Annotated in this window: 50 protein-coding genes (2 of these 50 running past the window's edge); 26 read left to right on the forward strand and 24 right to left on the reverse strand. The window is 73.1% G+C overall.

Annotated elements, in window-relative coordinates; all coding sequences use genetic code 11:
- Nucleotides 1–1,628: the 3' portion of an AMP-dependent synthetase/ligase gene (locus MICAU_RS10675; protein WP_013285313.1), read on the forward strand. It extends 235 nt beyond the left edge of the window; the window shows 1,628 of its 1,863 coding nt (coding positions 236–1,863); the start codon falls outside the window, past its left edge; it ends in the stop codon at nt 1,626–1,628.
- Here the strand turns inward: MICAU_RS10675 and MICAU_RS10680 are convergent.
- Complete coding sequence (locus MICAU_RS10680) at nt 1,536–2,507, reverse strand: oxygenase MpaB family protein (protein WP_013285314.1); 972 nt, start codon at nt 2,505–2,507, stop codon at nt 1,536–1,538. The genes MICAU_RS10675 and MICAU_RS10680 overlap by 93 nt on opposite strands.
- 152 nt (nt 2,508–2,659) lie before the next feature.
- Between MICAU_RS10680 and MICAU_RS10685 the strand changes: the two genes are divergently transcribed.
- The gene (locus MICAU_RS10685) at nt 2,660–3,877 is read left to right on the forward strand and encodes an oxygenase MpaB family protein (RefSeq protein WP_013285315.1); all 1,218 of its coding nucleotides are present in this window, start codon (nt 2,660–2,662) and stop codon (nt 3,875–3,877) included.
- 12 nt (nt 3,878–3,889) lie between these two features.
- On the opposite strand, the gene MICAU_RS10690 is transcribed toward MICAU_RS10685, so the two are convergent.
- Both MICAU_RS10690 and MICAU_RS10695 read right to left on the reverse strand, forming a co-directional pair.
- Complete coding sequence (locus tag MICAU_RS10690; protein ID WP_232236646.1) at nt 3,890–5,083, reverse strand: TetR/AcrR family transcriptional regulator; 1,194 nt, start codon at nt 5,081–5,083, stop codon at nt 3,890–3,892.
- A gap of 63 nt (nt 5,084–5,146) precedes the next feature.
- On the reverse strand, nt 5,147–6,355 hold the full coding sequence (locus tag MICAU_RS10695; protein ID WP_013285317.1) for a TetR/AcrR family transcriptional regulator: 1,209 nt from the start codon (nt 6,353–6,355) through the stop codon (nt 5,147–5,149).
- A gap of 162 nt (nt 6,356–6,517) precedes the next feature.
- On the opposite strand from MICAU_RS10695, the gene MICAU_RS10700 reads away from it, so the two are divergent.
- The gene (locus MICAU_RS10700; protein WP_013285318.1) at nt 6,518–7,732 is read left to right on the forward strand and encodes an acetyl-CoA C-acetyltransferase; all 1,215 of its coding nucleotides are present in this window, start codon (nt 6,518–6,520) and stop codon (nt 7,730–7,732) included.
- 9 nt (nt 7,733–7,741) lie between these two features.
- On the forward strand, nt 7,742–9,889 hold the full coding sequence (locus MICAU_RS10705; protein WP_013285319.1) for a 3-hydroxyacyl-CoA dehydrogenase NAD-binding domain-containing protein: 2,148 nt from the start codon (nt 7,742–7,744) through the stop codon (nt 9,887–9,889).
- Nucleotides 9,890–9,895: 6 nt separating this feature from the next.
- On the opposite strand, the gene MICAU_RS10710 is transcribed toward MICAU_RS10705, so the two are convergent.
- Entirely contained in the window at nt 9,896–11,842 is a 1,947-nt protein-coding gene (locus MICAU_RS10710; RefSeq protein WP_013285320.1) for a GMC family oxidoreductase N-terminal domain-containing protein, read from the reverse strand.
- A gap of 32 nt (nt 11,843–11,874) precedes the next feature.
- Nucleotides 11,875–13,026, reverse strand: a complete 1,152-nt coding sequence (locus MICAU_RS10715) for an acyl-CoA dehydrogenase family protein (protein WP_013285321.1) — start codon at nt 13,024–13,026, stop codon at nt 11,875–11,877.
- A gap of 76 nt (nt 13,027–13,102) precedes the next feature.
- Between MICAU_RS10715 and MICAU_RS10720 the strand changes: the two genes are divergently transcribed.
- Nucleotides 13,103–14,593 carry an aldehyde dehydrogenase family protein gene (locus tag MICAU_RS10720; protein WP_013285322.1) on the forward strand — a complete coding sequence of 497 codons (1,491 nt, stop codon included), beginning with the start codon at nt 13,103–13,105 and terminating at the stop codon, nt 14,591–14,593.
- A gap of 1 nt (nt 14,594) precedes the next feature.
- Here MICAU_RS10720 and MICAU_RS10725 read toward each other — a convergent pair whose 3' ends face one another.
- Nucleotides 14,595–15,275, reverse strand: a complete 681-nt coding sequence (locus tag MICAU_RS10725; RefSeq protein ID WP_013285323.1) for a GntR family transcriptional regulator — start codon at nt 15,273–15,275, stop codon at nt 14,595–14,597.
- A 43-nt stretch (nt 15,276–15,318) separates the two neighbouring features.
- Here MICAU_RS10725 and MICAU_RS10730 point away from each other — a divergent pair, with 43 nt between their 5' ends.
- The 4 genes from MICAU_RS10730 to MICAU_RS10745 are packed head-to-tail and all read left to right on the forward strand — an operon-like array spanning nt 15,319 to nt 19,481.
- A complete protein-coding gene (locus MICAU_RS10730) occupies nt 15,319–16,140 on the forward strand; it encodes an enoyl-CoA hydratase-related protein (protein ID WP_013285324.1) in 822 nt (273 codons plus the stop codon).
- On the forward strand, nt 16,137–17,297 hold the full coding sequence (locus tag MICAU_RS10735) for a CaiB/BaiF CoA transferase family protein (protein WP_013285325.1): 1,161 nt from the start codon (nt 16,137–16,139) through the stop codon (nt 17,295–17,297). Before MICAU_RS10730 ends, MICAU_RS10735 begins: the two co-directional genes overlap by 4 nt.
- Entirely contained in the window at nt 17,297–18,325 is a 1,029-nt protein-coding gene (locus MICAU_RS10740) for an LLM class F420-dependent oxidoreductase (protein ID WP_013285326.1), read from the forward strand. Before MICAU_RS10735 ends, MICAU_RS10740 begins: the two co-directional genes overlap by 1 nt.
- 22 nt (nt 18,326–18,347) lie before the next feature.
- A complete protein-coding gene (locus MICAU_RS10745) occupies nt 18,348–19,481 on the forward strand; it encodes an acyl-CoA dehydrogenase family protein (RefSeq protein WP_013285327.1) in 1,134 nt (377 codons plus the stop codon).
- Here MICAU_RS10745 and MICAU_RS10750 read toward each other — a convergent pair.
- The 4 genes from MICAU_RS10750 to MICAU_RS10765 all read right to left on the reverse strand — a co-directional run bounded on the left by MICAU_RS10750 (nt 19,467) and on the right by MICAU_RS10765 (nt 23,680).
- The gene (locus tag MICAU_RS10750; protein ID WP_013285328.1) at nt 19,467–20,174 is read right to left on the reverse strand and encodes a TetR/AcrR family transcriptional regulator; all 708 of its coding nucleotides are present in this window, start codon (nt 20,172–20,174) and stop codon (nt 19,467–19,469) included. The genes MICAU_RS10745 and MICAU_RS10750 overlap by 15 nt on opposite strands.
- 137 nt (nt 20,175–20,311) lie before the next feature.
- Complete coding sequence (locus MICAU_RS10755; protein ID WP_013285329.1) at nt 20,312–21,064, reverse strand: succinate dehydrogenase/fumarate reductase iron-sulfur subunit; 753 nt, start codon at nt 21,062–21,064, stop codon at nt 20,312–20,314.
- Nucleotides 21,061–22,995, reverse strand: coding sequence for a fumarate reductase/succinate dehydrogenase flavoprotein subunit (locus MICAU_RS10760; RefSeq protein ID WP_013285330.1), 1,935 nt, complete (start codon nt 22,993–22,995; stop codon nt 21,061–21,063). The genes MICAU_RS10755 and MICAU_RS10760 overlap by 4 nt, the downstream gene beginning before the upstream one ends.
- A gap of 1 nt (nt 22,996) precedes the next feature.
- Complete coding sequence (locus tag MICAU_RS10765) at nt 22,997–23,680, reverse strand: succinate dehydrogenase cytochrome b subunit (protein ID WP_082171209.1); 684 nt, start codon at nt 23,678–23,680, stop codon at nt 22,997–22,999.
- An 83-nt stretch (nt 23,681–23,763) separates the two neighbouring features.
- Here MICAU_RS10765 and MICAU_RS10770 point away from each other — a divergent pair, with 83 nt between their 5' ends.
- On the forward strand, nt 23,764–24,693 hold the full coding sequence (locus tag MICAU_RS10770; RefSeq protein ID WP_013285332.1) for a LysR family transcriptional regulator: 930 nt from the start codon (nt 23,764–23,766) through the stop codon (nt 24,691–24,693).
- Between the two features lie 126 nt (nt 24,694–24,819).
- On the opposite strand, the gene hrpA is transcribed toward MICAU_RS10770, so the two are convergent.
- Nucleotides 24,820–28,815 (reverse strand): ATP-dependent RNA helicase HrpA, encoded by a 3,996-nt coding sequence (hrpA, locus tag MICAU_RS10775; protein ID WP_013285333.1) that lies wholly within the window; start codon nt 28,813–28,815, stop codon nt 24,820–24,822.
- A 140-nt stretch (nt 28,816–28,955) separates the two neighbouring features.
- On the opposite strand from hrpA, the gene MICAU_RS10780 reads away from it, so the two are divergent.
- Complete coding sequence (locus MICAU_RS10780; RefSeq protein WP_013285334.1) at nt 28,956–29,429, forward strand: cytidine deaminase family protein; 474 nt, start codon at nt 28,956–28,958, stop codon at nt 29,427–29,429.
- A 35-nt stretch (nt 29,430–29,464) separates the two neighbouring features.
- Here the strand turns inward: MICAU_RS10780 and MICAU_RS10785 are convergent, their stop codons facing one another.
- Both MICAU_RS10785 and MICAU_RS10790 read right to left on the reverse strand, forming a co-directional pair.
- Nucleotides 29,465–29,824, reverse strand: coding sequence for a YciI family protein (locus tag MICAU_RS10785; protein ID WP_013285335.1), 360 nt, complete (start codon nt 29,822–29,824; stop codon nt 29,465–29,467).
- Nucleotides 29,825–29,828: 4 nt separating this feature from the next.
- On the reverse strand, nt 29,829–30,761 hold the full coding sequence (locus MICAU_RS10790) for a helix-turn-helix domain-containing protein (RefSeq protein WP_013285336.1): 933 nt from the start codon (nt 30,759–30,761) through the stop codon (nt 29,829–29,831).
- A gap of 120 nt (nt 30,762–30,881) precedes the next feature.
- On the opposite strand from MICAU_RS10790, the gene MICAU_RS10795 reads away from it, so the two are divergent.
- The 4 genes from MICAU_RS10795 (at nt 30,882) to MICAU_RS10810 (ending at nt 34,922) form a co-directional block, all read left to right on the forward strand.
- Complete coding sequence (locus tag MICAU_RS10795) at nt 30,882–31,928, forward strand: FecCD family ABC transporter permease (protein WP_013285337.1); 1,047 nt, start codon at nt 30,882–30,884, stop codon at nt 31,926–31,928.
- A 113-nt stretch (nt 31,929–32,041) separates the two neighbouring features.
- Nucleotides 32,042–33,076 (forward strand): FecCD family ABC transporter permease, encoded by a 1,035-nt coding sequence (locus MICAU_RS10800; RefSeq protein ID WP_240638090.1) that lies wholly within the window; start codon nt 32,042–32,044, stop codon nt 33,074–33,076.
- The gene (locus tag MICAU_RS10805; RefSeq protein WP_013285339.1) at nt 33,073–33,945 is read left to right on the forward strand and encodes an ABC transporter ATP-binding protein; all 873 of its coding nucleotides are present in this window, start codon (nt 33,073–33,075) and stop codon (nt 33,943–33,945) included. The genes MICAU_RS10800 and MICAU_RS10805 overlap by 4 nt, the downstream gene beginning before the upstream one ends.
- Before the next feature lie 32 nt (nt 33,946–33,977).
- Entirely contained in the window at nt 33,978–34,922 is a 945-nt protein-coding gene (locus MICAU_RS10810) for an ABC transporter substrate-binding protein (RefSeq protein WP_013285340.1), read from the forward strand.
- A gap of 55 nt (nt 34,923–34,977) precedes the next feature.
- Here the strand turns inward: MICAU_RS10810 and MICAU_RS10815 are convergent, their stop codons facing one another.
- Together MICAU_RS10815 and MICAU_RS10820 are read right to left on the reverse strand one after the other, a co-directional pair.
- On the reverse strand, nt 34,978–36,237 hold the full coding sequence (locus MICAU_RS10815) for an Nramp family divalent metal transporter (protein ID WP_013285341.1): 1,260 nt from the start codon (nt 36,235–36,237) through the stop codon (nt 34,978–34,980).
- Nucleotides 36,238–36,568: 331 nt separating this feature from the next.
- Entirely contained in the window at nt 36,569–37,216 is a 648-nt protein-coding gene (locus MICAU_RS10820; RefSeq protein WP_013285342.1) for a hypothetical protein, read from the reverse strand.
- A 186-nt stretch (nt 37,217–37,402) separates the two neighbouring features.
- Between MICAU_RS10820 and MICAU_RS10825 the strand changes: the two genes are divergently transcribed.
- On the forward strand, nt 37,403–39,046 hold the full coding sequence (locus MICAU_RS10825; protein WP_013285343.1) for a hypothetical protein: 1,644 nt from the start codon (nt 37,403–37,405) through the stop codon (nt 39,044–39,046).
- Nucleotides 39,047–39,112: 66 nt separating this feature from the next.
- Here the strand turns inward: MICAU_RS10825 and MICAU_RS10830 are convergent, their stop codons facing one another.
- Nucleotides 39,113–41,617, reverse strand: coding sequence for a DEAD/DEAH box helicase (locus MICAU_RS10830; RefSeq protein ID WP_013285344.1), 2,505 nt, complete (start codon nt 41,615–41,617; stop codon nt 39,113–39,115).
- Between the two features lie 47 nt (nt 41,618–41,664).
- Complete coding sequence (trmB, locus tag MICAU_RS10835) at nt 41,665–42,291, reverse strand: tRNA (guanosine(46)-N7)-methyltransferase TrmB (RefSeq protein ID WP_221489093.1); 627 nt, start codon at nt 42,289–42,291, stop codon at nt 41,665–41,667.
- A gap of 143 nt (nt 42,292–42,434) precedes the next feature.
- Here trmB and MICAU_RS10840 point away from each other — a divergent pair, with 143 nt between their 5' ends.
- Both MICAU_RS10840 and MICAU_RS10845 read left to right on the forward strand, forming a co-directional pair.
- Nucleotides 42,435–43,016, forward strand: coding sequence for a hypothetical protein (locus MICAU_RS10840; protein ID WP_013285346.1), 582 nt, complete (start codon nt 42,435–42,437; stop codon nt 43,014–43,016).
- A gap of 257 nt (nt 43,017–43,273) precedes the next feature.
- Nucleotides 43,274–44,035, forward strand: coding sequence for a class F sortase (locus tag MICAU_RS10845; RefSeq protein ID WP_387033483.1), 762 nt, complete (start codon nt 43,274–43,276; stop codon nt 44,033–44,035).
- A gap of 151 nt (nt 44,036–44,186) precedes the next feature.
- Here the strand turns inward: MICAU_RS10845 and MICAU_RS10850 are convergent, their stop codons facing one another.
- Genes MICAU_RS10850 through MICAU_RS10860 form a run of 3 tightly spaced genes read right to left on the reverse strand, consistent with a single transcriptional unit; the run spans nt 44,187 to nt 46,282 of the window.
- On the reverse strand, nt 44,187–44,501 hold the full coding sequence (locus MICAU_RS10850) for an antibiotic biosynthesis monooxygenase family protein (protein WP_013285348.1): 315 nt from the start codon (nt 44,499–44,501) through the stop codon (nt 44,187–44,189).
- Nucleotides 44,502–44,526: 25 nt separating this feature from the next.
- The gene (locus MICAU_RS10855) at nt 44,527–45,324 is read right to left on the reverse strand and encodes an exodeoxyribonuclease III (RefSeq protein WP_013285349.1); all 798 of its coding nucleotides are present in this window, start codon (nt 45,322–45,324) and stop codon (nt 44,527–44,529) included.
- Nucleotides 45,325–45,361: 37 nt separating this feature from the next.
- Nucleotides 45,362–46,282, reverse strand: a complete 921-nt coding sequence (locus MICAU_RS10860) for a proteasome assembly chaperone family protein (protein WP_013285350.1) — start codon at nt 46,280–46,282, stop codon at nt 45,362–45,364.
- 392 nt (nt 46,283–46,674) lie between these two features.
- Between MICAU_RS10860 and MICAU_RS10865 the strand changes: the two genes are divergently transcribed.
- The 3 genes from MICAU_RS10865 to MICAU_RS10870 all read left to right on the forward strand — a co-directional run bounded on the left by MICAU_RS10865 (nt 46,675) and on the right by MICAU_RS10870 (nt 48,550).
- On the forward strand, nt 46,675–47,526 hold the full coding sequence (locus MICAU_RS10865; protein ID WP_013285351.1) for a hypothetical protein: 852 nt from the start codon (nt 46,675–46,677) through the stop codon (nt 47,524–47,526).
- 94 nt (nt 47,527–47,620) lie between these two features.
- Entirely contained in the window at nt 47,621–47,767 is a 147-nt protein-coding gene (locus MICAU_RS32670; protein WP_013285352.1) for a hypothetical protein, read from the forward strand.
- 39 nt (nt 47,768–47,806) lie between these two features.
- Entirely contained in the window at nt 47,807–48,550 is a 744-nt protein-coding gene (locus MICAU_RS10870; protein WP_013285353.1) for an EcsC family protein, read from the forward strand.
- On the opposite strand, the gene MICAU_RS10875 is transcribed toward MICAU_RS10870, so the two are convergent.
- Nucleotides 48,527–49,381 (reverse strand): GDSL-type esterase/lipase family protein, encoded by an 855-nt coding sequence (locus tag MICAU_RS10875; protein WP_013285354.1) that lies wholly within the window; start codon nt 49,379–49,381, stop codon nt 48,527–48,529. The two genes, MICAU_RS10870 and MICAU_RS10875, sit on opposite strands and share 24 nt — an antisense overlap.
- 99 nt (nt 49,382–49,480) lie before the next feature.
- Nucleotides 49,481–50,074 (reverse strand): antibiotic biosynthesis monooxygenase, encoded by a 594-nt coding sequence (locus MICAU_RS10880; RefSeq protein WP_013285355.1) that lies wholly within the window; start codon nt 50,072–50,074, stop codon nt 49,481–49,483.
- Nucleotides 50,075–50,237: 163 nt separating this feature from the next.
- Here MICAU_RS10880 and MICAU_RS10885 point away from each other — a divergent pair, with 163 nt between their 5' ends.
- The 5 genes from MICAU_RS10885 to MICAU_RS10905 are packed head-to-tail and all read left to right on the forward strand — an operon-like array spanning nt 50,238 to nt 54,805.
- Nucleotides 50,238–50,501: a DUF6343 family protein gene (locus MICAU_RS10885; protein ID WP_013285356.1), complete on the forward strand. Its 264-nt coding sequence runs from the start codon at nt 50,238–50,240 to the stop codon at nt 50,499–50,501.
- A gap of 12 nt (nt 50,502–50,513) precedes the next feature.
- A complete protein-coding gene (locus MICAU_RS10890) occupies nt 50,514–51,926 on the forward strand; it encodes an NADP-dependent succinic semialdehyde dehydrogenase (protein ID WP_013285357.1) in 1,413 nt (470 codons plus the stop codon).
- A 32-nt stretch (nt 51,927–51,958) separates the two neighbouring features.
- Nucleotides 51,959–52,933, forward strand: coding sequence for a TIGR03885 family FMN-dependent LLM class oxidoreductase (locus MICAU_RS10895; RefSeq protein ID WP_280512925.1), 975 nt, complete (start codon nt 51,959–51,961; stop codon nt 52,931–52,933).
- Nucleotides 52,934–52,970: 37 nt separating this feature from the next.
- Complete coding sequence (locus MICAU_RS10900) at nt 52,971–54,551, forward strand: Na+/H+ antiporter (RefSeq protein WP_013285359.1); 1,581 nt, start codon at nt 52,971–52,973, stop codon at nt 54,549–54,551.
- A complete protein-coding gene (locus MICAU_RS10905) occupies nt 54,548–54,805 on the forward strand; it encodes a UBP-type zinc finger domain-containing protein (protein WP_013285360.1) in 258 nt (85 codons plus the stop codon). The genes MICAU_RS10900 and MICAU_RS10905 overlap by 4 nt, the downstream gene beginning before the upstream one ends.
- A gap of 1 nt (nt 54,806) precedes the next feature.
- Here MICAU_RS10905 and MICAU_RS10910 read toward each other — a convergent pair whose 3' ends face one another.
- Together MICAU_RS10910 and MICAU_RS10915 are read right to left on the reverse strand one after the other, a co-directional pair.
- Nucleotides 54,807–55,340 (reverse strand): GNAT family N-acetyltransferase, encoded by a 534-nt coding sequence (locus MICAU_RS10910; protein WP_013285361.1) that lies wholly within the window; start codon nt 55,338–55,340, stop codon nt 54,807–54,809.
- Between the two features lie 23 nt (nt 55,341–55,363).
- On the reverse strand, nt 55,364–56,266 hold the 3' portion of the coding sequence (locus tag MICAU_RS10915) for an MFS transporter (protein WP_013285362.1). The gene runs 372 nt beyond the window's last position; the window shows 903 of its 1,275 coding nt (coding positions 373–1,275); its start codon lies beyond the right edge, outside the window; the stop codon is at nt 55,364–55,366.

Below are 56,266 nucleotides of genomic sequence, written 5' to 3' on the forward strand. Positions count from 1 at the left end.
GCCGCACCGAGCACTGGCTCGTCGACCTCGCCGCGGTCCACCTGGGCGCGGTGCCGTCCACGATCTACCCGACGCTCAGCGCCGAGCAGATGCGCTACCTGGCCCGGCACAGCGCCGCCCAGGTGCTCGTGCTGGAAGGGCCGGCCGAACTGGAGCGCTGGCGGCCGATCCCGGCCGACCTGCCCGACCTGCTGCGGGTGGTGCTGGTGGACGAGCCCGCCGAACCGGCCGGCGACGCGGTGCCGCTGTCGCGCGTGCGTACCCTCGGCCGGGCCGCACGCGAGGCGGACCCGGACGCCTTCGAGCGGCGCTGGCGCACGATCCGGCCCGAGCAGCCGGTGACGCTGCTCTACACGTCCGGCACGACTGGTAACCCGAAGGGCGTCGTGCTCAGCCACCACAACGTGATCTACCAGGCGGTGGCGCTGGATGCGATGGTGTCCGTCCCCGACCACGCGCCGACGGTGGCCTACCTGCCGCTCGCGCACATCGCCGAACGGTTCCTCGGCATCTACAACCCGATCTACCGCGCCGGGCACGTGACGATCTGCCCCGACGCCACGCAGCTCGTCGCGGCGCTGCGCACCGTCGGCCCCGCCTCGTTCTTCGGGGTTCCGCGGGTCTGGGAGAAGATGGCCGCCGGCGTCCAGGCCCACCTGGCCGCCGCCGAGCCCGCGGTCCGCGCCGCCGTCGCCGCCGCGACCGCGGTGACACTGGAGGCGTACGAGCTGCGCGCGGCCGGAGAGCCGGTGCCGGACGAGCTGGCCGCCCGGGTGGCGCAGGCCCGGGACACCGTGCTGCGGCCGTTGCAGGCCACCCTCGGCCTGCAGAACATGACCTGGCCCGGCAGCGGCGCCGCCCCGATCCCGGTGGACGTGCTGCGGTTCCTCGCCGGGCTCGGCGTCGACGTGCTGGAGGTGTGGGGTCTGACCGAGACCACCGGCACCGCCACCCTCAACACCCCCGACCGCTTCCGCACCGGGACGGTCGGCCGCCCGAACGTGGGCATGGAGGTACGCCTCGCCGACGACGGCGAGGTCCTCGTCCGGGGTCCGCTGGTGTGCTCCGGCTACCTGCGCGAGGACGGCGGCGTCGAGCCGGTCGTCGACGCGGACGGCTGGCTGGCCACCGGCGACGTCGGGACGCTCGACGACGACGGCTTCCTCACCATCACCGACCGCAAGAAGGAACTCATCATCACGTCCAGCGGGAAGAACATCTCGCCGGCGCAGATCGAGAACCTGCTGCGGGCGCACCCGCTCATCGGTCAGGCCGTCGCGATCGGCGACCGGCGGCCGTACGTCACGGCGCTGATCGTGCTGGACGAGGAGGTCGCGCCGCAGTGGGCGCGCACGCACGGCGTCAGCGACCCGCAGCTGCCCACGCTGGCCTCGGACCCGGTGCTGCTGGCCGAGATCCAGGCCGCGGTGGACGCGGCGAACGCGCGCCTCGCCCGGCCGGAGCAGGTCAAGACGTTCCAGGTGCTGCCGTCGGCGTGGACGCCGGAGTCGGGCGAGCTGACCCCGACGCTGAAGCTACGGCGCCGGGTCATCGTCGACAGGTACGGCGACCGGATCGACGCCCTCTACCGGCCGGGCGACGCGGTGGCGGAGCCCGTCACGGAGTAGCGCCGGGTCGATGCCGGGCGGGGGTGGCGGCGCGCCGAGGTCGGCGGGCCGGTACCCCCGCGGGTAGCCGGGATAGGTGCGGTTGCGCGGCGCGCGGGTCAGCCGGCTCACGGTCCGCGCGGGCAGCAGCCGCACCACGGCGGCCCGGGCGCGCAGCGCGCCGCCGGCCAGCGCGGTCAGCGGTCGCGGCGCGGCCGGCAGCCCGAAGGCGGCCCGCATCTCGGGCGGCAGCAGCGCGCGCACCGCTAGCCGCGCGGCCGGGCGCAGCGGCGCCGGGTACCAGGACGCGAACAGATCGAGCGTGTACGCCGCGACCCGCTCGTTGCTCGGCGTGCGGCGGAACGTGTCCCGCTCGTACGCGTCCTTGAACGCCCGGAACGCGTCGAAGTCCGCCGGGACGTCGCGGATGCCCATGCGCGCGCCGACCGCGCGGTAGTAGTGGAACGCGGCCAGCCGCTCGTGCTCGTGCAGCGGGCGCCAGCCGTACCGGTCCAGCCAGTCGATCGGCTCGTAGACGAACGTCGACAGCACGTACCGCATGTCGTCGTTCGAGATCGCGTACCGGCCGTGCGCCCGGTTGACCACCCGCAGCGCCTCCCGGCCGCGCGGCGAGTCGTACCCGTGCTCCAGCAGCTCGGCCATCAGCAGCGCGGTGTCGTCGTAGCGCTGCTGCGCCCGCAGCCGGAACTCGCCGGTCGCGTCGAGCAGCGCGGAGATGCTCGGTACGCAGAACGTGCGCAGCAGCGCCAGCTCCAGTGCCCGCTGGTAGTCGAAGGGGAACTCGTAGCCGGCGGAGAGCCGGTAGATCTCGTGGTGGTCGCGGACCGGATCGAGCGTCTCGATCCGGCGCAACCAGCGGTACCGCCCCTCACGAGCCATCGCCACCACCCCCACCGTCCACCCTTGCCGATGCAGTCAAGCTCCTCTATGTTAATAGAAAATCACATCCCCGGATAACTCGAAACCTGCTTGTGCGCACCTCGCGGGCCGGTGTTCAGGGCGATGTCCGGTCGAACCGGGAAGTGGTGCTAATGGAGAATCTCAGTAGACGAAGCGTCCTGACGCTCGGCGCCGCGCTGGGACTGGTAGCGGTGGCGGACGCCCCGAAGGCGTGGGCGTGGTCGTCGTCCGGCTCGATCGCCGGGACCGACACGGTCACCGACCCGTGGGACGTCTGGGACGACGACACCGACCCGCTCGTCGCCTCGATGCTGGACGCCGGTCAGATCCCGGCGGTGAACACCGCGTTCGCGTCCTGGATCCGCAACGGCGACGCGCTGCCCGCCGGCCTGCCCCCGGCGCTCACCACCTACCTGCGGCGGGTCAACACGCTGCCGTCCTGGGCCGACCAGGCCAAGCTGGACCGCGCCGCCCAGTTCAACAAGCGCATGAGCATGTACCTGTTCCTGCTCTACGGCCTGGGCAGCGGGATCATGAGCACGGTGATCCCGCGCGAGGCCCGCAACGTCTACTGGTCCGAGGGCGGCGCGGACATGAAGTCGCGCGCCGCGAAGACCTTCACCTACGGGTACGACCTGAGCGCCCCCGACGCGTTCAAGGCCACCGGCAGCTTCGTGGTCACCTCGCACAAGACGCGGCTCACCCACGCGGCCGTGCGGCACCTGCTGCCGCAGTCCGCGCCGTGGCGCGGCGTCACCGACCACCCGATCCCGATCAGCAACGGCGACATCCTCATCACCTTCCACAGCCTCGGCACGTACGTGCACCGCAAGCTGCTCGACTGGCGTCGCTGGGGACTGCGGATGTCGGCCGCGGAGGAGGAGGCCTACCTGCACATGTGGCAGGTCGCGCTGCACCTGCTCGGCGTGCGCGACGAGTTCATCCCGAACAGCTGGGCCGCCGCCGAGGAGCAGTCCCGGTACGCGCTGTCCCCGCTGCTCGCGCCGACGCCCGAGGGCATCGACCTGGCCGACATCCTGCTGAACCTGACGTCCTCGGTGGACCTGGGCGTCACCCGGGGATTCCAGCGGGAGTTCGCGCGCTACGTGCTCACCGACCGGATCGGCGACTGGCTGCGGCTGCCCCGCGACTACATCTCCCGGGGCGTGATCGAGGCCGGCTGGCCGACGTACGTGATGTTCCGCGAAGGGCTCTCGCCGCTCATGCCGGAGACGTTCGGCCTGTTCGACAGGTTCATCCGCGGGCTGGCGATGCTGTTCCTCAACAACGGCTCGTCCGCGTCGCACACCCCGATCACGATTCCGGTCATGAACCGGCCGGGCACCTGAGTCCGTGCCGGTTCAGAGCGTCAGGGCGCCGGTGACCAGCGCGGTGACCGCGTCCCGGTGGCCGGGCGAGTCCTGCCAGCGCAGGGCGCGCCCGGCCTCCACCGCCACGCCGAACCCGGCGTGCACGAGCAGCCGGGCCTGCCGCCGGTCCAGGTCCGGCCGGACCGCGCGCAACTGCTGCTCCCAGACCGCGATGTGCTCCCGCTGGGCGAGGATGAGGGGACGCCGTACGTCGTCCGGCAGGCCGGCCACCTCCGCCTCGGCGACGCTGTTGAGGGTGTTGTGCTCGAAGCAGTAGGCCACGTACGCCGCCGCCAGCGCGACCACCGCCTGCCGTGGGTCGGCCGCCCGCTGGAGGCTGCGGTCCACCGCCTGGGCGAGCAGTTCCGCCGCCTGGAGGCAGGCGGCCACGAGGATGTCCACCTTGCCGGGATAGTGGCGGTAGATCGCGGACGGTGCGAGCCCCACCGCCTGGGCGATCTGCGCGTTGGTGACTGTGGCGAACCCGTCCCGGGCGAACAGCGGTACGGCCGCGGCCAGGATCTCCGCACGCCGCGTCCGGGGCACCGGCTGGGCGGGCAGCTCGACCAGCCGCGCCGTCCCGGCAGCGGTGGCCGGATCGGTGGCCACCACCCGCATCGCGGACCGCAGCACCAGATCCTCGATCCGGCGCTGGGCGATCGAGGTGTGGTGCATGGTGACCGAACCGATCACACCGAGCGCGGCCACCGCCCGCAGGCGCTCGTCGGGCAGCGGGTACTCCCGCCGTACCATCTCGGTCACCCGGCCCACGACGTGGCCGAACTTCGCGCGGAGCAGGTGGCGGTCCGCGCGGCCGAGGTAGCGGGCCTCCCACCGGTAGAGGCCGCCGGAGGCGCGGTGCGCGACGGTGACCCGGGTGAGGGCCAGCAGCACGTCGGCCAGCGCCGCGTCCGGCGGCCACTCGTCGATGGCCCCGACCAGGTTGTCCACCATGACGTTGGCGCACTCGGCGAACAACGCGTACTTGTTCGGGAAGTGGCGGTACAGCGCGGGCGCGCTGATCCCGACCGCCGCGGCGATCTCCTCCATCGACGCGCCGTGGTAGCCGCGCTCGCTGAACACCTGCCCGGCCGACTCGACGATGACCTGTCTGCGGTTGCGGGGCCGGGTGGCCGCGGCCGGCCCGGTGGTCACCGGATCGTCCGGGCGGACGCGGACGGGCACGGGACCATGGGTGTCAGTCAACCACAGCGCCTCACGCCGCCCGCGCGCTCGCGGTGACGCCGGTCAGGCGTGCAGGACGGCGAGCGCGAGCCGGGCGGTCTGGTCGTCGTAGCCGGCGGTGCGGTCGAAGCGGCCGAGCCGCCCGACGTCGGTGACGACGTTCAGCGCGGCGTGGACGAGCACACGGGCGTCGGCGGCCGGCAGGTCCGGTCGTACCGCCCGGACCAGGCCCACCCACTCCTCGACGTGCAGCCGCTGCGCGCCGCGCAACTGGTGGCGGTCCCGGTCCGGCAGGTTGTTGTTCTCCGCCAGGTACACCGCGACCAGGTCGCTCTGGCCGAACGCGAAGTCGACGTAGGCGCGTACCACCCGGTGCAGCGCGTCGGCCGGGTCGCTCGCCTCGGCGATCGCCGCGGTGGTGGCCCCGGTGAGCCGGTCGGTGGCCCGGTAGTAGGCGGCCGCGAGCAGGTCGGCCTTGCCGGGGAAGTAGCGGTACACGCTGGACGCCTGCATGCCCGCGGCGCGGCCGATGTCCTCGACCGCGACTGCGTGGTAGCCGTGCCTGTGGAACAGGCGCATCGCCTCGATGAGCAGCAGTTCGCGCCGCGACGCCGGACGCACCGGCCCGGTGGCGGGCATGTCCTCCGGCGCGGTACGCCGCCGGAGCGGCACCGTCGGCGCGTCGGTCCGCAGCAGCGTCCAGGCGACCCGGGTGAGCAGGTGCTCGGTGTCGGTGCCGGTGGCCGCGGCCCGGTACGTGGTCACGCTGCCGAACGCGCTCAGCGCCGCGTTCACCAGCAGGTCGGCCTGCGCGGTGGTCAGCTCGGGACGCAACTCGCGCAGCGGCGCGGCGACGCGGCCGACGAGCGTGGCCATCGAGGCGGCGAACTCCTGCCGGTGCTCGGGCGTCAGGTAGCGGCCCTCCCACTGGTACAGCCCGGCCACCCGCCGCCTGCTCACCGCGACCTCGGCGAGCGCGCGCAGCAGCTCGTCGAGCAGCCCGTCGGCGTTACTCGCCGCCGGCTGTCCGGTCGCGGCGAGCAGGGCACCGACGACCTCCCGGGTGGCGTGCACCAGGATCGCGTACTTGTTCGGGAAGTGCCGGTAGACGGCCGGCCCGCTGATGCCGACGGCGGCGGCGATCTCGTCCACCGAGACGCCGTGGTAGCCCCGCTCGCAGAACAACTCGGCCCCGGCGAGCGCGATCCGGGCCTTGCGGTCCTTGGGCCGTCTGACCGGTGCCGGGGCGGTGTCGCTGGCTGCTTGTCGCACAGCTACACGTTAGCGCCCCCTCGCGTGCATCCGGTGACGCCCCTCGGCCGTTTCCCCGGCGGGGTCGGAGCCGGACAGCGCGGAACGCGTCTTGACAAGCGGCGGCAGGCTCAAGAAAAGTTAGGCGAAATTCGCATGCGGGTGAGCAATGAGGAGCTTGGCATGACGACCGATGCGTTCATCTACGACGCGTTGCGCACGCCGCGCGGGCGGGGCAAGCCGACCGGATCGCTGTACGGGGTGAAGCCGGTTTCGCTGATCACCGGCCTGATCGAGGAGACCCTGCGGCGGATGCCCGGCCTCGATCCGGCGCTGATCGACGACATCGTGCTCGGGGTGGTGTCCCCGCTCGGCGACCAGGGCGCCGACATCGCCCGGACCGCCGCCGTCGCCGCCGGCCTGCCCGACACGGTGGCCGGGGTCCAGCTCAACCGCTTCTGCGCCTCCGGGCTGGAGGCGGTGAACATCGCCGCGCAGAAGGTGCGCTCCGGCTGGGAGGACCTCGTCCTCGCCGGTGGCGTCGAGTCGATGTCCCGGGTGCCGATGGGCTCCGACGGCGGGGCCTGGGCGCTCGACCCGGAGGTCAACTTCACCACCGGGTTCGTGCCGCAGGGCATCAGCGCCGACCTCATCGCCACCATCGCCGGCTTCGACCGGGAGACGGTCGACGCGTACGCGCTCCAGTCGCAGGCGCGGGCCGCGAAGGCGTGGGCCAACGGCTACTTCGCCCGGTCCGTGGTGCCGGTACGCGACCGCAACGGGCTGACCGTGCTGGACCGGGACGAGCACATCCGGGCCGACTCGACGGCGGAGAGCCTCGGCGCGCTGCGCCCCTCGTTCGCCGAGATCGGTGAGAAGGCGGGCTTCGACGCGGTCGCGTTGCAGAAGTACCACTGGGTCGAGCGCATCGAGCACGTCCACACGGCGGGCAACTCCTCCGGCATCGTCGACGGCGCCGCGCTCGTCGCGATCGGCAGCGAGGCGGCAGGCGCCGCCGCCGGTCTCACCCCGCGCGCCCGCGTCGTGGCCACAGCGCTCAGCGGCGCCGACCCCACCATCATGCTCACCGGCCCGGCCCCGGCCGCCCGCAAGGCGCTCGCGAAGGCCGGTCTCGGCGTCGACGACCTCGACCTGGTGGAGATCAACGAGGCGTTCGCCGCGGTGGTCCTGCGGTTCGTCGCCGACCTCGGCCTGAACCCGGACATCGTCAACGCCAACGGCGGGGCGATCGCGATGGGCCACCCGCTCGGCGCGACCGGCGCCATGATCCTCGGCACGCTCGTCGACGAACTGGAACGACGCGGCGGCCGCTACGGCCTGGCCACGCTCTGCGCGGGCGGCGGCATGGGCATCGCGACCGTGATCGAACGAATCTGAGGAGCACGAATGGCAAACACCATCCGGTGGGAGCACGGCGACGACGGCATCGTGCTGCTCACCCTCGACCACCCCGGCCGCTCGGCGAACGTGATGAACGCGGAGTTCGGCGCGAGCCTGGCGGCCACCGTGGACCGGCTCGAAGCCGAGCGTGACCGGATCACCGGCGTGATCGTCACCTCGGCCAAGAAGACGTTCTTCGCCGGCGGCGACCTGGAGACCCTGGTGCGGCTCACGCCCGCCGACGCCGAGGCGTCGGCGGCCGACGCGGCCGCGCTCAAGCAGACCGTACGCCGGCTGGAGACGCTCGGCCGCCCGGTCGTCGCCGCCGTCAACGGATCGGCCCTCGGCGGCGGACTGGAACTGGCCCTGGGCTGCCACCACCGCGTCGTGCTCGACGACCCGGCCATCGAGATCGGCTTTCCCGAGGTCACGCTCGGCCTGCTGCCCGGCTGCGGCGGCGTGGTGCGTACCGTCCGGCTGCTCGGCGTCACCGCCGCGCTGACCGACTGGCTGCTGCGCGGCCAGCGCCGCCGGCCGCAGGACGCGCTCGCGCACGGGCTGGTCGACGAGTTGGCCGCCGACCGGGACGCCCTGATGGCCGCCGCCCGTGAGTGGATCGCCGCCCACCCGGACGCGACCCAGCCGTACGACCGCAAGGGCTACCGGATGCCCGGCGGCACCCCGTCCAGCCCTGGCCTCGCGGTGCAGTTGCCGGCCATGCCCGCGCTGCTGCGCAAGCAGCTCAAGGGCGCGCCCTACCCGGCGCCCCGCAACATCCTCGCCGCCGCCGTCGAGGGCGCCCAGGTGGACCTGGACACCGCGTTCGTCATCGAGGGGCGGTACTTCACCGAGCTGGCCACCGGCCAGGTCGCCAAGAACATGATCAAGGCGCTCTTCTTCGACCTCCAGACCGCCCGGTCCCGCACCGCCGGTGGCGACCACGAGCCGGTACGCAGCGTCGCCGTCGTCGGCGCGGGCATGATGGGCGCCGCCATCGCGTACGTCTGCGCCCGCGCCGGGATGCGGGTGGTGCTCAAGGACGTCACCGCCGAGGGTGCGGCGCGAGGCAAGGCGTACTCGGCGGGCCTGCTCGACAAGGCGGTCGCGCGGGGCCGGTCCACGCCGGAGAAGCGCGACGAGATCCTGGGCCGCATCCACGCCACCGGCGACCTCGCCGACCTGGCCGGCGTCGACCTCGCCATCGAGGCGGTCTTCGAGGACCCGGCGCTCAAGCACAAGGTGTACGCCGAGATCGAGCAGGTCGCGCCGGACGCGCTCATCGCCTCCAACACCTCCACGCTGCCCATCACGCTGCTGGCCGAGGGCGTCAGCCGGCCGGAGGAGTTCGTCGGGCTGCACTTCTTCTCCCCGGTGGACAAGATGCCGCTGGTCGAGGTGATCCGCGGGGAGCGGACCGACGAGGCCACGCTGGGCCGCGCGCTGGGCGTCGTCCGCCAGTTGCGCAAGACGCCGATCGTGGTCAACGACAGCCGGGGCTTCTTCACCAGCCGGGTCATCGGCACGTTCACCAACGAGGGCGTGGCGATGCTGGCCGAGGGCATCCCGGCGGCGACCATCGAGCAGGCCAGCAGCCAGGCCGGCTATCCCGCGCCGGTCCTCGCGCTGATGGACGAGCTGACCCTCACCCTGCCCCGGAAGATCCGCCAGGAGACGGCCGCCGCGACAGTGGCCGCCGGGGGCACCTGGCAGCCGCACGCCGCCGACGCGGTGATCGACCGGATGATCGACGAGTGCGGCCGGACCGGACGCTCCGGCGGTGCCGGCTTCTACGACTACCGCGACGGGAAGCGGGCCGGGCTCTGGCCGGGGCTGCGGGAGCAGTTCGGCGGCACGAACCTGGACACGCCCTTCGAGGACCTCAAGGAGCGGATGCTCTTCATCGAGGCGATCGAGTCGGTGCGGTGCCTGGACGAGGGCGTGCTGACCTCGGTGGCCGACGCCAACGTCGGCTCGATCCTGGGCATCGGCTACCCGAGCTGGACCGGTGGCGTCCTGCAGTACGTCAACCAGTACGACGGCGGGCTGCCGGGCTTCGTGGCCCGTGCCCGGGTGCTCGCAGAGCGCTACGGCGAGCGGTTCGACCCGCCGCCGCTGCTGACGGCCATGGCCGAGCGGGGCGAACGGTTCGAGTAGCGGCGGTCAGAGCGCGGCGGCGAGTCGCTGGGCGTTCATGTACGCGATGGCCTCCACGGAGATCATCGGGTTGACGCCCAGCGACCCCGGGAAGGTCGACGCGTCGGCGAGGACCAGGTTGGGGACCTCCCACGTCGCGCCGTCCGGCCGGGCCACCGACGTCGCCGCGCTGCCGCCCATCCGGGCCGCGCCCATGATGTGCAGGGCGGCCATGGCGACCTGCCCGGGCGCGGTCCCCAGCGTCTCGACGTGCCGGACGAACTCGTCGATGGAACCCGTGCCGCGTTCCCAGACCGGGCCGCGCTGGTGTCCGGACCAGAGCCGCAGCGCTCCGGCCGCCTCGACGATCCGGGCCGCGCCGGCGATCCCTGCTCGCAGATGGGCCGCGTCGTACGGGGAAAGGCGGTAGTGAACCACCGGCTCGCCGTCGCGGCCGACCCGGACCTCACCGCTGTCGCGGTCGCGGGTGATCACGCCGACCCCGGCGAGGTGCGGCAGCGCGCGCATCCGGTCCAGATGTGCCCGTCCGCCCGTCCAGCTCATGAACGACACAGCGGTGGCCGGGTTGGTGGCGGCGGTCTCGTAGATGACGCCGTAGCCGCGGCCGTCGAGGTCGGCGTGTTCGGTGGAGTACCGGGTCTGCATCCCGCCCTCCCACGGCCGGACCTCCTCGGCGAACACGCCCCACACGCCGGTCGCCGGGTGCAGGTGCAGGTGCCGGCCGATGTTCGGGTTGGTGAGCCCGGAGCGGCGGAGCAGGGCGGGTGTCTGCACGCTGCCGGCCGCGACCACCACGGCGCGGGCGCGTACGGCGACCGGGTGGCCGTCCGCGGTGCGGCCGGTCACGCCCGTCGCCCGGCCCGCTTCGACGGTGACGGTCCGCACGTCGACGCCGACGACGAGCCGCGTACCGGCGCGCTCCGCGTCGGCCAGCCAGGTCTTCGTCGCGGACCGTTTGGCGCCGATCCGGCAGCCCAGGCCGCAGCGCCCGCACTCGACACCGGTGTCGCAGCCGTCGACGTTGCGGGGCATCTCGTCGACGTGCCAGCCCAGGCGGTTCAGTCCGCGCTCCATCAGCGCGTCCCGGGAGGAGATCCGGCCGTGCTCGCGGTTGACGCCGAGCCTCGACCACACCGCGTCGAGGCAGCTGTCGTACTCGTCGGTGGCGAACTGCGGCACGCCGAGCGCGGCCCACTCCTCGCGTACCCGGACCGGGGTGGGGAACGACGTGGTGTAGTTCACCACTGTGCCCCCGCCGAGGCACTGCCCCTGGAGGAGGCTGAGCTGGCCCTCGGCGGTGGCGGCGGGGCCCGGGGCGTAGAGCCGGGACAGTCCGGACAGCTCCCCGCCGTCGAAGTCCCGGTCGTCGTAGTAGCCGCCCTTCTCGACGACGACCACGTCCAGGCCGTGCCCGGCGAGGACCGCGGCGGCAGTGCCGCCGCCGGCGCCGGATCCGACGACGACGACGTCGCAGTCCAGCGTGGTCGGCGCGGACGGGTGGACCGGGGTCAGCGGCGGCGCGGGCGCGTCGGGCCGGACCCCGAGCGGTCCGGGGTAGCCGATGGCGTCCCACACGGGCGAGTGCCCGGCCGGCCCCGGCGTCAGGTAGTAGGAGAGGGTGGCGGCGCCCTTGAGCGCCTGGAACAGCGCCCGTTTGGCGGTGATCCGCGAGTGGGCCAGCGCGAGCAGCGTCTTCTCCCGGCGCTCCTGCGACTGCCGGGAGAACGGCCGCGCGGAACCGCCGAGGACGAACTGGGTGGCGGGGGAGTCCCACCGGTCCAGCAGCCGCAGGAACTGCCGGACCTCGGCGGCGCGCGGATTGTGCAGGACGAGTGCGGCCATCACCTCGGTCGCGCCGAGCCGGCTGGCCGACGGGATCCCGGCGCCGTCACCCGGCGCGAACGTGTCGCAGATGCTCGCCAGGGCGGCGCGCTGGCGGTCGGACAGGTGCACGGTGCCTCCGATCGACCGAAGGGCCGGGTGGGTCAGGACATCTGCTCGGACAGGCCGTACGTCTTGGCGATGATCTCGCGCTGGATCTCGCTGGCGCCGCCGTACACGGTGGACACGATCGCCGAGCGGACCAGGCGCTCCATGTCGAACTCGGTGGTGTAGCCGTAGCCGCCCATCATCTGCATCGCGTCCAGCGCGACGCGCCGGGCCGTCTCGGTGGCCTTGAGCTTCGCCATCGAGCTCTCCCGGGGCAGCACCGTGTCCGGTGCCTTGTCGACCTTCGCGGCGGTGTCGTAGACGAGCAGCCGGGCGCACTCGATCTCGGTGGCCAGGTCGGCCAGGCGGTGCCGGATCACCTGGAACGATCCGATCGGCCGGCGGAACTGGCGGCGGTCCTTCACGTACGCCACCACGTCGTCGAACGCGCGCCGGGCGATGCCGAGCACCACGCTGGCGAGGATCAGCCGTTCCATGTTGAGCCCGGCCATCAGCTGCCGCCAGCCGTGGTCGACCCGGCCGACCACCGCGTCGGCGGGGAGCAGGCAGTCGGTGAAGTAGAGGTCGTTGACCTCGCGGCCGCCCATGGTGTCGATGCCGGACACGGTCAGGCCGGGCGCGCCGGCCGGGACCAGGAACATGGTCAGGCCCTGGTGGTCGCCGGCCCGGCCCGAGGTGCGCGCGACGAGCAGGATGTGCTCGGCCAGGTGGGCGTTCGAGCACCACGTCTTCTGCCCGTTGACCACCCACCCGTCGCCGCGCCGCTCGGCCCGGCAGCTCAGGTTCGCCACGTCGGAGCCGGCCTCGGGCTCGGACATCGCGACCGCCTCGACCACGCCGCGGGCCACGCCGCTGAGGATCAGCTTCTTCTGCTCCGGCGTGCCGAACCGCTGGTAGGTGGCGGCGACGATGATCGAGGTGGTGAACCCGCCGATGGGCGCCATCGCCCGGCTGGTCTCCTCCAGGAACAGGCACAGCTCCGTCATGCCGGCGCCGCCGCCGTCGAACTCCTCCGGCAGCGACAGGCCGAGCCAGCCGAGTTCGGCCATCTTCCGGTACAGCTCCGGGCTGTGCGGTTCCCGCCCGCCGTCGGTGAGACGGTGCCGTTGCTCGCGGGTGCCGACCTCGCGGCGGCAGAAGTCCCGCACCGCCTCGACAAGTGACAGTTGCTCGTCGCTCCACTCCACCGCGGTACCTCCAGCGCATCGTGAGGGATTGACAGCAAGGCTAAACTATCGAATATCAAATGTCAGGAGGCCGCCGATGACGTCCCTCGTTGAGCACCCCCGCCGGCTGCGCGTCGTCGACCCGGTGACAGGTGAGCACCGCGCCGACTACGACATCGCCGACGACGCCGCCGTGCGCGCCGCCGTGACGCGGGCCCGCGAGGCGGCCGGCTGGTGGGCCGGGCTGGACGCCAGGCAGCGCCGCCGGCACCTGCTGGCGTACAAGGCGGCGGTCGCCGGTGGCATCGAGGAGCTGGCCGGCATCGTCCGGAGCGAGACCGGCAAGAGCCTCGCCGGGGCCCAGCTCGAGGTGATGCTCGCCGTCGAGCACCTGGACTGGGCGGCCCGGCACGCCGGGCGGGTGCTCAGGCGACGGTCGGTCTCCTCCGGCCTGCTCGCGTTCAACCAGGCCGCCTCGGTCGAGTACGTGCCGTACGGCGTGGTCGGCGTGATCGGGCCGTGGAACTACCCCGTCTACACGCCGATGGGTGCGGTGTCGCACGCGCTCGCCGCCGGCAACGCGGTGGTGTTCAAGCCCAGCGAGTTCACCCCGGGCGTCGGGGTGTGGCTGGCCGAGCGCTGGCACGAGCTGCTTCCCGACCACCCGGTCCTCCAGGTGGTCACCGGCGACGGCACGACCGGCGCCGCGCTGTGCCGCGCCTCGGTCGACAAGATCGCGTTCACCGGGTCGGCAGCGACCGGGCGCGCCGTCATGGCCGCCTGCGCCGAGAGCCTGACACCGGTGGTGATCGAGGGCGGCGGCAAGGACGCGCTGATCGTCACCGCCGACGCCGACCTCGACGCGGCAGCGCACGCGGCGGTCTTCGGCGGCCTGGGCAACGCCGGGCAGACGTGTGCCGGCGTCGAGCGCGTCTACGTCGAACGGTCCGTCTACGAGCCGTTCCTGGCCACGCTCACCGAGCTGGCGCGGCAGGTCCGGCCGGGTGCCGAGCCGGACGCGCCGTACGGGCCGATGACCACGCCCACGCAGCCCGAGGTCGTGCGGCGCCACGTCACCGACGCGCTCGACCGGGGTGGCCGGGCGGTGGTCGGTGACGCGGCTTCGGTGCGGCCCCCGTTCGTGGAGCCGGTCGTGCTGACCGACGTGCCCGAGGACAGCACCGCCGTCACCGAGGAGACGTTCGGCCCGGTGCTCGTGGTCAACCCGGTGGCCGACGCGGACGAGGCGGTACGCCGCACGAACGCGACCAGCTACGGGCTCTCCGGCTCGATCTTCACCCGCGACCGCCGTCGTGGCCTCGCGCTCGCCGGGCGGCTGCGGGCCGGCGCGGTGTCGGTCAACTCGGTGCTGGGGTACGCGGGCGTGCCGTCACTGCCCTTCGGGGGCGTGGGCGACTCGGGGTTCGGGCGGGTCCACGGCGCGGACGGCCTGCGCGAGTTCGCCCGGGCGCGATCGGTGACGTGGCAGCGGTTCCGGCCGCTGATCGAGGTGATGACGCTTCAGCCGTCCGCCGCCGCGATGAAGCGCTCGCTGGCGATGTTCGCGTGGCGTCATGGCCGCCGGTGACTCACTCGTTCCACACGCCCAGGCCGTCCAGGTGCTTGACCAGCCGCTCCGCGCCGTCGGTGAAGTGCCGGGCCATGACCGGCCGGACCGCCTCCGGGTCGCCCGCCGCGAGCGCGTCGAGCAGCGCCTCGTGATCGGCGACCATGCCGGCCCGCCACTCCGCGTCCGCGGCGTAGAACCGCGACGGCGTGTAGCGGGTCACGGTGCGCAGCAGCCAGGACAGCTTGCGTGCGTCGGCGAGCCGGTTGATCCGGCGGTGGAACTCGTATTCGAGCTGCTCGACCCGGCTGACCTGCCGGGCCTGGGCGGCGCGGCGCAGCCGCTCGTGCTGCTGCCGCAGGTCGTCGAGCTGCTCCGGGGTGATGCTGACGGCGACCCGGGCGGCCAGCTCACCGGCGATGTGGCCCTGGAGGCTGAACACGTCGATGATGTCCTGCCGCGACAGCGGCGCCACCACGTGCCCGCGACGCGGTTGCAGCTCGACCATGTCCTCCGCGCGCAGCATCAGCAGCGCCTCGCGTACCGGCGTGATGCTCAGCCCGGTCTCCTGGGCGACCTCTTCGAGCCGGATGCGTTCGCCGGGGCGCAGCTGGCCGGACATGATCCGATCGCGCAGCAGGCTCGCCACGGTCTCGGAGAGCTGGGGCTGAGAGACGTTCTGGATCCTGCCGCGGTCCGCCACCAGCCCAGGGTATCAAATGTCAAATGTCAGAACAGGAGCGCCGATGAGCTCGACCGTGCCGGAGTCCGAACCGGCCGGCGCCGGACTGCGGGCCGCCACCAGAGACGGCGTCCGCACCATCTGGTTCGACCGGCCCGACCGGCGCAACGCGATGTCGCTGGAGATGTTCCGCGACTACTACGCGGCCCTGGTGGCGGCGGACGCCGACCCGGAGGTCCGGGCGGTCGTGGTCACCGGCTCCGGTGACTGGTTCTGCTCCGGCGCCGACCCGGAGGCGCTCGCCGCGCTGCTCGACGAACGCAACCGCGACCTGCTCGCCGGCGAGTTCGGCTTCCCGCCGCACCTGCCGCTGACGCTCGGCACGCCGATCGTCGCCGCGATGAACGGCGGCGCGGCCGGCCTCGGCCTGGTCCACGCGCTCTACGCCGACGTGCGGTTCATGGCGGCGCAGGCGCGCCTGTCCACCTCGTTCAGCCGGCTCGGCCTCGTCGCCGAGTACGGCAGCGCCTGGCTGCTGCCCCGGCTGATCGGCGTCGGCGCCGCGCTGGACCTGCTGCTGTCCGGCCGCAAGGTCGACGCCGTGGAGGCGTTCCGGATCGGACTTGTGCAACGCGTGCTCCCGCGCGACGAGGTGCTGGCCGAGGCACAAGCCTATGCCGTGGCCCTGGCCGAGCACTGCTCACCGGCGTCCATGGCGGTGATCCGGCGGCAGGTGTGGTCGGGCTCGGAGACCGGCGCCGCCGAGGCCGCCACCGACGCGATCCGGCTCATGGTCGAGTCCCTGGCCGGCGCCGACTTCGGCGAGGCCCTGCTCAGCCGGGCCCAGGGCCGCGCACCCCGCTTCGCCCCACGGGGCGGCGCGTGAGCGGCCCGCTCGACGGCGTCCGGGTCGTGGAACTGGCCGGGATCGGACCCGGCCCGTTCGCCGCCATGCTGCTGGCCGACCTCGGCGCCGACGTGGTCCGGGTCGACCGGCCGGAACCCGGCGCGCTCCCGGCCGGTGACCCCGGGCGGAACCTGCTCAACCGGGGCAAACGCTCGATCGTGGTGGACCTGAAGCACCCCGACGGCGCCGAGGTGGTCCTCGCGCTGGCCGGCCGGGCCGCGATCCTGATCGAGGGCTGGCGCCCCGGCGTGGCCGAACGACTCGGCGTCGGCCCGGAGGCCGCGCTGGCCCGCAACCCGGGCCTGGTGTACGGGCGGATGACCGGCTGGGGACAGGACGGGCCGCTGGCCCGCGCCGCCGGCCACGACATCGGCTACATCGCCGTAGCCGGGGCGCTGCACCCGATCGGCCGCGCCGGCGGGCCGCCGCAGATCCCGCTCAACCTGGTCGGCGACTTCGGCGGCGGCTCGCTCTACCTGGTCGTCGGCATCCTGGCCGCGTTGCACGTCGCCGCCGCCACCGGCCGGGGCCAGGTCGTCGACGCCGCCATCGTGGACGGCGCGGCCCACCTCACCACCCCGTTCGCCGGGATGCTCGCGCAGGGCACCTGGCGACCCGAGCGGGGCCGCAACCTGCTCGACGGCGGCGCACCGTTCTACGACGTGTACGCCACCGCCGACGGCGGGCACATGGCTGTGGGCGCGCTGGAACCCCAGTTCTACGCCGAACTGCTGCGGCTGCTCGGGCTCGCAGGCGCGGACCTGCCGGCACAGCACGACGTGGCCGGATGGCCGGTGCTGCGCGCCCGCTTCGCCGAGGTGTTCGCCGGCCGTACCCGCGACGAGTGGACAGCGGTGTTCGACGGCACCGACGCGTGCGTCGCGCCGGTGCTGTCGCTCACCGAGGCGCCGGGCCACCCGCACCTGGCGGCGCGCGGCACGTACGAGGAGCACTTCGGCGTCCGGCAGCCGGCCGTGGCGCCCCGCCTGTCCGGGACACCCGGCCGGGTCGGCGGCCCGCCGCCCGCGCCCGGCGCCGACACCGAGCCCGTCCTCACCGACTGGGGACTGGGCGCACACCTACCGCGATGGCTGGACGACGGCGTCGTCGGCCGGAAGCAGGGAGCAGCGTACTGATGCGTATCGGGACGACACTGGCGTACGCCGCCGACCCCAGAAGCGGCGCCGACGACGTGGCCGCCTGGGAACAGGACGGCCTGGACGTGGTCTGGGTGTCCGAGGCGTACGGCTTCGACGCGCCCACCGTGATGGGTTACCTCGCCGCCCGGACGAGCCGGGTCCACATCGGCTCCGCGATCCTGCCGATCTTCTCGCGTACCCCGGCTCTGCTCGCGCAGACCGCCGCGGGCCTGGACGCGATGTCCGGTGGCCGGGCCATCCTCGGCCTCGGCGCGTCCGGACCGCAGGTGATCGAGGGATGGCACGGCGTCGCGTACGACCGGCCGCTGGCCCGCACCCGCGAGGTGATCGACATCTGCCGGCGGGTGTGGCGGCGCGAGACGCTGACGAACGACGGCCTCTACCGGCTGCCGTTGCCGCCCGGCGAGGGCACAGGGCTGGGCAAGCCGCTGAAGATCCTCACCCACCCGGTCCGCGACCGGATCCCGATCCACGTGGCGAGCCTCGGGGACCGGAACGTCCGGATGACCGCCGAGATCGCCGACGGGTGGCTGCCGTTCCTCTACGATCCGCAGCGCGCGGGCGACGTCTGGGGTGCCGCGCTGGCGGCCGGCCGGGCGAAACGGCCGGCTGACCTCGGGCCGCTGGAGGTGGTGGCCGGTGGGCCGCTGGCGATCGGCCCGGACGTGACGGGGCTGCGCGACCTCGCCCGGCCGCTGATCGCCCTGTACGTGGGCGGGATGGGCGCCAAGGGCCGCAACTTCTACCACGACCTGCTGTGCCGCTACGGCTACGCCGCCGAGGCGGACCGTATCCAGGAGCTCTACCTGGACGGCCGCAAGGCCGAGGCCGCCGCCGCGGTGCCGGCGGAACTGCTGGAACGCACCAGCCTGATCGGACCGGAGAGCTACGTGCGTGACCGGGTCCAGGAGTACCGCGACGCGGGCGTGACGATCCTCAACGTCGCGCCGCTGGGCGAGGACCCGCGGCGCCTCGTCGCCGCCGTCGCGGACATGGCCCGGTAGCGCAGGGGAGGAGCCCACACACATGGACCGCGCGATCTTCACCGCCGACCACCTCGCGTTCGCCGAACTGGTGCGCGCCTTCATCGACAAGGAGATCACCCCGCACCACGAGCGCTGGGAGGCCGACAGCATCGTCGACCGCGGCGTGTGGCGGGCCGCCGGCGCCGCCGGCCTGCTCGGCTTCTTCGTCGACGAACGGTACGGCGGCGCCGGGGTCACCGACCGGCGCTTCCACGCCGTCCTGACCGAGGAACTCGCCCGGGCCGGTGCGAGCGGGCCCGCGTTCGGCCTGCACAACGACATCATCGGCCCGTACCTGACCGACCTGACCACCGAGGAGCAGAAGCAGCGCTGGCTGCCGGGCTTCTGCTCCGGCGAGATCGTCACCGCCATCGCCATGTCCGAGCCGGGCGCGGGCAGCGACCTGGCGGGCATCACCACCACAGCGGTACGCGACGGCGACGACTGGGTCCTCAACGGGCAGAAGACGTTCATCAGCAACGGCATCCTGGCCGACCTGGTCGTCGTGGTGGCCCGTACCGATCCCGGCGCCGGGCGGCGGGGGATCAGCCTGCTCGTGGTCGAGCGCGGCATGCCGGGATTCGAGCGCGGCCGCAACCTCGACAAGCTCGGGCAGAAGGCGCAGGACACCGCCGAGCTGTTCTTCTCCGACGTCCGCGTACCAGCGGCCAACCTGCTCGGCGCGGAGGGCGAGGGCTTCGCCTACCTGATGCGCAACCTGCCGCTGGAGCGGCTGTCGATAGCCGTCGCGGCGCTCGCCGGGGCCGAGACGGTGTTCGCGCAGACGCTCGACTACTGCAGGCAACGCCAGGCGTTCGGCCGTCCCATCGGCAGTTTCCAGCACAACCGGTTCGTACTCGCCGAACTCGCCACCGAGCTGCGCCTGGGCCGGGTCTTCGTCGACAACTGCCTGGTAGCGCCGGACCTCACCGCGGAGACGGCGGCGATGGCGAAGTGGTGGTGCACCGAGTTGCAGCAGCGCGTCGTGGACCGGTGCCTCCAACTGCACGGCGGCTACGGCTACATGCGCGAGTACCCGGTGGCCCGCGCCTACCTGGACGCCCGCGTCCAGACCATCTACGGCGGCACCACGGAGATCATGAAGGAGGTGATCGGCCGGTCACTCGGCCTGTGAGCCGGGCTCCAGCATGGGTACGAGGAACCGGCGGGCCATGGTCCGCAGCTCGTCGGCGTCGTCCAGGTCGATGACGTGGCTCGGGGTGAGCAGGAAGGAACAGGACAGCCGGGTCATCAGCTCGGCGACCACCTCCACGTCGACTGTGGCGGCGATGGTGCCGGCGCGCTGCTCGCGGCGCAGCTGCCCGGCGACGAACCGCTGCACGGTGGCCAGGGTCCGCCCGCCGTCGCTGATCATCGAGGGGATGAGCACGTCCGGTTCGACGCTCATCAGCCCGCCGATCAGCGGGTTGCGGCGGATCGCGTCCAGCGCGCTGACGAAGCCCAGCACCACCCGGTCGCCGACGGTGGCCGCCTGCTGGATGTCGACCAGGAACCGGTCGAAGTAGCGCCGGAACTCGCGGCGGACCACCTGCTCGACCAGCCGGTCCTTGGTGGCGAACCGGCGGTACGCGGTGATCCGGGAGACGCCCGCCCGCCGGGCCACGTCCTCCATCGTGGAGCGGCGGATGCCCATCCGGCAGAACTGCTCGTAGGCCGCGTCGAGGATCCGGGTCGCCACCTCGTCGCTGTCGTCGGCGCTGTGCAACGCCTCGGTGAAGGCGCGTTCCAGCAGCGACTCGGGCCGGTCGGCCGGTTCGTCGTGACCCGCCTCGGGGGAGGACGCCTGCGCGGGAGCGGTCCGGGCCATGGGTGCCCTCCCGGGGGAGACGGTGACGCGGTTGGCGCTTCACCGTACCAATCGCCGGGGCGTACCCCCGGACAAGCGCGACCGCCGCGCCCCCGGAAGCGGGGCGCGGCGGTCGCGTGGGGTGGTGCGGTGTCCGGTCAGGAGCCGGAGCGCTTGGCCGTCGCCTTCAGGTAGTCCCGGTTGAGGCGGCCGATGGTGTTCAGCGGGATGCCCTTCGGGCAGGCCGCCGCGCACTCGCCGATGTTTGTGCAGCCGCCGAAGCCGGCCTCGTCGTGCGCGTCCACCATGCCGATCACCCGGGTGTAGCGCTCCGGCTGGCCCTGGGGCAGCAGCGAGAGCTGGGTGATCTTCGCGGCGGTGAACAGCATGCCGGAGCCGTTCGGGCAGGCCGCCACGCAGGCGCCGCAGCCGATGCAGGCAGCCGACTCGAACGCGGCGTCCGCGTCGGCCTTCGGCACCGGCACCGAGTGCGCCTCCGGGGCGCTGCCGGTCGGCGCGGTGACGTAGCCGCCGGCGGCGATGATCTGGTCGAACGCGTTGCGGTTGACCACCAGGTCCTTGACGACCGGGAACGCGCGGGCCCGCCAGGGCTCGATGTCGATCGTGTCGCCGTCGGAGAACTGCCGCATGTGCAGCTGGCAGGCGGTGGTGCCGCGCTGCGGGCCGTGCGCCTCACCGTTGATCATGAGGCTGCACATGCCGCAGATGCCCTCGCGGCAGTCGTGGTCGAACGCCACCGGCTCCTCGCCGTCGAGGATGAGCCGTTCGTTGAGCACGTCGAGCATCTCCAGGAAGGACATGTCCGGGGACACGTCCTGCACCGGGTAGGTCACCATCCGACCCTTGTCCTCGGGGCCGGTCTGGCGCCAGATGCGCAGGGTCAGGTTCACTTGTAGCTCCGCTGCGTGGGGTGGACGTATTCGAAGGTCAGGTCTTCCTTGTGCAGCACGGGCTCACCGGTGCCGGTGAACTCCCAGGCCGCCACGTAGGCGAACCGGTCGTCGTCGCGCTGCGCCTCGCCGTCGGGCGTCTGGTGCTCGGCCCGGAAGTGGCCGCCGCAGGACTCCTCGCGGTGCAGGGCGTCGATGCACATCAGCTCGGCCAGCTCGAAGAAGTCGGCCACCCGGCCGGCCTTCTCCAGCGACTGGTTGAGGCCCTCGCCGTCACCCGGCACGCGCACCCGCTGCCAGAACTGCTCACGCAGCGCGCGGATCTCGTCGATCGCCTTGCGCAGCCCGGCCTCGGAGCGCTCCATGCCGCAGTGCTCCCACATGATCTGGCCCAGCTCGCGGTGGAACGAGTCCACCGTACGGTCGCCGTTGATCGCCAGCAGCCGCTTGATCCGGTCCTCGACCTCGGTGCGCGCCGCGACCGCCTCGGGGTGGCTGGCGTCGACCTTGTCCAGCGAGTTGGAGGCCAGGTAGTTGGCGAGCGTGTTCGGCAGCACGAAGTAGCCGTCGGCCAGGCCCTGCATCAGCGCCGAGGCGCCGAGCCGGTTCGCGCCGTGGTCGGAGAAGTTGGCCTCACCGATCACGAACAGGCCGGGGATCGTCGACTGGAGGTCGTAGTCGACCCAGAGGCCACCCATCGTGTAGTGCACGGCGGGGTAGATCCGCATCGGCACCTCGTACGGGTCCTCGCCGGTGATCCGCTCGTACATCTCGAAGAGGTTGCCGTACTTGGCCTCGATGGCCTTACGGCCGAGCCGGTTGATCGCGTCGGCGAAGTCCAGGTAGACGCCGAGGCCGGTCGGGCCGACGCCGCGTCCCTCGTCGCACACGTTCTTCGCGGCGCGGGAGGCGATGTCGCGGGGGACCAGGTTGCCGAAGGACGGGTAGATCCGCTCCAGGTAGTAGTCCCGCTCGTCCTCGGGGATGTCCCGCGGGCTGCGCTGGTCGCCCTTGGCCTTGGGCACCCACACCCGGCCGTCGTTGCGCAGCGACTCGCTCATCAGGGTCAGCTTCGACTGGTGGTCGCCGGAGACCGGGATGCAGGTCGGGTGGATCTGCGTGTAGCAGGGGTTGGCGAAGTACGCGCCCTTGCGGTGCGCCCGCCAGGAGGCGGTGACGTTGCAGCCCTTGGCGTTGGTGGAGAGATAGAAGACGTTGCCGTAGCCGCCGGAGGCGAGCACGACCGCGTCGGCCATCTCGGTGCTGATCTCGCCGGTGACCATGTCGCGGACCACGATGCCGCGCGCGCGGCCGTCGACGAGGACCAGTTCGAGCATCTCGTGGCGGGCGTTCATCTCCACGTTGCCCAGGCCGATCTGCCGCTCCAGCGCCTGGTACGCGCCGAGCAGCAGCTGCTGACCCGTCTGGCCCCGGGCGTAGAAGGTGCGCTGCACCTGCGCGCCGCCGAAGGAGCGGGTGTCCAGCAGGCCGCCGTACTCGCGGGCGAACGGCACGCCCTGGGCCACGCACTGGTCGATGATGTTCACCGACATCTCGGCCAGCCGGTGCACGTTCGACTCGCGGGAGCGGAAGTCGCCGCCCTTGACCGTGTCGTAGAACAGGCGGTGCACCGAGTCGCCGTCGTTGCGGTAGTTCTTGGCGGCGTTGATACCGCCCTGCGCGGCGATCGAGTGGGCCCGGCGCGGGCTGTCCTGGTAGCAGTAGGACCGCACCTGGTAGCCCTGCTCGGCCAGGGTGGCGGCGGCGGAGCCGCCGGCCAGGCCGGTGCCGACCACGATCACCGTCATCTTCCGGCGGTTGGCCGGGTTGACCAGCTTCATCTCGAAGCGGTGGCGGTCCCACCGCGTCTCGATCGGGCCGTCCGGGGCCCGGGTGTCGGCGATCGGGTCGCCCTCGGTGTAGAGATCCATGTCAGGACACCAATCCGGTGATCACGGCGAACGGAACCAGCAGGTAGCCGCCGACGAGCGCGACGGCGAAGACGAGCGCGGCGATCCGGGCCCGGCGCTCGCCCTTCGGCGTCTGCTGGCCGAGGCTGCGGAACGCGCTGAAGGCGCCGTGGCGCAGGTGGAAGCCGAGGGTCACCAGCGCGAGGGTGTAGAAGAGCGTGACGTACCAGCGCTCGGGCGCGAAGCCGGCGACCACGTTGCCGTACGGGTTGGCCGGGTCGCCCTGCGGGTTCAGGTGACCCGTGGTCAGGTCGAGGATGTGGTAGATCACGAAGAGCAGGATGATCACACCACCCCAGCGCATCGTGCGGGCCGCGTAGTTCACGTGGATCTTGCGGCGGTGCGCGTACCGGACCGGGCGGGCGGCCCGGGACCGCATCGCGAGCACGGTGGCCGCGCCGATGTGCCCGAGGACGGCGACGGTGAGCACGGTGCGCTGGATCCACAGGAACCACGTCGTCGGCAGCAGCGGCGTGCCGATGTCCCGCAGCCAGTGCGCGTAGTGGTCGAACGACGTCTCACCCGTGAAGATCTTCAGGTTGCCGAGCATGTGCGCGATCAGGAACAGCACGAGGATGATGCCCGTCACCGCCATGACGGCCTTGAGGCCGACGTTCGAGCGGATGGGCGACCGAGTTTTCGTGATTACCACGCGGTCGACGCTAGGAGCACTTCGATCAGGCGTCCAATGCATCGAAATCGCAGCGTTGATAGCCGTAGGCTATGTAGATGCAGCTCCATCAGCTTCGGTACTTCGTGGCGGTCGCCGAAGTACGACATTTCACCCAGGCGGCCGATCTTGTCGGCATAACCCAGCCCTCGTTGAGTAAGCAAATTCACGCGCTGGAGACCGACCTGGGGGCACCGCTGTTCGAGCGGGTAAGGGGCAACATCACACTGACCGCGGCAGGTGAGGTGCTGCTGCCGCTGGCCAAGCGGATCCTCGCCGACGTGGAGACCGCCACCCGCGAGGTGCAGGAGCTGGTGGGGCTGCGCCGGGGCCGGGTCCGGCTCGGCGCCACCCCCAGCCTCGCCACCTCGCTCGCCCCGCCGGTGCTGCGCCGGTTCCGCGACGCGCACCCCACGATCGACCTGCGCGTGGAGGAGGGCGGCTCGCAGGACCTCGTCCGGGACCTGCTCCGCGGCGACCTCGACCTCGCCCTGATCATCATGCCGTCGGCCGGCACCGACCCGGGGCTGCGCGCCGACCCGATCCTGCGGGAGAGCCTGGTGGTCGCCTCGGTCGACCCGCTGCCGGGCGCCTCGGAGGCCGGAGAGCTGCGCATCACCGACCTGCGCGACCAGCCGCTCGTCATGTTCCGCGAGGGCTACGACCTGCGCGACGCCACGCTCCAGGCGTGCCGGGCGGCCGGGTTCGAGCCGACCCTGTCCGTCGACGGCGGGGAGATGGACGCCGTGCTCAGCTTCGTCGAGGCCGGGCTCGGCGTCGCGCTGGTGCCTGGCATCGTGGTGGCCCGCCGCGCCGGCATCCGGGTCACCCGGCTCGTCCCGCCCGGCGTCCGCCGGACCATCGCGGTGGCCCGCCGCCGCGACGTGGTGCCCACCCACGCCGGGCGCGAGCTGCGCCGCATCCTCCTGGAGTACGTCCACGACGCCACCGCCACCGCCGAACTCCCCCCAGGCGTGGAGCCCCTCTGACCGCCCCTCTCCCGCCGCCCCTCTCCCGCGCGATCTTGCACTTTCGGCCCCGGCGAAAGGTGCGAATGCCACTGCGCGGGGGCACCAAGTGCAAGATCGACGAGGCGGGGCGGCGGGCGGGGTGGGTCAGCGGGCCTCGGCGTCGTCCATGGCTCGGTAGATTCGCTGCTCCGAGACGGGGTAGGGGGTTCCCAGGGCCTGGGCGAAGACGTTCACCCGCAGCTCCTCGATCATCCAGCGGATCTGGCGGACCGCCGCCGAGGCACGTCGCGGCGGGGGCAGCGCGGCCAGCATGTCCTGGTACTCCTTCTGCACCACGGCGACGCGATCCTGCTGCTGCTTGTCCCGCTGCGGGTTGCCCGGCAACCGGTCCAGCCGCCGCTCGATCGCGGTCAGGTAGCGCAGCAGGTCGGGCAGGCGCGCGTACCCCGTCTCGGTGATGAAACCCTTGTGCACCAGGCCGGTGAGCTGGTTGCGGATGTCGGCCAGCGCGGCCACCACGGCGAGGTTGCGGGTGGCGCCGAGCCGCTGCTCCACCGCGTACGCGGAAGCGAGCACCCGGCGTACCCGCTCCATCACCTCGACCACGGTGTCCACCAGGTCGGCGCGGACCCTGTCGCGCAGCGCGGCGAAGCCCTCGGCGTCCCAGGCCGGGCCGCCCGCGTCGCCGATCAGCTTGTCGATCGCCGCGCCGGCCGCGTCCTCGATCAGCTCCGGCACGCTGCCGTGCGGGTTGCGGGACAGCGCCAGCTTCGCCTCGTTGCTCAGCCGCCCCTGGAGGAACTTCGCCGGTGACGGCATCGTCAGCCGCAGCAGCCGCCGGGTGCCCGCCCAGTGCGCGGCCTCCTGCTCGGCGGCGGAGTCGAACACCTTCACCCCGACCGTCGCGCCCTCGTCCACCAGCGCCGGGTACGCGGTCACCGCGAAGCCTGCGCGTACCTGCTCGATGGTGCGCGGCAGCGCGCCGATCGACCACTCGGTCAGCCCGGTCCGGGCCACGTCGGGCGCGGCGGCGGCCACGACCTGGCGTACCTCCTGGCGCAGCTCACGTTGCAGCGCCGGCAGGTCCTTGCCCTCGGCGACCGGCTTGTCGTCGTCGCCGAGCACCCGGAACGTGACCCGCAGGTGCGGCGGCAGCCTGCCGAGGTCCCACGCGTCGGCCGGGACCGTCACCCCGGTCATCCGGCGCAGCTGCCGGGTCAGCGCGGCCAGCAGCGGCTCCTCGCCCGGTGTGATCGCGGCGAGCGCGGCGCGCGCGTAGTCGGGCACCGGCACGAAGTTGCGCCGTACCGGCTTGGGCAGCGACCGGATCAGCGCGATCACCAGTTCCTCGCGCAGCCCCGGCACCTGCCAGTCGAAGCTCTCCGCCGGCACCTGGTTGAGCAGCGGCAGCGGGATGTCCACAGTGACGCCGTCGGTGGGCGCGGTCGGGTCGAACGTGTACGTCAGCGGCAGCGTCACCCCGTCGGCCCGCCACTGGTCCGGGAAGTCCTCCTCGTCCACCCCGCCCCGGCCGTCGTTGACGAGCAGCTCGCGGGTGAACGTGAGCAGGTCGGGCCGCTCCCGGCGGGTCTTCTTCCACCACGAGTCGAAGTGCCGGCCGGAGACCACGTCGGCGGGGATCCGCTGGTCGTAGAAGGCGAAGATGGTCTCGTCGTCGACCAGGATGTCGCGACGCCGGGCCCGGTTCTCCAGCTCCTCGATCTCGGTCAGCAGCTTCTGGTTGTCCCGCCAGAACTGGTGGTGGGTCTGCCAGTCGCCCTCGACCAGGGCGTGCCTGATGAACAGCTCGCGGCTCAGACCTGCGTCGATCCGCCCGAAGTTCACCTTGCGGGAGGTGACGATCGGGATGCCGTACAGCGTGACCTTCTCGTAGGCCATCACCGCGGCCTGCTTCTTCTCCCAGTGCGGCTCGCTGTAGCTGCGCTTCACCAGGTGCTGGGCCAGCGGCTCGACCCACTCCGGCTCGACCCGCCCGGCCACCCGCCCCCACAGCCGGGACGTCTCCACCAGCTCGGCCGCCATCACCCAGCGCGGCGGCTTCCTGAACAGCGCCGACCCGGGGAAGATCGCGAACTTCGCGCCCCGAGCGCCCAGGTATTCGTGCTTCTGCGCGTCCTTGAGGCCGAGGTGCGACAGCAGGCCGGGCAGCAGCGACTGGTGCACCTTCGGGGTGTCGATCTCCTCCGGCAGGTCGGCGCCGGCGCCGCGCCGGCCCTCACCCTTGTCGGAGGTACGCAGCACCTGGCGCAACTGGCTGACGATGTCCTGCCACTCGCGTACCCGGAGGTAGTTGAGGTATTCGGCCTTGCACATCCGGCGGAACGCGCTGGACGACAGCTCCCGCTGCTTCTCCCGCAGGTAGCGCCACAGGTTCAGGTACGCGACGAAATCGGACTCCTTGTCGGCGAACCGGGCGTGCGCCTGGTCGGCCTGGGCCTGCTTGTCGGCCGGGCGTTCCCGGGGATCCTGGATGGACAGCGCGGCGGCGATCACCACGACCTCGGTGGCGCAGCCGTTGCGCTCGCCTTCGAGGACCATCCGGGCCAGCCGGGGGTCGACCGGGAGCTGGGCCAGCCGCCGGCCCAGCGCGGTGAGCCGCTTCGCCGGGTCGGTCTCGGCCGGGTCGAGCGCGCCCAGCTCGTGCAGCAGGTTCACGCCGTCGGTGACGTTGCGCCGGTCCGGCGGGTCGATGAACGGGAACGCCGCGACGTCGCCGAGCCCGATCGAGGTCATCTGGAGGATGACCGAGGCCAGGTTGGTCCGCAGGATCTCCGGGTCGGTGAACTCGGGGCGGGAGTCGAAGTCCTGCTCGTCGTAGAGGCGGATGCAGATGCCGTCCGAGGTACGCCCGCAGCGGCCCTTGCGCTGGTTGGCGCTGGCCTGCGAGACCGGCTCGATCGGCAGCCGCTGCACCTTGAGCCGGCTGGAGTAGCGGGAGATCCGGGCGGTGCCCGGGTCCACCACGTACTTGATGCCGGGCACCGTCAGCGAGGTCTCCGCGACGTTCGTGGCCAGCACCACCCGGCGGTTGGAGTGCGCGGCGAAGACCCGGTGCTGCTCGGCGGTGGACAGCCGGGCGTACAGCGGCAGGATCTCGGTGCCGAGCAGCGACCGCTTGGACTGCACCAGCTTGCCCAGCGCGTCGGCGGTGTCCCGGATCTCCCGCTCCCCGCTGAGGAACACGAGGATGTCGCCCGGCCCCTCGGCGGCCAGCTCCTCGACCGCGTCGCCGATGGCCTGGATCTGGTCCCGGACGTTCTCCTCGTCGGCCTCGTCCTCCTCGTCGGCCTCGGTGACCTCGACCAGCGGCCGGTAGCGGACCTCCACCGGGTACGTGCGCCCGGACACCTCGACCACCGGCGCCGGGTTGCCCTCGGCGTCGGCGAAGTGTTTCGCGAACCGGTCGGTCTCGATGGTGGCCGAGGTGATGACGACCTTGAGGTCGGGCCGTCGGGGCAGGAGCTGCCTGAGATAGCCGAGGATGAAGTCGATGTTGAGGCTGCGCTCGTGCGCCTCGTCGATGATCAGCGTGTCGTACTGCCGCAGCATCCGGTCGGTCTGCAACTCGGCCAGCAGGATGCCGTCGGTCATCAGCTTGACCAGGCTGTTGTCGCCCACCTGATCGGTGAAACGCACCTTGTAGCCGACCACGTCGCCCAGCTCGGTGCCGAGTTCGTCGGCGATCCGGTCGGCGACCGTGCGGGCCGCCAGCCGGCGGGGCTGGGTGTGCCCGATCAGGCCGGTGACCCCGCGCCCCAGTTCCAGGCAGATCTTGGGGAGCTGGGTCGTCTTCCCGGAGCCGGTCTCACCGGCCACGATCACCACCTGGTGGTCGCGGATCGCGGCGGCGATGTCGTCCTTGCGCTCGCTGACCGGCAACTGCGGCGGGTAGGTGATCGCCGGGACGGCCGCGCGGCGCGACTCCAGCCGCGCCTCGGCCCGGGTCACCTCGGCCCCGATCTCGGCCAGCGCCGCCTCCCGCCGCTGCGGGTCGCGCAGCCGGCGCACGCCGTCGAGCCGCCGCTGGATCCGGCGCTGATCGCGGAACATCAGGGGGGCGAGGCGGCGGTGCAGGTCGCGGGCGGTCTCAGGGGCGGCGGGTACGGCTGGATTCTGCATGTCGTCGCCAAGGATAGGCAGCCGCGCGGCGGACCGCCCCCGGGTTACCGGCGCTGGGCGTGCCCTCCCTGGTGCGGCCGTCCCCGCCGGATAAAGTTGCCGCCGACGAGGCCGACGGACGAGGCCGACGAGGGGCGGGGATGATCATGCGGGACACCGACCGGGCGCTCGTGCAGGCCGCCACCGCCGTCGCGAAGCTGCGCTGCCGCAGCGACAACCACACAGTCGCCGCCGCCGTCCGCAGCACCGACGGCCGGGTGTTCAGCGGCGTGAACGTCTACCACTTCACCGGCGGCCCGTGCGCCGAGGTGGTCGCACTCGGTGCCGCCGCGACCCAGGGCGCGGGCGAACTGGAGGCGATCGTCGCGGTGGGGGACCGCGGCCGGGGCGTCCTCCCGCCGTGCGGACGCTGCCGTCAGGTGCTGCTCGACTACTTCCCGTCGATCAAGGTGATCGTCGGCCCGCCCGACGGGCTGCGCGCGATCCCGATCACCGACCTGCTGCCCGAGACGTACGTCTGGGCCGACCAGCAGGTCGAGGTGCCGGTGGCCGCCCGCGCCGGGGTGTGGCCGACGCCTGTGGTGCCGGGCAGCCGGCAGGCCCCGGAGGACTGACCGCGCCCCGCCCCGGGCGCTGCCGGCCGCGACACTCAGTCGCCGGCCGCTGCCTCCAGCATCGAGCGGGGGACCGGCACCTGCTCGAAGCGGACCTGACCCTCCGGCACCATCCAGCTGCTGACCTGCGCGACGAGTCGTCCCGCGCGGACCGCCGGGTCGTTCGCGTACAGCTCACGGGCCATCTGCGGGTCCACCGACAGCACCACGAAACCGCGGACACGCCCGTCGTCGCCGTCCAGGAACGGCCCCGCCGCCAGCACCGCGCCCTGCTCCACCAGCCCGGCCTGGTGCGCCAGGTGCGCGTCCTGGATCCGGTCGAGGGCGTCCTGCGGCAGGTCCGGCGCGTCGTCCGGGCGGACCAGGAGCACCACCGTGTGCCTGTCGAATCGCATGTCCTCAGGCTAGGTGCTGCCGGGCGCGCAGTGCCCGGATCGACCAGTCCAGCACCGGCGCCAGGCTCTCGGCCGGCGGCCAGCCGTTGACCACGGAGAGCAGCTCCAGGTACCGCTCCCGGCGAGGGTCGCTCGCGGTCCTCAACCGGTCCAGCATCCGCTGGCGCAGGTCGGCGTCGTCCGAGCGGCCGCAGAGCTGCGCGTACCGGCCCGCCGCCCGGGCCAGGATCGGATCGGCCTCCGGTGCGGCCGGCTCGATGCCGTCGGCGAGCGCCGGGGCCACCTCCTCCCGGACCACGGCGACCACGTCCCGGCTTACGCCCTCGGCGCCTTCCCGGTCCGCCGCGTGCTGCTCGGCCAGCCGGCGCAGCCCGGACCGGAATCCCGGGTCCAGGGCCAGCTCGGCCAGCTCCACCCACGCCTCGATCTGACAGTCGTCCGGATCGTCGGGCAGCTCCGGCGTGAGCGACCGCCTGATCCCCGCGAACCCCGGATCGGTCAGGCCGCCGAACGCCGCGTCGAGGAACTCGTCGACCAGCCGCCGCCGCTCCCGCGCGGCCAGGCCGGCCAGCCGGTGCAGCAGGTCGGCCTCGGACGGGGAGGCCCCGCGCCGGGCGATCACCGTCAGCACCGCGCGGCGCGACCGCAGCAGGCGGATCTGCGCGGTCAACGCGTCCGCGTGCGCCGAGGCGACCTCGGCCAGGCTGACCTCCCGCGCCACCACCCGGCGCACGGTGGGCAGGTCCACGCCCAGCTCGCGCAGCGTCCGTACCAGGTCGAGCCGGGCCACCGCCGCCGCGTCGTAGCGGCGGTGGCCGGCCGGTCCCCGGTCGGTGGGCGGCACGACGCCGCGGTCGGACCAGAACCGGATGGTCTTCACCGGCAGCCCGGTCCGCCGGGCCAGGTCACCGATCGAGTAGCGCTCCGCACCGTCCATGCGCCCACCATCGCGCCTCCCCCCGGTGGAGGCGCAACCCCATCGACAATGCCCGCTTAGGTACGCCTTACCAGGTCAGCTAAGGTAAGGCGCACCTAATCGGAAGGCGAAGAACCCCTCGTGACCACCGTCGCCGTCCGGCCCGCGCGGGCCGGGACTCCCGTCCGCCGCGGCACCGTCCGCCGCGTCGCGGTCACCGTGGCGGCGGCGCTCCTGCTCCTTCTGGCGCTGCTGGCCAGCCTCGCGCTCGGCAGCCGGCACCTCCCCGTCGACCAGGTGTGGCACGCGCTCGTGTCCCCGGACGGCGGCGACGCCACCACAGTGGTCCGGGAACTGCGGCTGCCGCGTACCGCCCTCGGGCTCGTCGTCGGCCTGGCGCTGGCGCTGGCCGGGGTGCTGTTCCAGGCGGTGACCCGCAACCCGCTGGCCGAGCCGCGCATCCTCGGCATCAGCGCCGGGGCGTCGTTCGGTGTGGTGCTGGCCATCGCCGTGTTCGGGGTGGGCACGCTCGCCGGGTACGTCTGGTTCGGCATCGCCGGCGCACTGCTCGCCGGGCTGCTCGTGTTCGCCATCGCCAACCGCACCCGCGAGGGCGCCAGCCCGGTCACCCTCGCGCTCGTCGGCGCGGCCCTCGACGCCGGTCTCGGCGCCATCGTGTACGCGCTGCTCAGCATCGACGCCCGCACGTTCGAGGAGTACCGCTTCTGGGTGGTCGGTGGGCTGACCGGCCGGGGCGTCGGCGTGGCCGGGCAGGTGCTGCCGTTCGTGGTGGCCGGGGTGCTGCTGGCCGCGCTGGCCGCCCGCGGTCTGGACGCGCTCGCCCTCGGCGACGACGTGGCCCGGGGACTCGGGCACCGGGTCGCACTGGTCCGGCTCGCCGCCGGGGCCGGTGGCGTGCTGCTCACCGGTGCGGCGGTGGCCGCCGCCGGGCCGATCGCCTTCGTCGGGCTGGCCGTGCCGCACCTGGCCCGGGCGCTGGTGGGCGCGGACCAGCGGTGGACGCTCCTGGTCGCCGCGCTGCTCGGCCCCGCGCTGCTGCTCGCCGCCGACGTGGCCGGCCGCCTCGTCGCCCCGCCCGGCGAGATCCCGGCCGGCATCATCACCGCCCTGCTCGGCGCCCCGCTCCTGGCCTTCCTGGTCCACCGAGCCAAGACGGTGACGACATGACCACCCCCGCCCCCACCCCCACCCCCGGCTCCCGCGATCTTGCACTTGCTGCCCCGGCGGAAGGGGCATTCCGGTCACCCGAGGGGCCCGAAGTGCAAGATCAACGGGGTGGGGTGCGACGGCCACGGGGGCGTGGAGTGCTGCGGGTCGGGGCGGTGGTGGTGCCGTTCCGGTGGCGGCCCCTTGTGGTGGCGGCGGTGCTGTTCGTGCTGCTGTGCGTCGCGGTGGTGGTCAGCCTGTCGCTGGGTACGCCGTACGTCGCCCCGGTGGACGTGGTGCGGTCGCTCTCCGGCGCCGGCACCCCGTACGACCTCGTGGTACGCGACCTGCGACTGCCTCGCGCGGTCCTCGCGGCGGTGGCAGGGGCGGCCTTCGGCGTCGCCGGCACGCTGATCCAGAGCGTGGCCCGCAACCCGCTCGCCAGCCCCGACGTCATCGGTGTCACGCAGGGCGCCGGGCTGGCCGCGACGATCGCGCTGACCAGCGGCGCGGCGGCGGTGCTGGTGGCGCCGGCGGCGCTGCTCGGCGGCCTGGCCGCCGCGGTGGCGGTGTTCGCGCTCGGCGCCCGGCACGGCCTGGCGGCCCAGCGGTTCGTGCTCGCGGGTGTGGCGGTGGCGTTCGCGTTCCGGGCGCTGATCGAGGTGGTCATGCTCACCGCCGACCCGATCGACGGGCTGCGCGCGCAGATCTGGCTCATCGGCACGCTCGCCGGCAAGGGGTGGAGCGAGGCGGCCTGGATCGCCGGCATGCTCGCGGTCCTGCTGCCGGTGCTGCTCTGGGCCGGGTGGGCGCTGCGCAGCAGCGCGCTCGACGACGACACCGCGCGCGGGATCGGCCTGCGGCCGGTGGCCCGCCGCATGGGGCTGGCCGGTACCGGTGTGCTGGCCGCCGCCATGGTCACCGCCCAGGTCGGCGCCGTCGACTTCGTGGCGCTGGTGGCCCCGCAGGTGGCCCGCCGGCTGGTCCGCGCCGAGCGCCCGCCGCTGCTGTGCGCCGCGCTGCTCGGCGCGTTGCTGCTGGTCCTCGCCGACCTCGGTGCCCGCCGGCTGCTGGCGCCGACCCAACTGCCGGCCGGCGTGCTCACCGCGGCGATCGGCGGGCCGTACCTGATCTTCGTGCTGCTCCGCACCCGAGGGAGGCGGTCGTGACCGCGCTGCTGTCCACCCGCGACCTGGTCGTCGGCTACGAGGGCCGCACAGTGCTGGACGGACTGGACCTCGACCTGCCGGCCGACACGTTCACCGTGATCGTCGGCCCGAACGCCTGCGGCAAGTCGACGCTGCTGCGCACGATGGCCCGGCTGCTCACGCCCCGGCGCGGCGCGGTGCTGCTCGACGGCGCGGCGATCCGCGATCTGCCGACCCGGGACGTGGCCCGGCGGCTCGGCGTCCTGCCGCAGAGCCCGCTGGTGCCCGAGGGGATCACCGTGGCCGACCTGGTCGGGCGCGGCCGGCAGCCGTACCAGCGCTGGTGGCGGCAGTGGTCGGCCGAGGACGGACGGGCGGTCGAGGAGGCCATGCGGCTGGCCGACGTCAGCGCGCTCGCCGACCGCCCGGTGGACACGCTCTCCGGCGGGCAGCGCCAGCGGGTGTGGATCGCCATGACTCTGGCCCAGGACACCGACGCGCTGCTGCTGGACGAGCCGACCACGTTCCTCGACCTGGCCCACCAGGTCGAGGTGCTGGACCTGCTGCACCGGCTGCGCGCCGAACGCGGCCGGACAGTGGTGGCCGTGCTGCACGACCTCAACCAGGCGGCCAGGTACGCCGACCACCTGATCGCCATGCGCGACGGCGCGGTGGTGGCCGCCGGCAAGCCGCGCGAGATCCTCACCGCGGATCTGGTCCGCGACGTGTTCGGGCTGGACTGCGTGGTCGTGCCCTGCCCGGTCAGCGGCGCCCCGCTCGTGGTGCCCGCCCTCACCCAGACCGGATCCGCCCAGGCCGGATCCGCCCAGACCTCGGCCGTTCCGGCCGTCACGCCGGCCACGGCCGGCGCCCCCGTCGGCGACGCCTGAGCGCGCCGACCCGCACCACCGAAAGGAACCTGATGCGTCGTCTCGCCGTCGCACTCACCGCCGCCCTCGCTCTCGGCGTCGGCCTCACCGCCTGCGGGGAGAGCGACCCCGTCGCCGGTACCGGCACCGGGGAGACCCGGGAGATCACCCACTCCATGGGCACCACGAAGGTGCCCGCCGAGCCGAAGCGCGTGGTCGTGCTCGACACCGACAAGATCGACACCGCGCTGTCGCTGGGCGTCACCCCGGTCGGCGCGGCGACCGCCGGTGAGGCGAAGAGCTGGCCCACCTACTTCGGCGCGGACAAGCTCGCCGGGATCACCGAGGTCGGCGTGCTCACCGAGCCGGACCTGGAGGCGATCAACGCGCTCAACCCGGATCTGATCCTGGGCAGCAAGTTCCGCCAGGAGAAGTTCTACGACGAGCTGTCCAAGATCGCCCCGACCGTGTTCACCGAGAAGGTGGGTGTCACCTGGAAGGAGAACTTCCTCCTCGACGGCGCGGCGCTGGGCAAGGAGCAGCAGGCCAAGGACCTGCTGGCCGAGTACGAGAAGCGGGCGAAGGACTTCGGCGCGAAGCTCGGCGACGCCTCGTCCCGCAAGGTCTCCATCGTGCGCTTCATGCCGACCGAGATCCGCCTGTACGGGCCGGACTCGTTCTCCGGCATCGTCGTCGGCGACACCGGCCTGGGCCGCCCCGAGCGGCAGATGCTCGCCGGCAAGGAGGACAAGCGGATGGACCGGGTCAGCCCGGAGCGCATCGCCGAGGCCGACGGCGACGTGGTGTTCGTGACCGCGTACGGCGAGAAGGCCGCCGCCGAGCAGGCCAAGGTCACCGGCGGCACGCTGTGGAAGGGCCTGTCCGCGGTCAAGGCCGGCAAGGCGCACGTGGTCTCCGACGAGATCTGGATGACTGGCATCGGCGTGGGCGCCGCCAACAAGATCCTGGACGACCTGGAGAAGTACCTGGCCGCCTGAGCCCCGATCACCCGCGCCCGTCCAGCCGTCGTCGGCCGGACGGGCGCGGGTGTGTTCAGGCCGCCAGTTGCCAGAGCAGGAACGCGTTGAGCGCCACCACGAACGCCGTGATCGCGACCGCGGCGGCGGTGGTGGCCCGGCGATTGACCAGGCTGCCCATCAGGTCCCGGCGGCGCGTGAACATCACCACCGGAATCAGCGCGAACGGGATGCCGAAGCTCAGCACCACCTGGGACAGCACCAGCGCGCGGGTCGGGTCGACGCCGATCGCGAGCACCGCGAGCGCGGGCAGCAGGGTGATCATCCGGCGGACCAGCAGCGGGATCCGGCGGCGCAGGAAGCCCTGCATGATGATCTCGCCGGCGTACGTGCCGACGCTCGTGGAGGCGAGCCCGGACAGGAGCAGGGCGACCGCGAAGCCGACCGCCGCCGCCGTGCCGAGCGTGGTGGCGAGCCCGGCGTGGACGCCTTCGAGGGTGTCGGTGCCGGGAATCGACGTGCCGTGGAAGCTGCTAGCGGCGACCAGCAGCATGGCCAGGTTGACCGCGCCGGCGATGCCCAGCGCGATCAGCACGTCGACCCGCAGGCCCTTGGCGACGACGCGCCGCTGCGTCTCGCCCTCCGCCGGCAGCCGGTTCGGGGTCAGCGCCGAGTGCACGTAGATGACGTGCGGCATCACCGTCGCGCCGAGGATGCCGGCGGCGAGCAGCATGCTGTCGGTGCCTTGCATCCGGGGCAGCAGCCCGGCCGCGGCGTCGGACACGTCCGGTTGTGCGCTGACCAGGTTGACAGCGAACGCCAGCACGATCACGCCGAGCAGCACCGCGATGGCGATCTCGAACGTCCGGAAACCCCTGGCGCGCAGCGCCAGGATGGCGAACGAGGCGGCGCCGATGATCAGGCCGCCGGGCAGCAGCGGGACGCCGAACAGCAGGTACAGCGCGACCGCCCCGCCGATCACCTCGGCCAGGTCGGTGGCCATGGCGACCAGTTCGGCCTGCGCCCACATGACCCGGTTGAGCGGCCGGGGCAGATGTTCCCGGCACAGTTCCGGCAGGCTGCGCCCGGTGGCCAGGCCGAGCTTGGCGGTGAGCGTCTGCACCAGCATGGCGGCCAGGTTCGCCGCCACGACCACCCAGACCAGCAGGTAGCCGTACCGGGCACCGGCCGTGGAGTTGGTGGCGAAGTTGCCGGGGTCGACGTAGGCGACCGCCGCCACGAACGCGGGCCCGAGCAGGATGAGCCGGCCACGTACCGGGCGCGGGGTGCGAGCGGTCCGTAGCGGGGGTACGACGGACGAGTCGTTTGTTACCACTGTTGCTCCTCGACGACGGCGAACGACGGACGACTGATGGCGAACGGCGAACGGCGGGGGGTGTCAGGGAGGGCGGCCACGCGGGGGTGTTCCCGACGGATGCCCATATATGCCACCAACCTGAGCCCGGAGGAGGAAAGCAGACACGGGACGATGCCGTCCGCTGTACGCCCACCGGTTGGGCGCCGTGCGGCGCACCGCCCGGGACGACGAACGGCCGCCCCGGGTGGCGGGGCGGCCGTTCGGTAGGTGGGCGGTGCGGCGGTCGCCGCCGGGTACGCGGTCCGGCGGCGTGGTCGCGGTGCGCCGGATGGCGTGCCGCGGCGGCCGGTCAGGCGGCGGTGGACCAGATGGCCCGGAACGCGGCCGCCTCACCGGCCAGCCACTGCTCGATCTGCTCGGGCTTGACGTCGGCGGGCATCCGGTGCGCCTCGCCGCGCCGCACGTCGACCAGGACCGGCTCGGCGTGCGGCAGCACCGCGTCCATGTGCCGGGCCATCAGGTGCAGTGTGGCCAGCGTCGTCTCCTCGCTCGGCGGCGCCTCGTCGAAGTGCAGCCGGATCGCCTCGGCCCGGCCGTCGGCGTACCGGACGCCGAACTGCGGGTTGATCTTCACGGGCAGGTCGCCCAGCATGGCCAGCGCGTCGCGCGTCTGGGCCAGGTCGACGCCGGCCGGCTCGCCGAGCGAGTGCAGCCAGCGGGTCGCGCCCGGAACGAGCGCCTCGTAGAGCGGTCGCCAGCGCGGCTTGACCAGGTCGGCGACCTGCGCGAGGTGCGTACCGCCGGTGTGGAAGGCGACGTCGGCCTTGAGCGCCTTGACGAACTGGCCGTGCGGGTTGAAGCCGTGCCGGCTGGCCCGCTGCCGGCGCAGCCCGCCGACGAAGGTGGCCTTGGTGGGGCCGGTGCGGTCGACGTACCGGGTGAATCCGAGGAGGGTGGCGTAGGGGGTGACAGGGGTCGCGGAGGTGGGCGCAGTCACGAGCATCCTCCCAGGTCAGCAGCTCGATTAGTACATACATTCTAATCGACGGGTCTGACATCGCCCAGGGTGCGAAAGGGGCATTGTCGATCCGTTCGCCGACGGCCCGCCGATCCGGACGGGACACCGCGCGATCGATCCGTCCCCTAGAGTGCGGTTCTTCCACACCTCTCTCCCGGAGTACCCATGCGATCCCTCACGGCCCGATGGCCCCGCCTCGCCGCCGCCGCGGCGCTGCTGGCCACGACCGCGCTCTTCGCCCCGTCGACCCCGGCGCACGCCGCCGACGAACTGCCCGACCTGTTCGTGTCCTTCAGCAGCGACCCCGTCGCGGAGATCGACAACAGTGGCACCACGGTCGGGATGTACGTCTACAACTACGGCCAGGCCGACGCGACGGCGGTGACCGTCACGCTCGACCTGGGCAAGCTGTCGTCCGACGTGGTCGCCTCGGTGCCGGACTGGAACGACTCCTGCAAGCTCGCGGCGGGGAAGGTCACCTGCACCGTCGGTGGCCTGGTGGCCGGCCAGACCGATCTCATCTATCCGCTCTCGCTGGCCAGCCGCACCGGTGCGACCCCCGGTGACGCCGGTTCGGTCGGCGTGACCATCGCCGGCGCACAGGACGACGCCAACCCCGGCGACAACACGATCAGCTTCCCGGTCACGATCCGCGCCTCGGGCCCCGATCTGGTCGCCGCCGCCGACGACCTGAACGACAAGTCCAAGCCGGTCGGTGAGGGCGACCGGGTCCCGCTCTACAGCGGTGTGCTCAACGAGGGCGACAGCCCGGCGACCGACTTCACCGTCCGGGTCGACCTGCCCACCGGCGCCACCTTCGTCGAGCGGTACAGCGACTGCACCTACGTCGGCTACTACCCGAAGGCCAGCGGTCCGCCGTACGTCTACGGGCCGAGCCAGGTCACCTGCACGGTGCCGCTGACGCTCAAGCCCGGCGAGGGGCTGCTGCTGTTCGACGACGAGACGGGCGAGTCGCTGTTCAACATCACGTTCGGCCGCAACCTGCCGGGCCCGGACGAGAACTACGCCCTGTTCAGCACCGCGCTGGCCGGTGAGGCGGAGACGGCGAAGAAGGCCGCGGCGACCAAGGGCAACGGCCCGTCGTTCGCCACCGCCGCCGAGAAGCTGCACGCCAAGGCGGTCAAGGCGGGTCAGGCCCGCAAGGCCGTCGTGGAGCGCGAGCTCGACGAGTCGGACAACTACGCCGACTTCCGGTTCTGGAGCAAGAAGAACAGCCTCGACGTCGCCGTCACCGCCGCGCCGGTGAAGGGGGCGGTCGGCCAGACCGTCGACCTCACCTACGAGGTCGTCAACCACGGCCCGTCCGACGGCGGCGGCCCCGGTGTCCTCATCACCGCACCGAGCGGCACCGTCCTGCTGCCCAGCGAGTGGTGCTACACCGACGGCCAGCCGGGCACGACGTTGCCCGAGTCGGCGAAGCTGCGGTGCAACTTCGAGAGCGAGTTCCCGAGCGTGGCCTCCGGCTACGGCCGGATCAAGCCCACCGTGCAGCTGAAGATCAAGTCGACGCCGGGTACCGACGGCACGATCGTGGTCGACGGCGCCACGTCCTCGACCGAGTCGAAGCCGGCGAACAACACCGCTCGCATCGTCGTCGCCGTCGGCAACGGCGGCCCGGGCACCGGTGGCTCCGGAGACGGCAGCGGTGGCACCGGCGGCGGCCTGCCGATCACCGGTGCGCCGGCGGCCACGCTCGCCGGTGTCGGCGCCGCCGTGCTCGCGGCCGGCGCGGTCCTGTTCGTCGTGTTCCGTCGTCGTCGCGTGGCGTTCCAGGCCCCGCGCGACTGATCGGACACGATCGCGGGGGCGGAACCGGACCGGTTCCGCCCCCGCGGCGTACGTCAGCCGACGCCGCTACAACTGGCCGACGTCGGTGACGCGGACCACCGCCGCGCCTGTCTCGTCCGAGGCGGCCAGGTCGATCTCGGCGCTGATGCCCCAGTCGTGGTCGCCGTCCGGGTCGTCCAGGATCTGCCGGACGGTCCACCGCTCGCGGCCCTGCTCGATCATCAGCAGCGCCGGCCCCCGCGCGTCCGGCCCCACACCGATGGAGTCGTACGCCTCGAAGTACGGCTCCAGCGCGTCGGCCCAGGCGTCGGCGTTCCAGCCGTCGCCCGCGTCCAGCTCGCCGAGCAGGTCCCAGCGGCGCAGCGCGGCCAGCTCGACGCGACGGAACATCGCGTTGCGCACCAGCACCCGGAACGCCCGCGCGTTGCGGGTCACCGCCGGCGGCCGGTCGTCCAGCGAGGCGGCCACCTCGGCCACGTCCGACGGGTTGCGCAGCCGCTCCCACTCGTCGATCAGGCTGGAGTCGACCTGGCGGACCAACTCGCCCAGCCACTCGATGAGGTCGACCAGCTCCTCGGTCTTCGCGTCCTCGGGGACGGTCTGCCGCAGCGTCTTGTACGCGTCGGCGAGGTACCGCAGCACCAGCCCCTCGGAGCGGGACAGCCCGTAGAACTGCACGTACTCGGGGAACGTCATGGCCCGCTCGTACATGTCCCGGACCACGGACTTGGGGGAGAGCTGGTGGTCGGCCACCCAGGGGTGTCCCTGCCGGTACATCTCGTACGCGGAGTCCAGCAGCTCCGCCAGCGGCTTGGGCCAGATCACCTCGTCGAGCAGTTCCAGGCGCGCCTCGTACTCGATGCCTTCGGCCTTCATCGCGGCGACCGCCTCGCCGCGGGCCTTGAACTGCTGCGCGGACAGCACCTGGCGGGGGTCGTCCAGGATCGACTCGATCACGCTGAGCACGTCGAGCGCGTACGACGGCGACTCCCGGTCGAGCAGCTCGACGGTGGCCAGCGCCAGCGGTGACAGCGGCTGGTTCAGCGCGAAGTCGAGCTGGAGGTCGACGGTGAGGCGTACCCGGCGGCCGGTCTCGTCCGGCTCGGGCAGCTCCTCGACCACGCCGCCCGCGCGCAGCGCCCGGTAGATGGCGATGGCCCGGCGGATGTGCCGGCGCTGCGCGGCCGGGTCCTCGTGGTTGTCGGTGAGCAGGTGCCGCATCGAGGCGAACGCGTCGCCGGGGCGGCCGATCACGTTGAGCAGCATCGAGTGGCTGACCTGGAAGCTGGAGGTGAGCGGTTCCGGCTCGGCCTCGACCAGCCGCTGGAACGTCGGCTCGCCCCAGCCGATCGAGCCCTCCGGCGGCTTCTTCTTCACCACCTTGCGGCGCTTCTTCGGGTCGTCACCGGCCTTCGCGAGCGCCTTCTCGTTCTCGATCACGTGCTCGGGGGCCTGCACCACGACCCGGCCCAGCGTGTCGAACCCGGCCCGCCCGGCCCGGCCGGCGATCTGGTGGAACTCGCGGGCCTTGAGCAGCCGGGTGCGGGTGCCGTCGTACTTGCTCAGGCCGGTGAACAGCACGGTACGGATCGGCACGTTGATGCCGACGCCGAGCGTGTCCGTACCGCAGATGACCTTGAGCAGGCCGGCCTGGGCGAGCGTCTCGACCAGGCGGCGGTACTTCGGGAGCATGCCGGCGTGGTGCACGCCGATGCCGTGGCGGACCAGCCGGGACAGCGTCTTGCCGAAGCCGGAGGTGAACCGGAAGTTGCCGATCGCCTGGGCGATCATGTCCTTCTCGGCGCGGGTGCAGACGTTCACGCTCATCAGCGCCTGGGCACGTTCCAGCGCGGCGGCCTGGGTGAAGTGCACGACGTACACCGGGGCCTGTTTGGTCTCCAGCAGTTCCTCCAGCGTCTCGTGCAGCGGCGTGGTCGCGTACGAGAAGAGGAGCGGGACCGGCCGCTCGGCCGAGCGGACGACGGCGGTCGGCCGCCCGGTGCGCCGGGTCAGGTCGTCGACGAAGCGGGTGGTGTCGCCGAGCGTGGCCGACATCAGCACGAACTGGGCCTGCGGCAGCTCGATCAGCGGCACCTGCCAGGCCCAGCCGCGGTCCGGCTCGGCGTAGAAGTGGAACTCGTCCATGATCACCTGGCCGACGTCGGCGCGGCGGCCCTCGCGCAACGCCAGGTTGGCCAGGATCTCCGCGGTGCAGCAGATGATCGGCGCGTCCGCGTTGACGCTGGCGTCGCCGGTGAGCATGCCGACGTTCTCCGCGCCGAAGACCTCGCAGAGCGCGAAGAACTTCTCCGAGACCAGCGCCTTGATCGGCGCGGTGTAGAAGGTCGTCCGGTCGTCGGCCAGCGCCGCGAAGTGCGCCGCGATCGCCACCAGGCTCTTGCCCGAGCCGGTCGGCGTATTCATGATCACGTTCGCGCCGGAGACGATCTCGATGACCGCCTCCTCCTGATGGGGATAGAGGTCCAGGCCGCGCTCGGACGCCCAGGAGGCGAACGCGTCGTAGAGGGTGTCGGGATCGGCGGTCTTCGGCAGCGCGGCGGTGAGAGTCATGGCGGCTCCCATCGTGCCTGGATCACACCACGCCGCGCCAACCGGGTTCAGCGCCGCCGGTGGATCAGGTCGAAGACCTCCCGGCCCGCGGTCAGCGCGCGCCGCTCGAACTTCGTCACCGGGCGGTGCGCCGGACGGGGCGCGTAGCCGCCGTACACGTCGACCAGCTCCGGGTCGGCGGTGAGCGTCTCGCGCATCGACTCGGCGTACTCGGCCCAGTCGGTCGCGCAGTGCAGCGTGCCGCCCGGAGCCAGCCGGGACCGCAGCAGCGCCACGTGCGCCGGCGCGATGATCCGCCGCTTGTGGTGGCGCGTCTTCGGCCACGGGTCGGGGAAGAAGACGTGCACCGCGTCCAGGCAGCCCTCCGGCATGGCGCGGACCAGGTCCAGCGCGTCGCCCTCGGCCACCCGCACGTTGTCCAGACCGTGGCGTTCCACCAGGTCGAGCAGGTTGGCGATTCCCGGCGTATGGACCTCGACCGCCAGATAGTGTCGGTCCCGGTCGGCCGCCGCCATCGCGGCGGTGGCGTCGCCCATGCCGGAGCCGATCTCCAGCACCAGCGGCGCCCGTCGTCCGAACAGCGCCGTCGGATCGCACGGCCCGTCGAGGGCGGCGATCTCGAGGCCGTACGCGGGCCAGAGCCGGGTGAGCGCGTCGCGCTGCCGCTCGCTCATCCGTCCGCGACGCGGATGGAAGGTACGGATGCGGCCGGCGGCGATGTCGGGGAGGGTCACAGCGACCCGAGCCTACGCGACCCGGATCGGATGTGATGTGCGGCCGGGGGTGAGAGGATTCATCCCGTACGCCGGGAGGGGTCATGGGGTCGTTCAGGGTACGTGAGGCGCTGCTGGTCGCGGTCGCCGCGTGCGCCGCCCCGCTGGTCGGCGCGCTGCCCGCCCAGGCCGCGCCGCGCGCCGCCGAGCCGGTGCCGGAACAGCCCCCGGCCGACGTGATCTTCGTGGAGGTCACCCCGGGCACCGTCTCGCCCGGCTACCTCGTCGGCATCCGGGCCAGCTGCCGGAACAACACCGTGCCGGCGATCGTGACCTCGGACGCGTTCGGCAGGATCCAGGTTCAGCCGCAGCGCGGCCTGCTCACCGCCTCGCCGATGGTCCACGAGCGCACCCGGCCCGGCAACTACCGGGTGAAGCTGGAGTGCCCGGGTGGGGAGACCGCCTCCACCATGCTCCAGGTGGTCAAGCAGGGGCAGCCCACCCGGCAGCCGACCCACCCGCCCAGTCACCTGCCCAGCCGTGGCCCGGCGACCGGATTCGGCGGCACCGCCGGCCCCGGGCTCGGCGGCCTGCTGGTGCCCGTCGGGCTGGCGGTGACAGTGGTCGGCGCCGGGCTCGGCGTGGCCGCGTCCCGCCGGCACGCCCGCGGCGCCGCCGGACGCTGAGGCCGGTCATGGCCGAGCACTTCGTTCCGCCGCCCGCCGGAGCACGGCGCTCCGGCCGGCCGTTCCTGGCACTGCCCCCGCCCGCCGCGCCACCGGCCGACGCCGCCCGCCCGTCCCGGGCCGGCCCGCCTGCCGAGGTCGCCCGGTTCTCCAGGGCTGACCCGGCCGCCGCGCCCCGGACCGGCCCGCCCTCGGGGGACAGGCCGGCCGCCGGGACCGGGTCGTCGGCCGTGCCGGTCTCCGGGTCGCGGCCGTGGATGCCGCCGCCCGCCGCGTCGCGACCGTGGTACCCGCCGTCGGCCGATCCGCCGGCCCTGCGTCCCCGGCCCGCCGGGCCGCCGCCTGTAGAACCGCCACCGGCGTCGCCGGGCGGGCGGGACCGGGGCCGGGGTTCCTGGTCGAAGCCGCTGGCAGTGGTGCTGGTGCTTGTCGGTGTGTTCGCCACCGGGGCCGGGCTCGGGCGCACGGCCGGGCCGTTCGACTTCGCCGACGCGTCCACCGGGTCGAGCCGGTCGAACGGGTCGGGCGCGGTGGCCCCGGCGAGTGCCGCCGCCCCGGTCCGGAAGCCGGCGAGCCGGCCGGTACGCCTGGCGGTGCCGGCCATCAAGGTCAACGCGCCGGTCACCCCGGTCGGGCAGGCGAAGGACGGCTCGGTGGACGTGCCGCCGCTGACCGAGCACGACCAGACCGGCTGGTACGACAGGGGAGCGGTGCCCGGCGACCCGGGCCGGGCGATCATCGTGGGTCACGTCGACACCAAGAGCGGGCCGGCCGTCTTCTACCGGCTGCGCTCGCTGAAGCCCGGCGCCCGGATCCAGGTGACCCGCGCCGACCGCAGCGTGGTGACCTTCAAGGTGGACAGCGTCGAGTACTTCGACAAGGCGAACCTGCCCGCCGCCCGGGTCTACGGCGACTCGGGTCCGGCCGAGCTGCGCCTGATCACGTGCGGCGGCGAGTGGGTCGGCGGCCGTACCGGCTACCAGGACAACGTGATCGTCTTCGCGTCCCTGGCGAGCTGACCGCTGCCCGACGCTCTCGCTCCCGCCCTCACTCCGACGATCATGAGGTTGGCGGCGACAATTCGGACCGCGAACGCCGTCAACTTCATGATCGACGGGGAGGGCCGGGGGCCGGGAGGGCCGGGGGCCGGGTGGGACGGGGGAGGGCGGGTCAGGGTTTGGCGGGGACCTGCTGGACGACCTCGAACTCCAGCAGGGTGGCGCCGGTGGCGACGGGCTTGCGGGGTTCGCCGCCCTCGGCGTGCGCGGCCCGCGACGGGCCCTGCGCCCACGCCTGGTACGCCTCCTCGGTCTCCCAGCGCGTGTACACGAAGTAGCGGGTGTCCCCGGCGACCGGGCGCAGCAGCTCGAAGCCGAGGAAACCGGGGGAGTTCTCCACCGCGCCGGCCCGGGCCGCGAACCGCTTCTCCAGCTCCTCGCCGACGCCGGACGGGACGTCGATCGCGTTGATCTTCACGACAGCCATGTGTCCACCCTAACGAGCGCCGCGCTCAGAACGTCTCGACGGCCGGTGTCAGGTCCGCGTCGACCACGATCGGGGCGTGGTCGGAGGGGCCCTTGCCCTTGCGGGCCTCCCGGTCCACGTACGCGGAGCGGACCGCGCGGGCGAACGACGCGCTCGCGTACACCAGGTCGATCCGCATGCCCTTGTTCTGGTGGAACATCCCGGCCCGGTAGTCCCAGTACGTGAACGGGTGCGGCCCCTTCATGGGCGTCGGCACCACGTCCTTCAGCCCCAGGTCACGCAGCGCGGCCAGCGCGGCCCGCTCGGCCGGGGTGACGTGGGTGGAGGTGACGAACAGCGCGGGATCCCAGACGTCGGCGTCGGTGGGCGCCACGTTGAAGTCACCGCAGACGGCCACCGGCAGCGCGCCGGCCACCTCCGGTTCGAGGGCGTCGCGCAGCGCCGCGAACCAGGCCAGCTTGTACGCGTAGTGCGGGTCGTCCGGCGCGCGGCCGTTCGGCACGTACACCGACCAGACCCGCAGCTCGTCGCAGGTGGCCGAGATGGCGCGGGCCTCGGGCTCGGGGAACCCGGGCTCGCCCGGGAAGCCGACAGTCACGTCGGCCAGCCCGACCCGGGACAGCACGGCGACGCCGTTCCACCGCCCGTCGCTGTGGCTGGCCACCTCGTAGCCCAGCTCGCCCACCTCGGCGACCGGGAACGCCCCGTCGGGGCACTTGGTCTCCTGCAGGCACACGACGTCGGGCTTCGTGGTGGCCAGCCAGTCGAGCAGCCGGGGCAGGCGGGCCTTCACCGAGTTGACGTTCCAGGTCGCCAGGCGCATGCCCCCAGCCTGCCGCATCCCCGCCCGCCCCGCCCGGTCAGCGCTCCGGGGTGTCGCCGGGTCGGGTCTGCTCGGCGAGGAAGCGTTCCAGCTCGGCGCCGAGTTCGTCGGCGGTGGGCAGCGGCCCGGTCTCGCCGGCGAGCAGGCTCTTCTCGCCCCGGCCGCGGGCGAACGTGTCGTACTGCTCCTCCAGTGCCTGGACCAGCGTCGCCGCCTCCTCGGTCTGGGTGACCTGGCGGTCGATCTCCACCCGGACCGCCTCGGCGGCGGTCCGCAGCGCCTCGACGGGCAGCAGCAGGCCGGTGCTGCGGGACACGGCGGACAGCAGTGCCTCGGCGGCGGCCGGGTACTCGGCCTGGGCCACGTAGTGCGGCACGTGCGCGGCGAAGCCGAGGGCGTCGCGCCCCTGCTCGCCGAGGCGGTACTCCAGCAGGTGGCCGACTCCGGCCGGCACCTGCACCTTCTGCAGCCACGGCTCGTGCCCGGCGATCAGTTCCTTGCGGGTGGCGTGCGCGGTGACGCCGCTGGGCCGGGTGTGCGGCACCGCCATCGGGATCGAGTTGAGCCCGACTGTGAGCCGGACGTCGAGGCGGGCGCTGAGCCCGGCGACGGCGGCCACGAAACGCTCCCACTGGAGATCCGGCTCGGGGCCGGTGAGCAGCAGGAACGGGGTCTCGTCGTCGTCGTGCAGCAGGTGCAGCTCCAGCGCCGGGGCGTCGTAGGACTCCCAGTGGTCCTCGACGAAGGTCATCACCGGGCGGCGGGAGCGGTAGTCGAAGATCTGGTCCACGTCGAAGCGGGCGATGACCCGGGCGTCGAGCGAGGTGAGCAGCTGTTCCCGGGCCAGCCGGGTGGCGTTGCCGGCGTCGACGAAGCCGGTGAGCGCCTGGATCAGCACCGGCTGGCCGAGCTCGGGCAGCTCGTCGGTGAGTTCGTAGAGCTCGTGTGGATCGAGCACCGGTGGGTCCTCCCTGTCGACGCGTACGGGGGAGCGCCGAGCGTGCGGCGTCCCCGGTTCGGCCAACGTACCGGGGCGGGTGGTCCATTCCGTTACGGCCACGTCCGATGCCCGGATGATGATCACGATTCGGCTACGCCCCGGTCCGGCGACCCATATCCGGATCGTCCGAACGGACGAGTTAGTCGATCATCGGGCAGGACCGGGAGGTCTGCGGCGTTCCTGCCCGGGCCGCTGCGCGGGTTGCAGGCCGGGTGATTGGTCCGGTTCCCGAGGTCCGTGGTCCGCCGGGCCGCACTGGGATGGGCCGTCCGCTTCGGAACGGCCAAAGTGTGGCGAGGGCCACCCTTTGGGCCTGGGTGATCCCGGTTTGCCCTGCCTAGCCTCGTCGGATGCGTAACGACGGCAACCTCGACGACCCGTTCGGCTCCGGCCGCCCGGCTGACCGTTCGGACGATACCCCCTCCACCAATCGGTTGGCCACACTCCGGGGACTGGTCCGGCGTACCCGCTTCTGGGCACCCACGAACCCCCGGCCCGGCCGGACGAAGCTGGCGGTCGCCACCGGCGCGGCCTGCTGCCTGGGCCTGGTCGGCGTCAGCCAGGCCGGCTTCGGTGCCCCGGACCGCGCCGCCGACCCGGCGCCCTCGGCGGAGGTCGCCGAGCGTGCCGCGGTCGACCCGGCGTCCCGGGCCATGGCCCGGCCGAGCACCGCCCCCGCCGCCCCCAGCGCCAGCGCCAGCCCGTCCGCGACGGCGAGCCCGAAGGCGACCGCCAAGCCCAAGCCGAAGAAGACCGTCCGGCAGATCGTCCCGGTCGCCGGCCTGGACCGCACCCAGATGAACAACGCGAAGAAGATCGTGCAGGCCGGCAAGGAGATGGGCATGCCGCGCCGCGCCCTCGTCATCGCGGTGGCGACCGCCATGCAGGAGAGCACCCTGCTCAACTACGCCAGCGGCGTGCTGCCCGAGTCGCAGAGCTACCCGCACCAGGCCATCGGCTGGGACCACGACTCGGTCGGGCTGTTCCAGCAGCGCCCGAGCAGCGGCTGGGGCACCGTCGAGCAGCTAATGGACCCGGAGTACGCGACGAAGGCGTTCCTGTCCGCGCTGGCGGAGATCCCCGGCTGGCAGAGCCTGCCGCTCTCCGTGGCCGCCCAGGCCGTGCAGATCTCGGCGTTCCCGGACGCGTACGCCCAGCACGAGTGGCGCGCCGGCGAAGTGGTGGCCGAGATCCTGGGCTGACCCGGACGGGTGGTTGCCGAAGGGCCGATTCGGGTATCAAGGGCTTGCCGGTCCCAGGTACACATGAAGGGGACCGCAGGACGGGAGGACCCTCATGTCGCTGATGCAACGGATCACCGCCTTCCTGCGGTCGCCGCGGGGCCAGCAGTTGGTCGACCGCGGCCGGCGTGAGATGTCGAAGCCGGAGAACCAGGCCCGGCTGCGGCAGATCGCGAACCGGCTGCAGTCGCGCCGGCGCTGACCCGCGTCACCCCCGCCGCACGAGCCTCCGGAGCCCTTCGTGACCGACCCCGCCCCCGTCGACGGGGAGCCCAACGCCGTCCCCGCCGCCCCCGTCCCGCCGGTGGAGGCGCCCGAGGCACCACCGGCCAAGCTGTGGGACCGGATGCGGGACGACCCGCAGTACGCGCCGGAGCACCTGGCCCTGGAGGCGGTACGCCGGCTCGGCCCGGAGGCCGCCCAGTGGGCCGCCCGGGAGCGGGCGCTGCGACCGGACGCCCCGCCGGAGCACTTGGCCGACCAGGCGGTACGCAAGTTCGTCAACCACGCCCGGCTCTCCGGTGCGGTGTCCGGCGCGGCCGGGCTGCCCGGCGCGGTGATCGACGTCGGCGTGCTGGCCTGGACCCAGGCCCGGCTGGTGCTGCACGTCGCGGCCGCCTACGGCGTCGACCCGGCGCACCCGGACCGGGCCACCGACCTGCTGGTGCTCCAGCGGGTGCACAAGGTCGCCGAGACGGCCCGTCTCGCGCTGGGCGTGGCCGCCGGCCGGGAGCGGGCCGGTGCGCTGTTCGGCTCCGCCGGTGACCGGGCGCTGGGCCGGGTGATGCTCCAGCTCGGGGTCCGGCTGGCCCGGATGGCCGGGGTGCGTGCCGCCAAGCGGATGTTCGCCAAGGTCGTGCCGGGCGCGGCGATCGTGCTCGGCACCTGGGCCAACTCGTCGGCCACCAAGGAACTGGCCGACCGTACGCGCGCCCTCTACCGCGCCGCCGGCCCCCGGCAGCTACCGGGCCCGCGCCAGCCCTGACCAGCCGGAGGCGTTCCAGGCCACCTCGGCCAGCCGGCCCTGCCCGGTCGCGTTCGGGTGGAACCAGTCGAGCGCGTTGACCTGGTCCAGGTCGAAGCGATGGCGGTGCACCGCGCCGCCGTCCCACCGGCAGCGTGACCCGTACGCCCGGCAGGCGGCGCGCAGTTGCCCGTCGTACGCCTCGATCCGGTCCCTGACGCGGGCCCGGCGGGCGGCAGCGGCGGGCGCTGTCGACGTGGCGTCGGCGAGCAGCGACGGGCAGACGCCCCGCGACCAGGCCCGCACGGCGCGGGGCTCGGTGTGCCCGATCTGCCAGAGCCGGTACAGGTCCGGGATGCTGACCACCAGCACCCGGGCCTTCGGCCGGCCCTCGCGCAGCACGCCCAGCGCCGCGTCGACCTGGTCGCGGAAGTTCGCGACCGACGTCATGTCGTCGACGTCGCCCCGGCAGGCGTCGTTCGCGCCGATCAGCACGGTGACCAGGTCGGCCCTGTCGCGTACCGCCGACCGGGCCTGGCCGGTCAGCGCGGCCGCGCGGGCCCCGGGCACGGCCCGGTTGTACGCCCGCAGCCCCGGCGCGTCGGCGCGCAGCCGCCGGTAGAGGCTCTCCACCCGCAGGCCGTCCCCCGTTGACCAGGAGTTGCGTTCGCAGCTCACCAGCACCAGGCAGGAGCCGTAGCCGGTGCTGACCGAGTCGCCGAGCGCGACCAGCGCCCGGGGTTCGCCGGGGGCGGGTGTGCCGGAGGGCCGGGGTGACGCCTCGCCGGAGCCGTCACAGGCGAGCGCGACGAGCGCCGCCAGGCAGGCCAGCGCGGCGATCCAGCGTCTCATCGGTCCCCCGTCCGGCGGCGGCAACGGGCGCGTCGACCCTATGCCCCGGCGGAGAGCCGGTGGCGGTTCTGTCGGCTATCGGGCATCGACCACTGTCGTTCACATCTGTCGTGTCGGCGCAGGCCGGCCGTGCAGCCACCGGTGCAGCGCCCGGGTGATCCGGGGCAGCACCAGGTAGGTCATCAGCGGGGTGAGCACGAGCGTCATCAGCAGCGTCCGCCCGGCCAGTGGCACGCCGGCGAGGAACCGGGTGGTCAGCAGCGTGGCGGCCAGGCTGAGCGGGAAGAACGCCAGCCAGATCGTGACCGCCTGCTTCCAGCGCGGCGGCGCGGCCGGTTCCGGCTCGCCGAACGTCTCGACCACGTGGTCCACCGGCGGGGCGAACCAGCCCTCGATGCCGGTGCGCCGCTCCACCCGGGTGTGCTCGACGATGCCCTGCGCCGAGCTGAGCCACCAGCGCCGCTGCGGCGAGTCCTCCCAGTCGCGCAGGGTGTCCGCGTCGGCGAAGCGGTACATCACGTGCCACTCGCCGGAACCGGGGGCGCTGCGGACGAAACCGGCGCCGAGGAAGCCCGGGAAGCTCTCCGCGAGCGCCGTCCCGGCCCGCATCCACGCCACCACCTCGTCGGTACGCGCCGGGTCGGCGCGCCGGGACACGGCGACGGTCACGGGTACGGCCTGAGTCGTGGTCATGCCATCCTCTCCACCGTTCCGCGGGATCTCCGCCGGAACCGGCAGACCGATGTAACGCACCCGCCTGCCGGCCGCATCCGGCGCCTGCCCGCCGGGTGTCCCGGATCACCGGTGTTCCCGCACCGGCCGGTTATCCCCGCCCGTGCCGGGGTAGGCCCCAGGAATGACCCGATCACAGCCCCGCCGTGCCCGCGGCACGGTCGGCCACGCGAACAGCGCCCTGAACCTGCGGCTCGCGCTCGCCACGTTCGGTCTGGTCGTGATGACCGTCTTCGCGGTGCTCGCGTTCGCCGCGGACATCGCCTGGCTGGGTGTCGTCTGCGCGCTGCTCGCCGTGGTGGCGGTGGTCGACCTGGTCGTGATCCAGCGCCGCCGCGCCGCGCGCCGCCGGGAGGAGCCGGGCGTGCGGCACTCGCTGTTCGAGTGACAGGAGTACGACATGCCCATCGCCACCACCAATCCCGCCACCGGACAGGTGCTCAAGACGTACGAGGCGATGTCGGACGAGCAGATCGACGCCGCGATCGAGCGGGCCGACCTCGCCTTCCGGCAGTTGCGCGGCACCACGATCGCGCAGCGGGCCCGGTGGCTCCTCGCCGCCGCCGACCTGCTCGACGCCGAGCGCGACGAGACGGCCCGGCTGATGACCACCGAGATGGGCAAGACGTACGCCGCCGCGAAGGCGGAGGTCACCAAGTGCGCCACCGCCTGCCGCTTCTACGCCGGGAACGCGCCCCGGATGCTCGCGGACGAGCCGGCCGACGCCGCCGCGGTCAAGGCGAAGCGGGCGTACGTGCGTTACCAGCCGATCGGTCCGGTGCTCGCGGTGATGCCGTGGAACTTTCCGCTGTGGCAGGTGATGCGGTTCGCCGCCCCGGCCCTGATGGCGGGCAACACCGGCCTGCTCAAGCACGCCTCGAACGTGCCGCAGACCGCGCTCTACCTGGAGGACCTGTTCCGCCGGGCCGGTTTCCCCGAGGGCGCGTTCACCACGCTGCTGGTCGGCTCCGACGCGGTCGACCGGATCCTCAGCGACCCCCGCGTGCGCGCCGCCACGCTCACCGGCAGCGAGCCGGCCGGCCGGTCCATCGCCCAGATCGCCGGCCGGGAGATCAAGAAGACGGTGCTGGAGCTGGGCGGCAGCGACCCGTTCGTGGTGATGCCCTCGGCCGACCTGGACACCGCAGCCGAGGTCGCCACCACCGCCCGCTGCCAGAACAACGGGCAGTCCTGCATCGCCGCGAAGCGGTTCATCGTGCACACCGACGTGTTCGACGCGTTCGCCGAGAAGTTCGCCGCACGGATGGCGGCGCTGCGCGTCGGCGACCCGATGGACGACGGCACCGACGTCGGCCCGCTGGCCAGCGAACGCGGTCGCGACGAGGTGCACGCCCAGGTCACCGACGCGGTGGACCAGGGCGCGACTGTGCTCTGCGGCGGCGAGAAGCCGGCCGGGGACGGCTGGTACTACCCGCCGACGGTGGTCACCGACCTGCGCCCGGAGATGCGCATGTGGGCCGAGGAGGTGTTCGGGCCGGTCGCCGGGCTCTACCGGGTCGGCTCGTACGACGAGGCGATCGAGGTCGCCAACGGCACCAGCTTCGGCCTCGGCTCCAACGCCTGGACGAACGACCCGGCCGAGCAGGAGCGCTTCGCCGTCGACCTGGACGCCGGCAACGTGTTCGTCAACGGCATGACCACGTCCTATCCGGAGCTGCCGTTCGGTGGTGTGAAGAACTCCGGGTACGGCCGCGAGCTGTCCGCCGCCGGCATGCGCGAGTTCTGCAACACCAAGACCGTGTGGATCGGCGAGGGCGAGGCCGGCGCGGGCGCCGGGGCGCACTCCGAGTAGACGCGATTGGCCGGACGCCGTCACGGGTAGGAGTGGCGACCATGACGGCGTTCGGCTTCCACGCATCCCACGAGCAGATCCACCCGGCCCGGCTGCTGGAGGCGGTGATCCACGCCGAACGCGCCGGCTTCGACGCGGCCATGTGCTCCGACCACTTCTCGCCGTGGAGCGAGCGACAGGGCCAGTCCGGGTTCGCCTGGTCCTGGCTCGGTGCCGCGCTCCAGGCCACGAACCTGTCCTTCGGCGTGGTGAACGCCCCCGGCCAGCGCTACCACCCGGCGATCATCGCGCAGGCCATCGGCACGCTCGGCGCCATGTACCCGGGCCGGTTCTGGGCCGCGCTGGGCACCGGCGAGGCGGCGAACGAGCACATCACCGGCGAGGCCTGGCCGCGCAAGGACATCCGCAGCGCCCGGCTGCGCGAGTGCGTCGACGTGATCCGGGCGCTGCTCGCAGGCGAGGAGGTCAGCCACGACGGCCTCGTCACGGTGGACCGGGCGAAGCTGTGGACCCGGCCGGAGGAGCCGCCCGCACTGGTCGGCGCCGCCGTGAGCATCGCCACCGCGCGCTGGTGCGCCGAGTGGGCCGACGGGCTGATCACCGTCAACGCGCCGGTCGAGCACCTGCGGCAGATGATCGACGCCTACCGGGACGCGGGCGGACGCGGCCCGCTGCACCTCCAGGTGCACGTGAGCTGGGCGCCCGAGCAGGAGCAGGCCGAGGCGATCGCGTACGAGCAGTGGCGCAGCAACGTGTTCGCGCCGCCGGTCTGCTGGGACCTGGAGACCCCCGAGCACTTCGACGTGGCGAGCGCCGACGTGCCGATGTCCAAGGTCGCCGAGACCGTGAACGTCTCCGCCGACCTGGGCCGGCACATCGGCTGGCTGGAGGAGTACGTGGCGCTGGGCTTCGACCAGATCGCGCTGCACCACGTCGGGCAGGAGCAGCGCGCGTTCATCGACACGTTCGGCGCCGAGGTGCTGCCGAAGCTGCGCTCCGCCGCCTGATCACACATCACCCCGTCGGCGCTTAGGCTCGTCGTTCGTGGATGCTCTGTTCGAGGTCGTGGTCTTCCTGGCCATCGCGACCTTCGGTGCGGCGCTGGCCCGCCGGCTCGGCCTGCTCGCGCCGATCCTGCTGGTCGTGCTCGGCCTCGCGTTGTCCTTCCTGCCGTTCTTCCCGCACGTGCGGCTGGACCCGGACCTGGTGCTGGTGGGCATCCTGCCGCCGCTGCTCTACGTGGCGGCGCTGGAGACGTCGGTGCCGGCGTTCCGGCTCGACCTGCGGCCGATCCTGCTGCTCGCCGTCGGACTGGTCGTCTTCACCGCGTTCGTGGTGGGCACCGTCGTGCACTGGTTCCTGCCCGAGCTGCCGTACGCGATCTGCCTGGCGCTCGGCGCGGTGGTGGCGCCGCCGGACGCGGTCGCCGCCACCGCGGTGGCCCGGCGGGTCGGCCTGCCCCGGCGGGTCGTCACCATCCTGGAGGGCGAGAGCCTGGTCAACGACGCCACCGCGCTGGTGCTGCTGCGGGTGGCGATCGTCGCCGCGACCGCCACCACCGGCGGCGTCGGCGTCGGCGACGTGGCCCGCGAGGTGGTCGTCGCGGCCGGCGGCGGCATCCTGGTCGGCCTGCTGGGCGTGGTGGTCTTCGGGTACCTGCACAAGCGCATCACCGACCCGGTGCTGGACAACGCGCTGTCGCTGATCGTGCCGTTCGCCGTGGTCTTCGCCGCCGAGGAGATCCACGCCTCCGGCGTCGTCGCGGTGGTGGTGACCGGCCTCGGCATCGGGCACAAGCTGCCCACGCTGCTGTCGGCCGCCTCCCGGCTCCAGGTGACCGCGTTCTGGCGGCTGATCCGGTTCCTCCTCGAAGGACTGGTGTTCCTGCTGGTCGGCCTGCAACTGCCGGAGGTGGTCCGCGACCTCGACGAACCGTTCGGCTCGCTGGCCGCGATCACCGCCGCGGTGCTGGCCGCCGTCTTCCTGTCCCGGTTCGTCTGGGTGTTCCCGGCCACCTACCTGGCCCGGCTGGTGCCCCGGATCCGGCAGCGCGACCCGGCGCCGCCGGTGCAGTTCCCCGTCGTCATCGGCTGGGCCGGCATGCGGGGCGTGGTGACGCTCGCCGCCGCGCTGGGCCTGCCGCTCACACTGGCCGACGACGCGCCGTACCCGCGTGCGCTGCTCATCTGGCTGGCCTTCGCGGTGATCGTCGCGACGCTCGTCGGGCAGGGCGCCACGCTGCCCTGGGTGGCCCGGCGGCTGCGGCTGCCCCCGGACGACCCGGTGCAGGACGCGCTGTCCGCCGCCGGGGTGCAGCAGCGGGCCAGCCGGGCGGCCCGGGAACGGCTCGACGAACTGGCCGCCGGCGCGCCGGCGGCGGTGGTGGAACGCCTTCGTGGGCTGACCACCTCCCGGGCCAACCTGGCCTGGGAACGGCTCGGCGGCACCGAACGGGAAACCCCCTCCCAGGCGTACGCGCGCCTGCGGCAGGAGATGATCGACGCGGAGCGGGAGGTGTTCCGGGCCGCCCGCGACTCCGGCCAGATCCCGGAGGAGGTGCTCACCCGCGCCTATCGTGATCTGGATCTGGAGGAGTCCATGCTGCGACAGGAGGTCGTCGAATGAGCTGCCGGCACCTGGCCGAGGCGGGCACGGCCGAGCCCGACACCACCACCGAGTGCCCGGACTGCGTGGCGATCGGCAACCCGGACTGGGTGCATCTGCGCGCCTGCCTGACCTGCGGGCACGTGGGCTGTTGCGACTCCTCGCCGTACCAGCACGCCACGAAGCACTTCGAGTCGAGCGGCCACCCGGTGATGCGGTCGGTCCAGCCGGGGGAGTCGTGGCGCTGGTGCTTCGTGGACGAGGAGATCGGCTGACTCAGCCGACCCGGCGCTCCAGCACCTGCCCGGTCCACGTCGGGCGGCCCGGCCGCTCCACCGTGAACGGCTCGGTGGCGGTGAACCCGCAGCTCTCGTAGAACCGCACGAGCGCCCGGTCGGGGCTGCGGAAGCAGTCCACCCGCAGCAGGCCGACGCCGCGCTCGCGGGCCAGCTCCGCCGCGTACGCCAGCAACCGCGCCCCGACCCCGCGCCCGGCGTACGCCCGGTCGGTGACCAGCAGGTTCACGTACAGCTCCGGCTCGGTGGCGGGCGGCACGTACTCGGTCGCCGCGCCCACCACCAGCGCGCCCGCCACCGTCCCGTCGATCTCGGCGAGGTACAGGCCGTCGCCGGCGGCCCACGCCTCGGCCTGGGCGACGCGGCGCGGGTCGATCGACGCCGGCTCGGTGCCCCACTGGTCGGTACGCCCGAGTTCGGTCAGCCATGCGGTGGCGCTGTCGAGCAGCCGCAGCAGCGTGGGCGCGTCGCCGGGCCCACCCGGACGGATGGTGATGCTCTGCTGGTCGGTCATCCCGCCATGCTGCTACACGCGGCTCACCCGGGCACACCGGCGGCCCGTGCCTCCGGCGCCGGCCGGTTCGCGATCGCCCGGCGGGCCAGAGCCGGGGCGGCCAGCCCGGCGGCGGCGAGGATCCCGCCGAGCACCAGCCAGCCGACCGGACCGCCACCGAGCACCAGCAGCGTGAGCAGCCCTCGGCCGAGCGCCTGGGCCAGCCCGGCGAGCAGGCCGTCCGCACCCTGGTAGGCGCCGATCGCGCCGGGCGGTGCCAGGTCGTAGGCGAGGCCCGCGCCGGCCGCGCCGTGCCACAGGTCGCCGACCGTCCACACCGCAGTGGCGACGAGCAGCAGGACGACCGCGGGGAGCACCGGCAGGACGGCCGTCGCCGCGTACAACGGTGTGGCCGCCGCGAGCACCAGCCCGGCCCGGCGCAGCTTCCGGGCGGCCGGCGCGGCCCGCTCGGCGCCCCGGCTCAGCCGGACCGCGAGCAGCACGGTGAGGACCGTGTTCGCGAGCAGAACCGCCGACACCACGGGTGGCGGCGCGCCGGCCCGGTCCACAGTCCACAGCGGCACGACGAGCACGAGCACCGTCACGTGCGTGCTGAGCACCGCCGAGACGCCGCTGACCGCGAGGAACCGCCCGTCCCGCAGCGGTCCCCGTCGCGTACCGGTTGGCCCGTGTGGGCCGGCTGACCGGTGCGCCGCGCCGGCCGGCCACGCGGCGGCGACGGGCTGCGGCGGCAGGCGCAGCAGCAGCGCCGCCGAGAGCAGGTACGTGGCCGCGTTGCCGACGATCAGCACCTGGTACGCCCGGTGCGTGTCCACGGCGAGCGCGATCCCGGCCAGCGCGGTACCGACGGTGATGCCCAGGTTCGCCACCGCCCTTAGCGTCGCGAACGCGTGCACCCGGCCGTCCGGGCCGCCCACCGCCGCGAC

It is taken from the genome of Micromonospora aurantiaca ATCC 27029, from assembly GCF_000145235.1.
GTDB lineage: Bacteria > Actinomycetota > Actinomycetes > Mycobacteriales > Micromonosporaceae > Micromonospora > Micromonospora aurantiaca.

Excerpts from the sequence above, each read along its gene's own strand:
- MICAU_RS10680 (WP_013285314.1), bottom strand. The coding sequence starts at position 2,507 with ATGGCTCGTGAGGGGCGGTACCGCTGGTTGCGCCGGATCGAGACGCTC.
- MICAU_RS10685 (WP_013285315.1), top strand. The coding sequence starts at position 2,660 with ATGGAGAATCTCAGTAGACGAAGCGTCCTGACGCTCGGCGCCGCGCTG.
- MICAU_RS10700 (WP_013285318.1), top strand. The coding sequence starts at position 6,518 with ATGACGACCGATGCGTTCATCTACGACGCGTTGCGCACGCCGCGCGGG.
- MICAU_RS10705 (WP_013285319.1), top strand. The coding sequence starts at position 7,742 with ATGGCAAACACCATCCGGTGGGAGCACGGCGACGACGGCATCGTGCTG.
- MICAU_RS10720 (WP_013285322.1), top strand. The coding sequence starts at position 13,103 with ATGACGTCCCTCGTTGAGCACCCCCGCCGGCTGCGCGTCGTCGACCCG.
- MICAU_RS10730 (WP_013285324.1), top strand. The coding sequence starts at position 15,319 with ATGAGCTCGACCGTGCCGGAGTCCGAACCGGCCGGCGCCGGACTGCGG.
- MICAU_RS10740 (WP_013285326.1), top strand. The coding sequence starts at position 17,297 with ATGCGTATCGGGACGACACTGGCGTACGCCGCCGACCCCAGAAGCGGC.
- MICAU_RS10745 (WP_013285327.1), top strand. The coding sequence starts at position 18,348 with ATGGACCGCGCGATCTTCACCGCCGACCACCTCGCGTTCGCCGAACTG.
- MICAU_RS10750 (WP_013285328.1), bottom strand. The coding sequence starts at position 20,174 with ATGGCCCGGACCGCTCCCGCGCAGGCGTCCTCCCCCGAGGCGGGTCAC.
- MICAU_RS10760 (WP_013285330.1), bottom strand. The coding sequence starts at position 22,995 with ATGGATCTCTACACCGAGGGCGACCCGATCGCCGACACCCGGGCCCCG.
- MICAU_RS10770 (WP_013285332.1), top strand. The coding sequence starts at position 23,764 with ATGCAGCTCCATCAGCTTCGGTACTTCGTGGCGGTCGCCGAAGTACGA.
- hrpA (WP_013285333.1), bottom strand. The coding sequence starts at position 28,815 with ATGCAGAATCCAGCCGTACCCGCCGCCCCTGAGACCGCCCGCGACCTG.
- MICAU_RS10780 (WP_013285334.1), top strand. The coding sequence starts at position 28,956 with ATGATCATGCGGGACACCGACCGGGCGCTCGTGCAGGCCGCCACCGCC.
- MICAU_RS10785 (WP_013285335.1), bottom strand. The coding sequence starts at position 29,824 with ATGCGATTCGACAGGCACACGGTGGTGCTCCTGGTCCGCCCGGACGAC.
- MICAU_RS10790 (WP_013285336.1), bottom strand. The coding sequence starts at position 30,761 with ATGGACGGTGCGGAGCGCTACTCGATCGGTGACCTGGCCCGGCGGACC.
- MICAU_RS10810 (WP_013285340.1), top strand. The coding sequence starts at position 33,978 with ATGCGTCGTCTCGCCGTCGCACTCACCGCCGCCCTCGCTCTCGGCGTC.
- MICAU_RS10825 (WP_013285343.1), top strand. The coding sequence starts at position 37,403 with ATGCGATCCCTCACGGCCCGATGGCCCCGCCTCGCCGCCGCCGCGGCG.
- MICAU_RS10830 (WP_013285344.1), bottom strand. The coding sequence starts at position 41,617 with ATGACTCTCACCGCCGCGCTGCCGAAGACCGCCGATCCCGACACCCTC.
- trmB (WP_221489093.1), bottom strand. The coding sequence starts at position 42,291 with ATGAGCGAGCGGCAGCGCGACGCGCTCACCCGGCTCTGGCCCGCGTAC.
- MICAU_RS10840 (WP_013285346.1), top strand. The coding sequence starts at position 42,435 with ATGGGGTCGTTCAGGGTACGTGAGGCGCTGCTGGTCGCGGTCGCCGCG.
- MICAU_RS10845 (WP_387033483.1), top strand. The coding sequence starts at position 43,274 with ATGCCGCCGCCCGCCGCGTCGCGACCGTGGTACCCGCCGTCGGCCGAT.
- MICAU_RS10850 (WP_013285348.1), bottom strand. The coding sequence starts at position 44,501 with ATGGCTGTCGTGAAGATCAACGCGATCGACGTCCCGTCCGGCGTCGGC.
- MICAU_RS10855 (WP_013285349.1), bottom strand. The coding sequence starts at position 45,324 with ATGCGCCTGGCGACCTGGAACGTCAACTCGGTGAAGGCCCGCCTGCCC.
- MICAU_RS10865 (WP_013285351.1), top strand. The coding sequence starts at position 46,675 with ATGCGTAACGACGGCAACCTCGACGACCCGTTCGGCTCCGGCCGCCCG.
- MICAU_RS32670 (WP_013285352.1), top strand. The coding sequence starts at position 47,621 with ATGTCGCTGATGCAACGGATCACCGCCTTCCTGCGGTCGCCGCGGGGC.
- MICAU_RS10875 (WP_013285354.1), bottom strand. The coding sequence starts at position 49,381 with ATGAGACGCTGGATCGCCGCGCTGGCCTGCCTGGCGGCGCTCGTCGCG.
- MICAU_RS10880 (WP_013285355.1), bottom strand. The coding sequence starts at position 50,074 with ATGACCACGACTCAGGCCGTACCCGTGACCGTCGCCGTGTCCCGGCGC.
- MICAU_RS10885 (WP_013285356.1), top strand. The coding sequence starts at position 50,238 with ATGACCCGATCACAGCCCCGCCGTGCCCGCGGCACGGTCGGCCACGCG.
- MICAU_RS10890 (WP_013285357.1), top strand. The coding sequence starts at position 50,514 with ATGCCCATCGCCACCACCAATCCCGCCACCGGACAGGTGCTCAAGACG.
- MICAU_RS10905 (WP_013285360.1), top strand. The coding sequence starts at position 54,548 with ATGAGCTGCCGGCACCTGGCCGAGGCGGGCACGGCCGAGCCCGACACC.
- MICAU_RS10910 (WP_013285361.1), bottom strand. The coding sequence starts at position 55,340 with ATGACCGACCAGCAGAGCATCACCATCCGTCCGGGTGGGCCCGGCGAC.